The sequence below is a fragment of the Variovorax atrisoli genome (genome assembly GCF_014195185.1).
Classification (GTDB): Bacteria; Pseudomonadota; Gammaproteobacteria; order Burkholderiales; family Burkholderiaceae_C; genus Variovorax; species Variovorax atrisoli.
In genome coordinates this window covers 1-56,406 of sequence record NZ_JACIBG010000002.1, presented here as the reverse complement: position 1 = coordinate 56,406, position 56,406 = coordinate 1, and the positions used below count along the sequence as shown (strand labels likewise).

The 56,406-nt window shown below is 67.5% G+C and carries 51 protein-coding genes and 1 pseudogene (1 of these 52 only partly in view); 31 read left to right on the top strand and 21 right to left on the bottom strand.

The annotated features are described in order from the left end of the window. Positions 1–388 carry the 3' end of a LysR family transcriptional regulator gene (locus FHY06_RS07200; protein WP_184604207.1) on the top strand. It extends 491 nt beyond the left edge of the window, so the window shows 388 of its 879 coding nt (coding positions 492–879); the start codon falls outside the window, past its left edge; the stop codon is at positions 386–388. Positions 389–436: 48 nt separating this feature from the next. Here FHY06_RS07200 and FHY06_RS07195 read toward each other — a convergent pair whose 3' ends face one another. Then, the gene (locus FHY06_RS07195) at positions 437–3,610 is read right to left on the bottom strand and encodes an Rne/Rng family ribonuclease (RefSeq protein ID WP_184604206.1); all 3,174 of its coding nucleotides are present in this window, start codon (positions 3,608–3,610) and stop codon (positions 437–439) included. Between the two features lie 540 nt (positions 3,611–4,150). Between FHY06_RS07195 and FHY06_RS07190 the strand changes: the two genes are divergently transcribed. From FHY06_RS07190 to FHY06_RS07175, 4 genes are read left to right on the top strand one after another with little or no spacing between them, the layout of a single operon-like run. After that, entirely contained in the window at positions 4,151–5,260 is a 1,110-nt protein-coding gene (locus FHY06_RS07190) for an RluA family pseudouridine synthase (protein ID WP_221404176.1), read from the top strand. Beyond that, complete coding sequence (locus tag FHY06_RS07185; protein WP_019654131.1) at positions 5,253–5,924, top strand: HAD family hydrolase; 672 nt, start codon at positions 5,253–5,255, stop codon at positions 5,922–5,924. Before FHY06_RS07190 ends, FHY06_RS07185 begins: the two co-directional genes overlap by 8 nt. Before the next feature lie 19 nt (positions 5,925–5,943). Next, a complete protein-coding gene (locus tag FHY06_RS07180; protein ID WP_019654130.1) occupies positions 5,944–6,315 on the top strand; it encodes a Rieske (2Fe-2S) protein in 372 nt (123 codons plus the stop codon). 1 nt (position 6,316) lies between these two features. Next, positions 6,317–7,333: a S49 family peptidase gene (locus FHY06_RS07175; protein ID WP_019654129.1), complete on the top strand. Its 1,017-nt coding sequence runs from the start codon at positions 6,317–6,319 to the stop codon at positions 7,331–7,333. Positions 7,334–7,454: 121 nt separating this feature from the next. On the opposite strand, the gene FHY06_RS07170 is transcribed toward FHY06_RS07175, so the two are convergent. Genes FHY06_RS07170 through FHY06_RS07160 form a run of 3 tightly spaced genes read right to left on the bottom strand, consistent with a single transcriptional unit; the run spans position 7,455 to position 9,963 of the window. After that, positions 7,455–8,609 (bottom strand): MFS transporter, encoded by a 1,155-nt coding sequence (locus FHY06_RS07170; protein ID WP_184604204.1) that lies wholly within the window; start codon positions 8,607–8,609, stop codon positions 7,455–7,457. 2 nt (positions 8,610–8,611) lie between these two features. Further along, positions 8,612–9,385, bottom strand: coding sequence for an SAM-dependent methyltransferase (locus FHY06_RS07165; protein WP_019654127.1), 774 nt, complete (start codon positions 9,383–9,385; stop codon positions 8,612–8,614). Next, positions 9,382–9,963 (bottom strand): Maf family nucleotide pyrophosphatase, encoded by a 582-nt coding sequence (locus FHY06_RS07160; protein ID WP_184604202.1) that lies wholly within the window; start codon positions 9,961–9,963, stop codon positions 9,382–9,384. Before FHY06_RS07160 ends, FHY06_RS07165 begins: the two co-directional genes overlap by 4 nt. Before the next feature lie 91 nt (positions 9,964–10,054). Between FHY06_RS07160 and FHY06_RS07155 the strand changes: the two genes are divergently transcribed. The 23 genes from FHY06_RS07155 to FHY06_RS07045 all read left to right on the top strand — a co-directional run bounded on the left by FHY06_RS07155 (position 10,055) and on the right by FHY06_RS07045 (position 31,128). Next, entirely contained in the window at positions 10,055–10,612 is a 558-nt protein-coding gene (locus FHY06_RS07155; RefSeq protein ID WP_019654125.1) for a YceD family protein, read from the top strand. 173 nt (positions 10,613–10,785) lie between these two features. After that, entirely contained in the window at positions 10,786–10,968 is a 183-nt protein-coding gene (gene rpmF / locus FHY06_RS07150; RefSeq protein ID WP_007830466.1) for a 50S ribosomal protein L32, read from the top strand. A gap of 61 nt (positions 10,969–11,029) precedes the next feature. Continuing rightward, complete coding sequence (gene plsX, locus FHY06_RS07145) at positions 11,030–12,127, top strand: phosphate acyltransferase PlsX (RefSeq protein ID WP_184604200.1); 1,098 nt, start codon at positions 11,030–11,032, stop codon at positions 12,125–12,127. Then, a complete protein-coding gene (locus tag FHY06_RS07140; RefSeq protein WP_184604198.1) occupies positions 12,127–13,104 on the top strand; it encodes a beta-ketoacyl-ACP synthase III in 978 nt (325 codons plus the stop codon). The genes plsX and FHY06_RS07140 overlap by 1 nt, the downstream gene beginning before the upstream one ends. 63 nt (positions 13,105–13,167) lie before the next feature. Then, positions 13,168–14,121, top strand: coding sequence for an ACP S-malonyltransferase (gene fabD, locus FHY06_RS07135; RefSeq protein ID WP_184604196.1), 954 nt, complete (start codon positions 13,168–13,170; stop codon positions 14,119–14,121). 28 nt (positions 14,122–14,149) lie between these two features. Further along, positions 14,150–14,893 (top strand): 3-oxoacyl-ACP reductase FabG, encoded by a 744-nt coding sequence (gene fabG / locus FHY06_RS07130; RefSeq protein ID WP_184604194.1) that lies wholly within the window; start codon positions 14,150–14,152, stop codon positions 14,891–14,893. A gap of 99 nt (positions 14,894–14,992) precedes the next feature. Beyond that, positions 14,993–15,232: an acyl carrier protein gene (gene acpP, locus FHY06_RS07125; RefSeq protein WP_007830471.1), complete on the top strand. Its 240-nt coding sequence runs from the start codon at positions 14,993–14,995 to the stop codon at positions 15,230–15,232. Between the two features lie 99 nt (positions 15,233–15,331). Further along, positions 15,332–16,576, top strand: coding sequence for a beta-ketoacyl-ACP synthase II (fabF, locus tag FHY06_RS07120; RefSeq protein ID WP_019654120.1), 1,245 nt, complete (start codon positions 15,332–15,334; stop codon positions 16,574–16,576). Positions 16,577–16,589: 13 nt separating this feature from the next. After that, positions 16,590–17,072, top strand: a complete 483-nt coding sequence (locus FHY06_RS07115) for a hypothetical protein (protein ID WP_126182844.1) — start codon at positions 16,590–16,592, stop codon at positions 17,070–17,072. 10 nt (positions 17,073–17,082) lie between these two features. Further along, a complete protein-coding gene (rpoE, locus tag FHY06_RS07110) occupies positions 17,083–17,754 on the top strand; it encodes an RNA polymerase sigma factor RpoE (protein WP_019654118.1) in 672 nt (223 codons plus the stop codon). A 16-nt stretch (positions 17,755–17,770) separates the two neighbouring features. Beyond that, positions 17,771–18,463: a sigma-E factor negative regulatory protein gene (locus FHY06_RS07105; protein WP_184604191.1), complete on the top strand. Its 693-nt coding sequence runs from the start codon at positions 17,771–17,773 to the stop codon at positions 18,461–18,463. A 32-nt stretch (positions 18,464–18,495) separates the two neighbouring features. Continuing rightward, complete coding sequence (locus tag FHY06_RS07100; protein WP_019654116.1) at positions 18,496–19,578, top strand: MucB/RseB family sigma factor regulatory protein; 1,083 nt, start codon at positions 18,496–18,498, stop codon at positions 19,576–19,578. Positions 19,579–19,682: 104 nt separating this feature from the next. Next, entirely contained in the window at positions 19,683–21,161 is a 1,479-nt protein-coding gene (locus FHY06_RS07095; protein ID WP_019654115.1) for a DegQ family serine endoprotease, read from the top strand. Positions 21,162–21,683: 522 nt separating this feature from the next. Continuing rightward, a complete protein-coding gene (gene lepA, locus FHY06_RS07090; protein WP_019654114.1) occupies positions 21,684–23,495 on the top strand; it encodes a translation elongation factor 4 in 1,812 nt (603 codons plus the stop codon). Positions 23,496–23,502: 7 nt separating this feature from the next. Then, complete coding sequence (gene lepB, locus FHY06_RS07085) at positions 23,503–24,468, top strand: signal peptidase I (RefSeq protein WP_019654113.1); 966 nt, start codon at positions 23,503–23,505, stop codon at positions 24,466–24,468. A gap of 47 nt (positions 24,469–24,515) precedes the next feature. Beyond that, on the top strand, positions 24,516–24,884 hold the full coding sequence (locus FHY06_RS07080; protein ID WP_019654112.1) for a DUF4845 domain-containing protein: 369 nt from the start codon (positions 24,516–24,518) through the stop codon (positions 24,882–24,884). 17 nt (positions 24,885–24,901) lie between these two features. Next, a complete protein-coding gene (gene rnc / locus FHY06_RS07075) occupies positions 24,902–25,588 on the top strand; it encodes a ribonuclease III (RefSeq protein WP_019654111.1) in 687 nt (228 codons plus the stop codon). An 8-nt stretch (positions 25,589–25,596) separates the two neighbouring features. Continuing rightward, complete coding sequence (era, locus tag FHY06_RS07070; RefSeq protein WP_019654110.1) at positions 25,597–26,571, top strand: GTPase Era; 975 nt, start codon at positions 25,597–25,599, stop codon at positions 26,569–26,571. Positions 26,572–26,706: 135 nt separating this feature from the next. Further along, the gene (gene recO, locus FHY06_RS07065; protein WP_184604189.1) at positions 26,707–27,477 is read left to right on the top strand and encodes a DNA repair protein RecO; all 771 of its coding nucleotides are present in this window, start codon (positions 26,707–26,709) and stop codon (positions 27,475–27,477) included. Beyond that, positions 27,474–28,271, top strand: a complete 798-nt coding sequence (locus tag FHY06_RS07060) for a pyridoxine 5'-phosphate synthase (protein ID WP_184604187.1) — start codon at positions 27,474–27,476, stop codon at positions 28,269–28,271. The genes recO and FHY06_RS07060 overlap by 4 nt, the downstream gene beginning before the upstream one ends. Before the next feature lie 13 nt (positions 28,272–28,284). Continuing rightward, positions 28,285–28,677, top strand: coding sequence for a holo-ACP synthase (gene acpS, locus FHY06_RS07055; protein WP_126182847.1), 393 nt, complete (start codon positions 28,285–28,287; stop codon positions 28,675–28,677). Between the two features lie 2 nt (positions 28,678–28,679). After that, on the top strand, positions 28,680–29,774 hold the full coding sequence (nagZ, locus tag FHY06_RS07050; protein ID WP_184604184.1) for a beta-N-acetylhexosaminidase: 1,095 nt from the start codon (positions 28,680–28,682) through the stop codon (positions 29,772–29,774). Positions 29,775–29,778: 4 nt separating this feature from the next. Next, entirely contained in the window at positions 29,779–31,128 is a 1,350-nt protein-coding gene (locus FHY06_RS07045) for a galactosyl transferase GMA12/MNN10 family protein (protein ID WP_184604182.1), read from the top strand. 9 nt (positions 31,129–31,137) lie between these two features. On the opposite strand, the gene FHY06_RS07040 is transcribed toward FHY06_RS07045, so the two are convergent. The 6 genes from FHY06_RS07040 to FHY06_RS07015 form a co-directional block, all read right to left on the bottom strand. After that, complete coding sequence (locus FHY06_RS07040; RefSeq protein WP_184604180.1) at positions 31,138–33,090, bottom strand: glycosyltransferase family A protein; 1,953 nt, start codon at positions 33,088–33,090, stop codon at positions 31,138–31,140. A gap of 29 nt (positions 33,091–33,119) precedes the next feature. Further along, a complete protein-coding gene (locus FHY06_RS07035) occupies positions 33,120–33,746 on the bottom strand; it encodes a class I SAM-dependent methyltransferase (protein WP_132797172.1) in 627 nt (208 codons plus the stop codon). Between the two features lie 72 nt (positions 33,747–33,818). Next, positions 33,819–34,352 (bottom strand): M48 metallopeptidase family protein, encoded by a 534-nt coding sequence (locus tag FHY06_RS07030; protein ID WP_019654102.1) that lies wholly within the window; start codon positions 34,350–34,352, stop codon positions 33,819–33,821. A 23-nt stretch (positions 34,353–34,375) separates the two neighbouring features. Beyond that, the gene (locus FHY06_RS07025) at positions 34,376–35,650 is read right to left on the bottom strand and encodes an Hsp70 family protein (protein WP_184604178.1); all 1,275 of its coding nucleotides are present in this window, start codon (positions 35,648–35,650) and stop codon (positions 34,376–34,378) included. 2 nt (positions 35,651–35,652) lie between these two features. After that, positions 35,653–37,200, bottom strand: coding sequence for a lysine--tRNA ligase (lysS, locus tag FHY06_RS07020; protein ID WP_126182852.1), 1,548 nt, complete (start codon positions 37,198–37,200; stop codon positions 35,653–35,655). A 124-nt stretch (positions 37,201–37,324) separates the two neighbouring features. After that, the gene (locus FHY06_RS07015) at positions 37,325–37,969 is read right to left on the bottom strand and encodes an LON peptidase substrate-binding domain-containing protein (protein WP_240649923.1); all 645 of its coding nucleotides are present in this window, start codon (positions 37,967–37,969) and stop codon (positions 37,325–37,327) included. Positions 37,970–38,018: 49 nt separating this feature from the next. Between FHY06_RS07015 and FHY06_RS07010 the strand changes: the two genes are divergently transcribed. Then, a complete protein-coding gene (locus FHY06_RS07010; RefSeq protein ID WP_019654098.1) occupies positions 38,019–38,579 on the top strand; it encodes a YggT family protein in 561 nt (186 codons plus the stop codon). 67 nt (positions 38,580–38,646) lie between these two features. On the opposite strand, the gene accD is transcribed toward FHY06_RS07010, so the two are convergent. From accD to FHY06_RS06955, 11 genes are all read right to left on the bottom strand, one after another. Beyond that, a complete protein-coding gene (gene accD / locus FHY06_RS07005) occupies positions 38,647–39,519 on the bottom strand; it encodes an acetyl-CoA carboxylase, carboxyltransferase subunit beta (protein ID WP_019654097.1) in 873 nt (290 codons plus the stop codon). Positions 39,520–39,543: 24 nt separating this feature from the next. Further along, a complete protein-coding gene (gene trpA / locus FHY06_RS07000) occupies positions 39,544–40,389 on the bottom strand; it encodes a tryptophan synthase subunit alpha (protein ID WP_184604175.1) in 846 nt (281 codons plus the stop codon). Beyond that, the gene (gene trpB, locus FHY06_RS06995) at positions 40,389–41,666 is read right to left on the bottom strand and encodes a tryptophan synthase subunit beta (protein ID WP_019654095.1); all 1,278 of its coding nucleotides are present in this window, start codon (positions 41,664–41,666) and stop codon (positions 40,389–40,391) included. The genes trpA and trpB overlap by 1 nt, the downstream gene beginning before the upstream one ends. Positions 41,667–41,714: 48 nt before the next feature. Further along, positions 41,715–42,416 (bottom strand): phosphoribosylanthranilate isomerase, encoded by a 702-nt coding sequence (locus FHY06_RS06990; protein WP_184604172.1) that lies wholly within the window; start codon positions 42,414–42,416, stop codon positions 41,715–41,717. Further along, a complete protein-coding gene (truA, locus tag FHY06_RS06985) occupies positions 42,413–43,225 on the bottom strand; it encodes a tRNA pseudouridine(38-40) synthase TruA (RefSeq protein WP_184604170.1) in 813 nt (270 codons plus the stop codon). The genes FHY06_RS06990 and truA overlap by 4 nt, the downstream gene beginning before the upstream one ends. A 38-nt stretch (positions 43,226–43,263) precedes the next feature. Continuing rightward, positions 43,264–46,137, bottom strand: a complete 2,874-nt coding sequence (locus FHY06_RS06980) for a FimV/HubP family polar landmark protein (protein WP_184604168.1) — start codon at positions 46,135–46,137, stop codon at positions 43,264–43,266. Positions 46,138–46,304: 167 nt separating this feature from the next. Beyond that, positions 46,305–47,447, bottom strand: coding sequence for an aspartate-semialdehyde dehydrogenase (gene asd, locus FHY06_RS06975; protein WP_019654091.1), 1,143 nt, complete (start codon positions 47,445–47,447; stop codon positions 46,305–46,307). A gap of 89 nt (positions 47,448–47,536) precedes the next feature. Beyond that, entirely contained in the window at positions 47,537–48,625 is a 1,089-nt protein-coding gene (gene leuB, locus FHY06_RS06970; protein WP_019654090.1) for a 3-isopropylmalate dehydrogenase, read from the bottom strand. Positions 48,626–48,717: 92 nt separating this feature from the next. After that, positions 48,718–49,368 carry a 3-isopropylmalate dehydratase small subunit gene (gene leuD / locus FHY06_RS06965; protein ID WP_184604166.1) on the bottom strand — a complete coding sequence of 217 codons (651 nt, stop codon included), beginning with the start codon at positions 49,366–49,368 and terminating at the stop codon, positions 48,718–48,720. 32 nt (positions 49,369–49,400) lie between these two features. Continuing rightward, the gene (gene leuC / locus FHY06_RS06960; RefSeq protein ID WP_126182855.1) at positions 49,401–50,822 is read right to left on the bottom strand and encodes a 3-isopropylmalate dehydratase large subunit; all 1,422 of its coding nucleotides are present in this window, start codon (positions 50,820–50,822) and stop codon (positions 49,401–49,403) included. Positions 50,823–50,873: 51 nt separating this feature from the next. Next, complete coding sequence (locus FHY06_RS06955) at positions 50,874–51,818, bottom strand: LysR family transcriptional regulator (protein ID WP_019654087.1); 945 nt, start codon at positions 51,816–51,818, stop codon at positions 50,874–50,876. Positions 51,819–52,036: 218 nt separating this feature from the next. Here FHY06_RS06955 and FHY06_RS35140 point away from each other — a divergent pair. Together FHY06_RS35140 and FHY06_RS06950 are read left to right on the top strand one after the other, a co-directional pair. Beyond that, a pseudogene (locus tag FHY06_RS35140) lies at positions 52,037–52,102 on the top strand (ESPR-type extended signal peptide-containing protein); the annotation flags it as partial. A gap of 27 nt (positions 52,103–52,129) precedes the next feature. Beyond that, a partial coding sequence (locus FHY06_RS06950; RefSeq protein ID WP_311733673.1) for a beta strand repeat-containing protein occupies positions 52,130–56,406 on the top strand: 4,277 nt, incomplete at its 3' end.

Below are 56,406 nucleotides of genomic sequence, written 5' to 3'. Positions count from 1 at the left end.
GTGGGCGGCGGCCGAATCCTTCGAGCCGAAGCCGGGCGCGTCGCTGCCGCTCGCTTTCTTTCCGAAGCCCTGCGTGAACCGGGAGGTGGCGAGCGAGGCGCTCGATGCGATGGCGCTCGAGTGGCACGTGGTCTTCACCTCGGCGAGCCAGCACGGCATTCGTGCGGCGGTGCTCGCAGGGCTGGCGGTGACGGTGCTCACGCGCGAGGACGTCGAGCCCGGCATGAAGATCGTCGACGGCCGCTATGGGCTGCCGCCCTTGCCGAGCGTCGATTTCTCGCTGATCTGGGGCGAGAACGGCAAGACCGAATGCGCTTGCCGCTTCGGGCAGCTGATCCTGGAGATGCCCGAGCTGCCCCTGCCCGGGAAGGCGCCGCAGAAGGCATGAAAAAACGGCGCCATTGGCGCCGTTCTTCGTTGCGTTCAGCAGCAGGCTTTACTGCGGCTGTTGCGGTTGCTGCTGCTGTTGCTCGAACGGCAGCGACATCGAACCGAGGTCGCGGCGGGTTTCGACCAGCACCAGCGGACCTTCGTCGAGGACGACCAGCGGCGGCCGCTCGCGCGGCACGTGCACCGGCTTCGGCTCGGCCTCGATGGCGGCGCGTGCCTGGGCGATGCGTTCTGCGTCGGAGTTGACCCATTGCAGGCCCGAGCTCTCGGCGATCTGCGCGAGTTCGGCCAGCGGCAGCTCGAAAGGCTGGACCTTCGGCAGGGCGCGGCCATTGGCGGCTGCGGGTGCCTTGGCGATAGCGGCGCTTTCGGCAACCACGATCTGCTCGGCCGCTGCAACTGCGGCCACAGGCGCAGGGCGCTCGGCGCGAACCTGCTGCTGCGGTGCCTCGCGGACCTCGGTGGCGACGGCAACGGCTTCTTCGACCACTTCGATGCGCTCGGACACCAGCGGCTGCTGTTGCTGCTGCTCGGGCTCTTGCGAAGAGAAGCCTTCGGCAGCCACTGCGGCGCCGGATTCGGCTTCTTCGCGAGGACCACGTTCGCGGCGGTCGCGGCCGTAGCGGTCGCGCGAACGGCCGCGGCGCTCTTCGCCGTCGCGGCGCGGTGCCTGCTCGCCGTTGCCGTTGATGGCGGCTTCGCCGCCTTGCTCGGCGTCGGCTGCGGCAGCTTCCGCGCCGCGTGCGTCGGCTTCGGCCTGGACGGCATCGCTGCGGCGTTCGCGGCGACCTTCGTTGCGGTCATTGCGTTCGCCGCGCGGTCCGCGCTGCTCGTCGCGGCCGTTGCGCGGCTGGCGCTGTTCGCCTTCACCGGCTTCGGTTGCAGCGCTGCGTTCGCGGTCGCCATTGCGTTCGCCGCGCTCGCCACGTTCGCCTCGCTCATTGCGCTCGCCGCGTTCACGGCGTTCGCCGCGGGCGCGAGGTGCGCGTTCGGCGTTGCCTTCTTCGCCAGAGACGGCTCCTGCCAGTTGCTGGGCTTCGAGGCTGGTGCCTTCGAGCGCATCGGCCGGCAGGACGCTGCTGCGGCCTTCGCGGCCTTCGCCTTCGCGGCGCTCGCCGCGGCCGTTGCGGCGCTGCTCGCCGTCGCGCGGTGCGCGTGCCTCGCGGGGCTCACGCGGCTCGCGTTGTTCGCGCGGCTGGTTGTTGGCGCCTTCGTTGCGTTGCTCGTTGCGCTGCTCGCCGTTGCGGCCCTCGCGGCGCTCGCCGCCACGACCGCCGCGGCGCTGCTCGCCGTCGCGGCCACCCTGGCGTCCGCCGTTCTCGCCTCGCTCACCGCGTTCACCGCGGCCGCCGCGGCGCTGTTCGCCGTCGCGCGCGCCGCCGCGAGCTTCGCCGTCACGGCCGGGGCGACCGTCGCGGCGGGGCTTCGGTGCCTCGACCGGGATCGGAGACGGCGCGGGCGCGGCGACCGGCTCGGGCTTGCCGCCGAACAGGTTCTTGATCCAGGCGAAGAAGCCGGTCTGCGCCGGAACGGGCGCGCTCACCACGGGCGGCGCGGCCGGTGCCGGTGCCTCGGCCGGGCGCACCGCCTCGGGCTTGGGCGGGACCACCGGAGCGGGCGCGTCGGGCAGCACGCCCTTGATGACGGGCGTCTGCTTGTTGGTCGGTTCCTGCGAGCGGCGCGTGACCGAGGTCGGGTCCTCGATCTCGTCGGCCATCTTGTAGCTGGCCTCGATGTGGTCGAGGCGCGGGTCGTCGTGCTTGAGGCGTTCGAGCTTGTAGTTGGGCGTCTCGAGCGTCTTGTTGGGCACCATCAGCACGCTCACGCGCTGCTTCAGTTCGATCTTGGCGATCTCGGTGCGCTTCTCGTTCAGCAGGAACGAAGCCACCTCCACCGGCACCTGCACGTGCACGGCGGCGGTGTTGTCCTTCATGGACTCTTCCTGAATGATGCGCAGGATCTGCAGCGCGCTCGATTCGGTGTCGCGGATGTGGCCCGAGCCGCCGCAGCGGGGGCAGGGGATCGACGAGCCTTCGCTCAGCGCCGGCTTCAGGCGCTGGCGGCTCATTTCCATCAGGCCGAACTTGCTGATCGAGCCGAACTGCACGCGGGCGCGGTCCTGGCGCAGTGCGTCGCGCAGGCGGCTTTCGACTTCGCGGCGGTTCTTCGACTCGTCCATGTCGATGAAGTCGATGACGATCAGGCCGCCCAGGTCGCGCAGGCGCATCTGGCGGGCCACTTCGTCGGCGGCTTCGAGGTTGGTGCGGGTGGCGGTTTCCTCGATGTCGCCGCCCTTGATGGCGCGCGCCGAGTTCACGTCGACCGAAACCAGTGCTTCGGTGTGGTCGATCACGATGGCGCCGCCCGAGGGCAGCTGCACGGTGCGTGCGTAGGCCGACTCGATCTGGTGCTCGATCTGGAAGCGGCTGAACAGCGCCGCGTCGTCGCGGTAGCGCTTCACGCGCGAGGCATGCTCGGGCATGACGTGCGCCATGAACTGCTGCGCCTGGTCGTAGATGTCGTCGGTGTCGATCAGGATGTCGCCGATGTCGTGATTGAAATAGTCACGGATGGCGCGGATGACGAGCGACGATTCCTGGTAGATCAGGAAGGCGCCCTTGCCGCCCTTGGCGGCGCCGTCGATGGCGCTCCAGAGCTTGAGCAGGTAGTTCAGGTCCCACTGGAGTTCGGGCGCCGAGCGGCCGATGCCGGCGGTGCGCGCGATGATGCTCATGCCCTTGGGGTATTCGAGCTGGTCCATCGCCTCCTTGAGCTCGGCGCGGTCGTCACCCTCGATGCGACGCGAGACGCCGCCGCCCCGGGGGTTGTTCGGCATCAGCACGACATAGCGGCCGGCCAGCGAGATGAAGGTGGTGAGGGCCGCGCCCTTGTTGCCGCGCTCTTCCTTCTCGACCTGCACGACCAGTTCCTGGCCCTCGCGGATCGCGTCCTGGATGCGGGCCTGGCTGGCCGACACGCCTTCGGCGAAGTACTGCTTGGAGATTTCCTTGAACGGCAGGAAGCCGTGGCGGTCTTCGCCGTAGTCGACGAAACAGGCTTCGAGCGAGGGCTCGACGCGCGTGACGACCGCCTTGTAGATGTTGCCCTTGCGCTGTTCGCGCCCTTCGATTTCGATTTCGTAGTCGAGCAGTTTCTGCCCGTCGACGATGGCCAGGCGGCGTTCTTCGGCCTGCGTGGCATTGATCAGCATCCGCTTCATGATGCGTTGTCCTTATATGTATCGTTCTACCGGCCCTTGACGAGCCAACGATGCACGGACGACGCCCGCGAAACCAGGGAATTGCCGCTTGGCCCCGGATGCTGCCGCTGCCGCGCAGGGCGCGGACAGGCTTCTCGAGCGTTAGCTCAAGAAGACAGCCGGGGTGGGGGCGCGTGGATGGGCGCGAGCCAGATTCGGTGTTGGTTGGCTATCTTTTTGATAGCCGGTTGCGCAATGATGACGCGTGCTGCAGACGATTGAATGGCCGAAGCCACTGGCGCAAGCCAGTGCAGGCACATTCGAATCAGCAGCATCAACACAACAAGGGACTCGCTTCGATCCGCCGGCAGCTTGGAAGCTGCAGGCTGGGGTATTCCGTATCGGTGTTTCGTGGGTGTCGGCTTGACTTGGGTGCCTTGTCTGCCACTTTGCGCGATTGCGCGGGGTTTGCAGCTCGGCGCCAAAGCGGCATCGACCTACCTGCGCCGCCCTGGGTATTTGATGGCAGTGGACTAAACTTCTGTCTAATCAAGCACTTACATGACCGCGCTGGTGAAAAACATTATAGGTGCGAAGCAAGGGCCTGCGGCTGCTCGAAATCCCGCAGGTTCCAAGGCCCCCGACGAAGCCGGGGCGCCGCATTCGGCCATCAGATTCCTCACGGTCGACGCCGAATCCGCCGGGCAGCGGCTCGACAACTTCCTTTTCCGCCATCTGAAAGGCGTTCCGAAGACGCACGTCTACCGGATCATCCGCTCGGGCGAGGTGCGCATCAACAAGGGCCGGGTGCAGGCCGAGACCCGCATCGAGGCCGGCGACGTGCTGCGGCTGCCGCCCATCCGTATTTCCGAGCGCGCCGAAGAGGGCGCGACTCCGCCCGCGCCTGCGCGCGAATTCCCGGTGCTGCTGGAAGACGAGGCCGTGCTGGCCGTCGACAAGCCGGCCGGCGTGGCCGTCCATGGCGGCAGCGGCGTGAGCTTCGGCGTGATCGAGCAGCTGCGCACCGCGCGGCCCGGCGCGAAGTTCCTGGAGCTGGTGCACCGGCTCGATCGCGAGACCTCCGGCATCCTGCTGGTCGCCAAGAAGCGCAGCGCGCTGGTCGCGCTGCAGGACCAGTTCCGCGAGCGCGAGACCGGCAAGACCTATCTGGCGCTGGTCGAAGGCGACTGGCCCGCCAACAAGAAGGTGCTCGACGCGCCTCTTGCCAGGTATCTGCTGCCCGACGGCTCGGCCGGCGCGGGCGAGCGCCGCGTGCGCGTGGTCGCCAAGGATCACCCGGACGCCATGCGTGCCGTCACGCTGGTGCGGGTGCTGGCCAGGCTCTCGCTGCCGGGTGAATCGGCTCCGATGTCGCTGCTGGCGGTCACGATCAAGACCGGCCGTACGCACCAGATCCGCGTCCACCTCGCCTCGGCCGGTCATCCGATCGCGGGCGACGACAAGTACGGCGAAGCCGGACGCCAGCGCGCGCTGCACAAGCTGGGCCTGCGGCGCATGTTCCTGCATGCGTGGCGGCTGCAGTTCAATCACCCCGCCAGCGGCGAACGCGTGGCGCTGCAGGCCGGCCTGCCGCCCGAGTTGCTCACGCTGATGCCCCCGGCCGCCCTCGAGGCGATGACCCAACACCCCACATCCAAGGTCCATGACTGATTCCAACAAACCCCTGCGCTTCGACCTGATTGCATTCGACTGGGATGGCACCCTCTACGACTCCACCCGCCTGATCGTGCGCTGCATCCAGGCCGCGGTGATCGACGTCGGCGGCGCCAAGCCGAGCGAGAACGACGCCGCCTGGGTCATTGGCCTGGGCCTGGCCGAGGCGCTCGCGCGCGCGGCGCCCGACGTGCCGAAGGAGAAGTACCCGGAGCTCGGCGCGCGCTACCGGTACCACTACCTGCAGCACCAGGACGACATCGTGCTGTTCGACGGCGTGCTGCAGATGCTCGACGCCCTGCGCGAGCGCGGCCACCGGCTGGCCGTGGCCACGGGCAAGTCGCGCCGCGGCCTCAACGAGGCACTGAGGTCGGTCGCGCTGCGCGACCGCTTCGACGCCTCGCGCACCGCCGACGAGACCTTCGGCAAGCCGCATCCGCGCATGCTGCTGGAGCTGATGGAAGAGCTCGACGTGCCGCCCGAGCGCACCCTGATGATCGGCGACACCACGCACGACCTGCAGCTCGCGCAGAACGCCGGCTGCGCCAGCGTGGGCGTGAGCTACGGCGCGCACGAGCCCGAGAGCTTCGACGAATTCAAGCCGCTGCACGTCGCCCACTCGGTGGCGGGTCTGCAGGCCTGGCTGCTCGAAAACGCCTGAACCTGATGAAGATGCCGCCATGAGCGATCAAGAACGCATTCCGCTGTGCAACGCCTCCGACCTGGCCGAAGGCGGCCTGGCGGTGCCCTTCGACGTGGTCTACGGCGGCGAGACCTGCCGCGCCTTCGCGATACGTTTCGAAGGCCGGCCACATGCGTTCCTCAATCGCTGCAGCCACGTCGCGATGGAACTCGACTTCCAGCCCGACCGCTTCTTCGACGACACCGGCCAGTGGCTGCTGTGCGCGACGCACGGCGCGGCCTACCGGCCCGACACTGGCGAATGCGCCGGCGGCCCGTGCCGTGGCGGCCTCGTGAAGATCGCGCTGAGCGAGCATGACGGCGTGGTGCACTGGCATACTGACTGGAACCTTCACCCCCTGACCTTCTGACATGACCGACCCGACCCGAACCGAACCCTCGGGGTTCGAACCATTTGAACGGGCCCCTTCCACGAACATGGCCAAAGATCCCACGCAGCGCCCCGGTTGGGAGCGCGCCACCCTCGAGAAGCTCGCCTTCGCCTCGCTGAACGAGCAGAAGGCCGCGCGCCGCTGGAAGACCTTCACCCGCCTGGCCTGGCTGGCCTTCTTCGTCTTCCTGGCCTGGGCTGCGTTCTCGCGCAGTACGCCCAGCACGGCGAAGACCTCGGCCCACACGGCGGTGGTCGAGATCAAGGGCGAGATCGCCAACGGCAGCGACGCGAGTGCCGAGTTCGTGGTCGCCGCGATGAAGACCGCCTTCGAGGACGAGGGCGCCAAGGGCGTGGTCCTGCTGATCAACTCGCCCGGCGGCAGCCCGGTGCAGGCCGGCATCATCAATGACGAGATCAAGCGCCTGAAGGCCAAGTACAAGAAGCCGGTGTATGCCGTGGTCGAGGAGACCTGCGCCTCGGCGGCCTACTACATCGCCGCCGCGGCCGACAAGATCTACGTCGACAAGGCCAGCATCGTCGGCAGCATCGGTGTGCTGATGGACGGCTTCGGCTTCACCGGCGTGATGGAGAAGGTCGGCGTCGAGCGCCGCCTGCTGACGGCCGGCGAGAACAAGGGCTTCCTCGACCCGTTCAGCCCCATGAACGACGCGCAGCGCGCGCATGCGCAGACCATGCTCAACCAGATCCACGCCCAGTTCATCAATGTGGTTAAGGCGGGCCGCGGCGACCGCCTGAAGCTCGACACCCCGGGCCTGTTCAGCGGCCTCTTCTGGAGCGGCGAGCAGGCCGTCGAGTACGGCCTGGCCGACCAGCTGGGCAACGTCGACTACGTCGCTCGCGAAGTGGTGAAGGCCGAGGAGGTGATCGACTACACCCGGCGCGACAACGTGGCCGAGAAGCTGGCCAAGAAGTTCGGCGCTGCGATGGCCGAGACCACCGTGCGACTGATGCACACGACGCCAGTGCTCAGGTAAACCCCGGGGCGCTGCGCGCTTCGTTTCGCTTCGCCAACACTCTTGCAGGGGTGACACCGGAGGCCCGGCATAGCCGGTTCCCCGGTGTTTCGCGAAAGATCCTGCCTTCTCCTGCCTTCTTTTAGCTGCTGTGCTTGCTGCTGGCGGTGTAGCGCGCCGATGCCGCCAGCGCCGCGGCGAAGATCACCACCACATAGAGCGCCGCCGTCAGCGAGGTCGCGCGCGCCAGCAGGCCGATCACCGCCGGGCCTGCCATGAACCCCAGATAGGCCACCGCCGAGACCGACGCGATGCCGCGTGCCGGCTCGATGCCGGGCACCTTCGCCGAGGCCGAGAACAGGATCGGCACCACATTGGCAAAGCCCACCCCCACGCCGGCGAAGCCGACGAGCGCCAGCCACGGCAGGTCTGTGATCAGCACCATCGCCATGGCGCCTGCGGCCAGCAGGCCGCTGCCGAGCAGCAGCACGTGCGGCGCGAAGCGTGCGCGCATCGCGTCGCCGCCGAAGCGCGCGGCCGCCATCGCCGCCGAGAAGCTTGCGTAGGCCAGTGCGGCCTGCTGCTGCGGGCTGCCGATCTCCTGCTGCATGTAGAGCACGCTCCAGTCGTAGATCGCGCCCTCGGCGATCAGGCCCAGTGCGGCAAGCACGCCCAGCACCGCGAGCGTGCCGCGGGGCAGCAGGAACCCGTGATCAGCTTCCGCGGCGTCACTGGTGGCGGGTCGGGGCAGCATGCGGGTGGCAGCCACTGCGACCAGCGCCGTCATCGCGGCCGAGACCACCAGCAGGTGCGCCTGCGCGCCGAGCCCGGCCGCCAGCGCGGCGCTGCCGCTCGCCGCGCCGGCCATGCCGCCGAGGCTGAACATGCCGTGCATGCCGCTCATCAGCGGCGTGCCGCCATGCAGTTCGAGCTGCGCGGCCTCGGTGTTGATGGAGACGTCGAACACGCTCGTCACCAGGCCGAATGCGGCCAGCAGCACCAGCAGCGCCGCGTAGCCCGGCATGGCGATCAGGCCGGCCAGCAGCAGCGCATAGACGACGCCGCAGAGGCCGGCCATGCGGCGCGGGCCGTGGCGGCCGATCCAGCGGCCCGCGCTGGTCAGGCCGAACATGGCGCCAGCGCCGGCCGCGAGCATCGCCAGGCCGAGCTGGGCCTCGTCGATGCCGTAGTGCGCCTTGACCGTGGGCACGTGCACGCCCCAGGTCGCAAAGATGAAGCCGGCGGCGAAGAACTGTGCGCGCGATGCCCAGCGCGTGGCTGAAGTGATGGCCGCCATGGTCAGCGGCCGATCGCGAACACGGCGGGCAGGCGTTCGTCTGTCGTGGGCTGGGGCTTCGCGGCGCGCCAGGACTTGACCGTCTCGCTGCGCACTTGGGCGTTGGCAAGGGTCAGGCCCCGCGCGACGGCGAGGCGGGTGTTGTGCTGCAGCGTCTGCACCAGCGCCTGCAGCAGCGCGGCGTTGCGATAGGGCGTTTCGATGAAGAGCTGCGTCTGGCCCGACTTGAGCGCCAGCGCCTCCAGTTCGCGGATGCGGGCTTGGCGCTCGCCTGCGTCCTGCGGCAGATAGCCCACGAAGGCGAAGTTCTGGCCGTTGAGCCCGCTCGCGGCCAGCGCCAGCAGCAGCGAGACGGGGCCGGTCAGGGGCACCACGGCAAGGCCGAGGTCGTGCGCGGCGCGCGCCACCGACGAGCCCGGGTCGGCCACCGCCGGCATGCCGGCCTCGCTCATCAGGCCGATGTCGTGGCCTTCGAGGGCGGCGGCGAGCAGCGGTCGAGCGTCGAACTGGCCGGCATGATCGCCTTTCTTGTGCACTTCGCGCGGCAATTCCTGGATGTTCTGCGCCTGCAGCGGAGCGGCGAGCGGCGCGACGGCGTCGATGCGCTTGAGGTAGGCGCGCGCGGATTTCGCGTTCTCGCAGATCCAGTGCGTGATGCCGGCGGCCGTCTGCAGGGTGCCCAGCGGCAGGGCGTCCTGCAGCGGGGCCTGCGCTTCGCAGCCGAAATCGAGCGGCGCGGGGACGAGGTAGAGCTTGCCTTTTTCCTTCTGCGTCATAGGAGATCGACCCCCGCGGCGCGCAGCATCCGGCATGTTCTTATCAGCGGCAGGCCGACCAGCGCGGTCGGGTCGTTGCTGTCGATGGCGTCCAGCAGCGCGATGCCCAGGCCTTCGCTCTTGGCGCTGCCGGCGCAGTCGTAGGGCTGTTCGGCCTGCAGGTATTGCTCGATGGCAGCATCGCCGAGGTCGCGGAACACCACGCGCACGGGGGCGATGTCGCGCTGGACGAAGCCCGTTGCCTTGCAGACGACGGCCACGGCCGTCTGGAAGATCAGCGTCTGGCCGCGCATGCGGCGCAGCTGGGCGGTGGCCCGGGCGTGGTCGCCGGGCTTGCCGAGCGCTTCGCCGGCGAGGTCGGCCACCTGGTCGGAACCGATGACGACGGCTTCGGGAAAGCGGGCGGCGACGGCATTGGCCTTCTCGAGCGCGAGGCGGACGGCCAGGTCGTGGGGCGTTTCGCCGGGCAGGGGTGTTTCGTCCACTTCCGGCGAGTGCACGTCGAAAGGCAGGCGCAGGCGGGTGAGCAATTCGCGGCGGTAGCGCGAGGTGGAGGCGAGGATCACGGTGCGTTGCATGTCGACGATTGTGCGTGAGGCGCCCGAAACCCCGAGGCATGCCGGACGACCCCCATGTCGACAGGGCGGCCGGCGCGCTAGACTGGCGCGGATGAAGAGAGAATTCGCCCCCGAACGGCTCAATGTGCCCGGTTTCGCCGCAGCAGGAGCCACGCTGGAAGCCGCCGATCCTGTGCCGAAGTACGAGCGCCTGGTCGCCGAACTGGCCGTCCCAGCACCCGACGCGGTGGTGAACTGGACGGCTCACGGCGAAGAACGCCCCGGTGCGGACGGCAAGCCGGTGCCATGGATGCACCTGGAAGCGGAGGCCGTCGTGCCGCTGGTCTGCCAGCGCTGCCTGTCGCCGGTCGACACCACGCTCGCGGTGGACCGCTGGTTCCGCTTCGTGCCGAACGAGGACGTCGCCGAGGCTGAGGATGAGGAATCCGAGGAGGACCTGCTGGTCGTGAGCCGGGATTTCGACCTGCACACCCTCATCGAGGATGAGCTTCTGATGGAGATTCCCGTCATGCCGGCCCACGATGTCTGCCCCACGCCGGTGCGGCTTTCGTCCAGCGACGAGGATTTCAAGGCGGCCGAGGAGGCCAAGCCGAACCCCTTTGCCGTGCTCGGCGCGTTGCGTTCGCGCAAGCCGGAAGAGGGAAAGTAGCCCTTTGCCTCAGGCTGGGCTATAATCATGGGCTTCGCGCGCGCCGCCGTGAGCAGCGATACACGAAACGCCAGCAGGGGCATTCCATACATGCCGCCGGGTTTTGCAGGGTTCGTCTATTGCCACCGCTTGAGCCCGCATCCAATCACCAACCTCACAGTCCAGGAGCCATCATGGCCGTCCAGCAAAACAAGAAGTCGCCTTCCAAGCGCGGCATGCACCGTTCCCACAACGCACTGGTCGTGCCCGGCATCGCCGTGGAGCCGACCACCGGCGAAACCCACCTGCGCCACCACATCAGCCCCAACGGTTTCTACCGTGGCCGCCAGGTGCTCAAGAACAAGTCCGAAGCCTGATCTCGCATCCCAAGGCCAAGGCCCGAAGCTACTTTTCCCGTAGCGTCGGGCCTTTGTTTTGATGGCTACGCCTTCTTTTCCCGAAAATACCGCTGCGCCTTCCGCGATCACGCTCGCCGTGGATTGCATGGGAGGTGATCATGGGCCGCGCGTCACGCTCGCGGCCTGCCGTGCGTTCCTCGATCGGCACAGCGACGCCTCGTTGCTGCTCGTCGGCGCGCCGGCCGCGCTGGCGGGCTTCGCCGCGCACCCGCGTGCTCGAATCGTCGCCGCCAGCGAGGTCGTGGGCATGGATGATCCGGTCGAAATCGCCCTGCGCAAGAAGAAGGATTCTTCGATGCGCGTCGCGATCCAGCAGGTCAAGGACGGTGCTGCCCAGGCTGCCGTGTCCGCCGGAAATACCGGCGCACTGATGGCCATCGCCCGCTACCTGCTCAAGACGCTCGAAGGCATCGATCGCCCGGCGATCGCTCCGCAGCTGCCCAATGCCAAGGGCGGAGCGACGACTGTGCTCGACCTGGGCGCGAACGTCGATTGCGACGCTGAAGACCTACTCCAGTTCGCCGTTCTCGGCTCGGCGCTGGTGTCGGCGTTGACCGGCAACGAGGCACCTTCGGTCGGCCTCCTCAATATTGGCGAGGAAGCGATCAAGGGCAGCGAAACCATCAAAAAAGCAAGCCAACTGCTGCGTACGGCTGCCAACTCCAAGGATTTGAACTTCTACGGCAACGTGGAAGGCAACGACATCTTCAAGGGGACGACCGACATCGTCGTTTGCGACGGTTTCGTCGGAAATGTGGCGTTGAAGGCCAGCGAGGGCGTGGCTTCGATGATCGGTGAATTCATCCGCGTCGAATTTTCGCGCAGCGTTTTCACCAAGCTTGCGGCAATTGTTGCTTATCCGGTGCTAAAAGCGTTCAAAAGTCGTCTGGATCATCGTCGCTACAACGGTGCGGCTCTTCTGGGGCTGCGCGGGTTGGTCTTCAAGAGTCATGGCTCGGCTGACGAGGTGGCTTTCGGCCATGCGCTGGATCGCGCTTATGATGCCGCTCGCAACAACCTGCTCGATCGCGTTCGGGCCCGCATCGCCCACGCCGCGCCTTTGCTCGCGCGGCAGGAACCGGCGGCGCCGGTCGACGCGACGGCCCTTCACGTTTGATGACTCCTTATTCACGCATTACCGGCACCGGCAGCTATCTGCCTCCACGCCGCGTGACCAATGACGACCTCGCCAAGGATCTGGCGACGCGAGGCATAGAAACCTCCGACCAGTGGATCGTCGAGCGCACCGGCATTCACGCCCGGCATTTCGCCGCGCCGGATGTCACCAGCAGCGATCTCGGCCTGCATGCCGCTAGGCATGCGCTGGAAGCGGCAGGGCGCAAGGCCGGCGACGTCGACCTGATCATCGTCGCCACGTCCACGCCCGACATGGTGTTCCCGTCGTCGGCAGCCATCCTGCAGAACAAGCTCGGCATCGCCGGCTGCCCGGCGTTCGACGTCCAGGCGGTCTGCAGCGGCTTCGTCTACGCACTGACCGTCGCCGACGCGATGATCCGCACCGGCACCGCGCGCTGTGCTCTGGTGGTGGGCGCCGAAGTGTTCTCCCGCATCCTGGATTTCAACGACCGCACGACCTGCGTGCTGTTCGGCGATGGCGCGGGCGCGGTGGTGCTCGAGGCCAGCGAAGAGCCCGGCATCCTGGCCAGCGACCTGCACGCGGACGGCAAGCACGTCGGCATTCTTTGCGTGCCGGGCCATGTGTCGGGCGGCAATGTGCTGGGCACACCGCTGCTGCACATGGACGGCCAGGCCGTCTTCAAGCTCGCGGTGCGCGTGCTCGAGGAAGCGGCGCGTGCCACGCTGGAGAAGGCCGGCAAGTCCGACACCGACATCGACTGGCTAATCCCGCATCAGGCCAACATCCGCATCATGGAAGGCACGGCGAAGAAGCTGAAGCTCCCGCGTGAGAAGCTGATCGTCACGGTCAACGAGCACGGCAACACTTCCGCCGCCTCGATTCCGCTGGCGCTCGATGAAGCCGTGCGCTCGGGCAAGGTGAAGAAGGGTGAGACGCTCATGCTCGAAGGCGTGGGCGGCGGCTTCACCTGGGGTGCGGTGCTGTTGAATCTGTAAGTTATTGCTGGTGCGTCGCGGAGCCTTCGCAGGCGCCCGCGATGCGACACGACGCGTAAAACAATGAAATCCTTTGCATTTGTCTTTCCGGGCCAGGGCTCGCAGGCAGTCGGCATGCTGGACGCCTGGGGCGACCATCCGGCCGTGGCCGAAACGCTGCGCGAGGCGTCCGATGCCCTCGGCGAAGACGTCGGCGCTCTGATCAAGAACGGTCCCAAGGAAGAACTGGCGCTCACCACCAACACCCAGCCGGTGATGCTGGTGGCTGGTGTTGCCGCGTGGCGCGCATGGCTGGCCGAAGGCGGCGCAAAGCCCTCGGTCGTGGCGGGTCATTCGCTCGGCGAGTATTCGGCGCTGGTGGCTTCCTGCGTGCTGACGCTCGCACAGGCCGCGCCGCTCGTGCGCTTCCGTGCCCAGGCGATGCAGCACGCGGTGCCTGTGGGCGTCGGGGCGATGGCTGCAGTGCTCGGCATGGAGTCGGGCGAGGTGGTGGCGGGCTGCGCGGAAGCCACGGCGAGCTTCGGTGCCGGCAGTGCGGAAGTCGTCGAGGCGGTGAACTTCAACGACCCCGTGCAGACGGTGATCGCTGGAAGCAAGGCTGCCGTGGACAAGGCCTGCGAACTGTTGAAGGCCAATGGCGCCAAGCGCGCGCTGCTCCTGCCCGTGTCCGCGCCATTCCATTCGAGCCTGATGAGGCCCGCGGCGGAGGCGTTGCGCGAGAAACTGGCCTCGACCACGCTGGCCGCGCCTCAGATTCCGGTGCTGAACAACATCGACGTCGCCATCGAGACCGACGCCGACCGCATCCGCGACGCCCTGGTGCGCCAGGCCGCCGGCCCGGTGCGCTGGGTCGAATGCGTGCAGGCCTTGAAACTGCGCGGCGTAGCCGCCATCATCGAGTGCGGCCCCGGCAAGGTGCTGGCCGGCATGGTGAAGCGCATCGCCCCCGATCTGGAAGCCGCGTCGGTGTACGACCCGGCGACGCTCGCGGACACCCGACAATCGCTCGCCGGCTGACGGCGCCACGGCTCTCCACACTTTTCCTATGAGCATTCCCAAATTCGAAGGGCAGGTAGCCCTGGTCACCGGCGCGACGCGCGGCATCGGCGCGGCCATCGCGCTGGAGCTGGCCCAGCGCGGCCTCAGGGTCGTGGGCACCGGCACCACCGACGACGGCGCGGCCAAGATCACCGCGGCCCTGAGCGCCTACGACGGCCGTGGCCGTGCGCTCGACGTCAACGACGGCGCGGCCGTCGAGGCCCTGATCGACGAGATCGTGAAGGCCTACGGTGCCATCCACGTGCTGGTGAACAACGCCGGCATCACCCGCGACACGCTCGCCATGCGCATGAAGGACAGCGACTGGGATGCGGTGCTCGACACCAATCTCAAGGCTGTCTTCTCGCTATCGCGCGCGGTGATCCGTCCGATGATGAAGCAGCGCTATGGCCGCATCATCAGCATCACCAGCGTGGTGGGCGCCTCCGGCAATGCCGGGCAGGCCAACTACGCGGCCGCCAAGGCAGGCGTGGCAGGCATGACCCGTGCGCTCGCCCGTGAACTGGGCAGCCGCAACATCACCGTCAACTGCGTCGCTCCTGGTTTCATCGAGACCGACATGACGGCCAGCCTCCCCGAAGCCCAGCAACAGGCGCTGCTCCAGCAGATCCCGCTGGGACATCTGGGCAAGCCGGCCGACATCGCGCACGCAGTGGCGTACCTCGCATCGCCCCAGGCGTCCTACGTCACGGGGCAGGAGCTGCACGTCAACGGCGGCATGCACATGTAGCCGCAAGGCGCAAGTTTTCTCCGTCCCGGGGGCACGGCAAATGCCACAATGCGCCCGGCTAAAATCCACCGATTACCTACAACCCTCAGAGGGAACCAAATGAGCGATATCGAAGCACGTGTCAAGAAAATCATCGCCGAGCAACTCGGCGTGGAAGAGTCCCAGGTGACGAACGAAAAGGCTTTCGTGGCCGACCTCGGCGCCGACTCTCTCGACACGGTCGAACTCGTGATGGCACTCGAAGACGAATTCGGCATCGAAATTCCCGACGAAGACGCCGAGAAGATCACCACGGTGCAAAACGCCGTCGACTACGCCACCAAGAATCAAAAGGCCTGATCGGCCAGCTGACAACATTGGAACTGCGGCCGGCGGCTTTTTCTTGAACCGCACGCGCCGGCAGGCAACTGTTCAGCGCTTTCAGAAAGGTTTGCCGGCATGACCAAACGCCGCGTCGTCGTTACCGGACTCGGTTGCATCGCTCCTGTCGGAAACACCGTTGCCGAATCCTGGGCCAACCTGTTGGCCGGGAAGTCGGGCATTGCGAACATCACCGCGTTCGATGCAAGCGCCTTCGCCTGCAAGTTCGCAGGTGAGGTCAAGGGTTTCGACATCACCCAATACATCTCGGAGAAGGAAGCGCGTCACATGGACCGCTTCATTCATCTGGGGCTCGCTGCCGCCATCCAGGCGGTGCAGGACAGCGGACTGCCGACCGGCGAAGCGCTCTCCTATGAGCAGGCCGTGCGCATCGGCTGCAACATCGGCTCCGGCATCGGCGGCCTGCCGATGATCGAGGAAACGCACGGTGAACTGATGAACCGCGGCCCGCGCCGCGTGTCGCCGTTCTTCGTGCCGGCCTCGATCATCAACATGATCTCGGGTCACGTCTCGATCAAGTACGGCTTCAAGGGCCCGAACATCGCGGTCGTGACAGCCTGCACCACAGGTCTGCACGCGATCGGCACGTCCGCTCGCATGATCGAGTACGGCGACGCCGACGTGATGATCGCTGGCGGTGCGGAGTCGACGATCTCCCCGCTGGGCATCGGCGGCTTCACGGCGCCCCGCGCGCTGAGCACCCGCAACGACGATCCGGCGACGGCATCGCGTCCGTGGGACAAGGACCGCGACGGCTTCGTGCTGGGCGAGGGCGCCGGCGTGCTGGTGCTCGAGGAGTACGAACACGCCAAGGCGCGCGGCGCCAAGATCTATGCAGAGGTCGCGGGCTTCGGCCTGACGGGCGATGCGTATCACATGACCGCCCCCGACGTCGACGGCCCCCGTCGCTCGATGGCCATGGCGCTGTCGAACGCGGGCGTCAATGCCGACCAGGTGCAGTACCTGAACGCGCACGGCACTTCGACGCAGATCGGTGACGTCAACGAGACCAATGCGGTCAAGCTGGCCTTCGGCGATCACGCGAAGAAGCTCGTCGTCAACTCGACCAAGTCCATGACCGGCCACCTGCTGGGCGGCGCGGGCGGCATCGAGTCGGTGTTCACCGTGATGGCGCTGCACGAGCAGAAGAGCCCGCCGACCATCAACATCTTCAACCAGGATCCGGAGTGCGATCTCGACTACTGCGCCAACGAGGCGCGCGATCTGAAGATCGATGTCGCGGTCAAGAACAACTTCGGCTTCGGCGGCACCAACGGCACGCTGGTGTTCAAGCGCGCTTGAACGTCGCTCTGTCATGCACGGCGCGCCGTCGGTGACCTATCCGGTGGGGCGCTCGCGTGGCGCAACCCGGATTCTTGTCGTTCTCTGGGCGCTGGGCGCCCTCTGCGCGGGCGCGTCCTGCTATCTCTTCGATAGCGCCGGATGGCGCCACGTCCTGCTGGTCGCTAGTGTGCTGTTCGCAGGCGTCGCCGCGGGCTTCGGCCTGCGGCAGGAGGGCGCGGGCGTCCTGCATTTCGATGGCCTTTACTGGTCGCTGACGGGCGGCCCGGCCTCCCGCGGGATGCATGCCGCTCGGGCGTCCGTGGCGCTCGACTTCCAGTCACTGATGCTGCTGTGCCTGAGCGAACCAGGACGAGCGCGGCGCTGGATCTGGATCGAGCATCGGGCCATGCCCGAGCGCTGGCGCGACCTGCGCCGCGCGGTATATTCGCGCGCCCCGTCCGCGGCCTCCGCTGCCGAACCCTGGCGCGCCACAGCGCCGGCCGACGCGCCCTGAATCTTCGTCGATGACCACTTCCCCGCCCGTGCCGCCGGATTCCGGCCTGACAGACGCGCCTGCCGTGGCGCCGCGTCCGGGCGATGTCGACTTCCAGCTTGTCCAGCGCACCGTCGCTGGAGACCAGAAGGCCTTCGAGCTGCTGGTCATCAAGTACCAGCGCCGCATCGAGCGCCTGATCGGCCGGATGGTGCGCGATGTCGACCTGGTCGAGGACATCGCGCAGGAAACCTTCATCCGGGCGTACCGCGCGCTGCATCAGTTCCGTGGCGAGGCGCAGTTCTACACTTGGCTCTACCGGATCGCCGTGAACACCGCCAAGAAGGCGTTGGTGGACATGAAGCGCGATCCCACCGTTTCCGAAGCGGCCCTGAGGCCTTCTTCCGAGGACGAGGATGAAACTTACCGTCCCGGAAACGAACCAACCAGCGACGAAACCCCCGAATCGGTCATGGCGGCGAACGAAATCGCCAGCGCCGTCGAGGCAGCCATGGAAGCCCTGCCGGCCGAACTACGGCAGGCGGTCACGCTGCGCGAGATCGAGGGCATGAGTTACGAAGAGATTGCCGAGGTCATGGATTGCCCCATCGGCACGGTGCGTTCGCGGATTTTCCGGGCGCGCGAGGCCATTTCGGCCAGGGTCAAGCCGTTGCTGGACAACCAGTCCGGCAAGCGTTGGTAGTAAGCAGGTGAATGAAATGAATCAGACGATCACGGTTCGCGAACAGGTGTCCGCGCTTGCGGATGGTCATTTGCAGGGCGAGGCCTTCGCACAGGCGATCGAGGCGATCAGCGCCGAAGGCGAGTCGCGGGCGGCATGGCAGGCGTACCACGTGGTGGGCGACGTGCTGCGCTCCGGTTCGCATTCGCCGTGCAGCGACACCTCCGCCTTCCTGGCGCGCTTCCAGCAGCGGCTGGCGGCGGAGCCGGTGATGATGACTCCTGTGCCCGAAACCGTCGCCGTGCCGGTGGCGATGCCGGTGCAGCGCAGGGCTGAAGCCGCCAATGAGCCGGTGTTCCGCTGGAAGCTCGTGGCCGGTGCCGCGTCGCTGATGGCCGTGGCCGCCATCAGCTGGACGCTGGTCGGCAACGGTTCTGCCGTGCCGCAGCAGGGCGGTGCGGGCGCGCAGCTGGCCTCGGTCCAGCAGCAACAACAGCAGCCCGCCCCGGCCGTGAACTCGGTGCTGGCTGCGGCCGCAGTCAATGGCCCTCAAGCCGTCGGCAGCACGCTGACGCCGACCCGCGTGATCGTCGGCAACGGCAGCCCTCAGGTCATGCTGCGCGATCCGCGCCTCGATCAGCTCCTCGAAGCGCACCAGCAGGCCGGCGGCGCTTCGCAGATGCCTTCCGGTTTCCTGCGCAATGCCACTTTCGAGGGCCCCACGCGCTGATCGGCGCGAGCACCTGTAGCTAGCTGCCCCTAATGACCGTTTCGATGCCGTTCTCCGCGCGCGCCTTCGTGCTTGTCTTTGCCGCTTTCTGCCTGGCGCAGGCAGCCACCGCGCAGACCCGCTCGGGTGCCGCTAACGCGAAGAGTGCGGCGACGGCGCAGACGGACGAACCACCGGCGATGAGCGTGACCGAGTGGCTGCAGCGCATGCATGCCGGCGCCCGCCAGCGCAACTACGTGGGCACCTTCGTCGTGTCGGCGCCGGGTGGCGATCTGTCGAGCGCGCGCATCTGGCACGTGCGCGACGGCGAACACCAGATCGAGCGCATCGAAGCGCTGACGGGGCCACCGCGTTCGACCTTCCGGCGCAATCGCAACGTGATGACCTTCCTGCCGGAGGCGAAGGTGGTGAAGGTCGAGAAGCGCGAGAACCTCGATCTCTTCCCGAACCTGCCGGACAAGCCCGATTCCTCGATCGGCGAGTTCTACGACGTGCGCGCGATCGGCAAGGACCGCGTTGCAGGCTTCGATGCCGACGTGGTTCAGCTCGTGCCGCACGACGGGCTGCGCTTCGGCTATCGCATCTGGAGCGAGCGCCGCTCGGGGCTCGTCGTGAAGCTGCAGACCGTCGACAGCGAATCGCGCGTGGTGGAGCAGTCGGCCTTCTCGGAGCTTCAGCTCGACGCGCCGGTGAAGGCCCAGGCGCTCGCGCAGATGATGTCCAACACCGCCGGCTACCGCGTCGAGAAGCTCGAGCTCGAGCGCAGCAATGCGCAGGACGAAGGCTGGACCCTTCGCACGCCCGTGGCCGGCTTCAAGCCCCGAAGCTTCTTCCGCCGTCCGGTCGCGGGAGACGACGGCAGCGGCAAGGCGAAGCAGCAGGACGCGGCCACTGTCCAGTGGATCTTCTCTGACGGCCTGGCCTCCGTGTCGCTCTTCATCGAACGCTACGATCCGGCGCGCTCGCCGCGCGATGGCGTGCTGACCATCGGTGCGACCAATGCGATCCGCCGCCGCCTGCCCGAGCCTGCGAGCGACTGGTGGCTGACCGCGGTCGGCGAGGTGCCTCAGCAGACGCTCAACGCATTCGCGCAAAGCCTCGCGCGCACGCGCTGAGGACCAGCCTTGGAAGCGCCAATTGCGGCCAATTGCGCTGAACCAAGCTTGCGACGCAGACTCATAGACTTTTTTCGCCGCTCTGTTCTTTTGAAAGAAAGCCGATGATCTTCAAAGTCGAGGGACACAAGTTTCGTTCCGGCCTGATGGCTTGCGCGCTCGCGTTGACTGCCAGCGCCACCTTCCTTCCCGTCGAGCCGGTTCACGCGCAGACGCGCACGCTGCCCGATTTCACCGACCTGGTCGACCAGGTTGGCCCGTCCGTCGTCAACATCCGCACGGTCGAGAAGGTGGTGCAGCGTGGCGGCAACGGCGAGATGGACGAGGAAATGCAGGAGTTCTTCCGCCGCTTCTTCGGCCAGCCGCTGCCCGGCGTGCCGCGCCAGGGGCCACGTCAGAACCGTCCGCAGCCGCAGGAGGAAGAGCGCCCGCGTGGTGTGGGCTCCGGCTTCATCCTGACCCCCGACGGCTACGTGATGACCAACGCGCACGTCGTCGAGGACGCCTCCGAGGTGCTGGTCACGCTGCCCGACAAGCGTGAGTTCAAGGCCAAGATCGTCGGGGCCGACAAGCGCACCGACGTCGCCGTCGTGAAGATCGAGGCGACCGGCCTGCCGGCGGTGAAGGTCGGCGACATCTCCAAGCTGCGCGTGGGCGAGTGGGTGATGGCCATCGGCTCGCCCTTCGGACTCGAGAACACCGTCACCGCAGGCATCGTGAGTGCCAAGCAGCGCGACACGGGCGAGTACCTGCCGTTCATCCAGACCGACGTGGCCATCAACCCCGGCAACTCGGGCGGCCCGCTGATCAACATGCGCGGCGAGGTGGTGGGCATCAACAGCCAGATCTACTCGCGCTCGGGCGGCTTCATGGGCATCTCGTTCTCGATCCCGATCGACGAGGCGATCCGCGTGAGCGACCAGCTGCGCACCACGGGCCGCGTTTCGCGTGGCCGCATCGGCGTGCAGATCGACCAGGTCACCAAGGACGTGGCCGAAGCCATCGGCCTGGGCAAGCCGCAGGGTGCGCTGGTGCGCGGCGTCGAGGCGGGTTCGCCCGGCGAGAAGGCCGGCGTGGAGCCGGGCGACGTCATCACCAAGTTCGACGGCAAGGCGATCGAGAAGCCGAGCGACCTGCCTCGCCTGGTGGGCAACACCAAGCCGGGCACGAAGAGCACGCTCACCGTGTTCCGCCGCGGTGCCTCGCGCGATCTCAGCGTGACCATCGCCGAGATCGAGCCCGACAAGCCCAGCAAGCGCGCGAGCGACCGCGAGGAGCCTGCGCAGAAGCCGCCGGCGTCGGCCGCCGCCAAGTCGTTGGGCCTGGCCGTGAGCGATCTCACCGATGCGCAGAAGAAGGAGCTGAAGCTCAAGGGCGGCGTGAGGGTCGATGCCGCCAACGACGCCGCGGCCCGCGCGGGTCTGCGCGAGGGCGACATCATCATGGCGGTCGGCAATGTCGAGGTGTCGAATGCACGCGAATTCGAGTCGGCGCTTGGCAAGTCCGACAAGAGCAAGCCGCTGAGCGTGCTGTTCCGCCGCGGCGACTGGGCGCAGTACGCGCTGATCCGTCAGGCACGCTGATCCGGGTCTCGCGTCAAGTGGCCCCACCCGCCAGTCGGGTTTGGGGCCGTTTTTTTGAGGTGTTTACGACGTTCCGGCGCCGCCCTCCAAAAAAATCTCGGCGCCTGAAAACTTCATTTTTAGTTGGCATTCACTAACTTTCAAAAGGGCTAAGGACGGATTTCGGTAGAATAGGACGCTCTCGGCGGCTGGTCGGCGCATAAGGAATGCGCTGACCTCCACCATGCGAGATGTCAGATGGCAGTCCACCGGTGCTCCACAGATCGCCCACAAGTTGTTCAGTAACTGCTTCACCGATCCTGTGGATAACCTGTTCGTATCTTTGATGTTGTGGACCTGCAACGACCCTTTTGGACCCCGTTCCCGGATGTACGCGCTTCCCTTTTTGCCTACAATGAAGCTCCAACTACTGCAGTTGCCATTGCTTGTTGGTTCAGGGCGCGTCTCCAGAAGACGCGCCCTTTTTTCTTGCCTGTAGCACTCTGCGTACGAGCCAATTCAAGTACTTAAGCGTTCCCGTTGATGAATCACATCAGAAATTTTTCGATCATTGCGCACATCGACCATGGCAAGTCGACGCTCGCAGACCGTTTGATCCAACGTTGCGGCGGCCTCGCCGAGCGCGACATGGAAGCGCAGGTCCTCGACTCGATGGACATCGAAAAGGAGCGTGGGATAACCATCAAGGCGCAGACGGCTGCGCTGCACTACAAGGCGCTCGACGGCAAGGTCTACAACCTCAATCTGATCGACACGCCGGGCCACGTCGACTTCTCGTATGAAGTGAGCCGCTCGCTCTCGGCGTGCGAAGGCGCACTGCTCGTCGTCGATGCTTCGCAGGGCGTCGAGGCGCAGACGGTGGCCAACTGCTATACCGCGCTCGACCTCGGCGTCGAGGTGGTGCCGGTGCTCAACAAGATGGACCTGCCGCAGGCCGACCCCGAGACCGCGAAGGCGGAGATCGAGGACGTGATCGGCATCGATGCGAGCGACGCGATCCCGTGCTCTGCCAAGACCGGCATGGGCATCGACGAGATCCTGGAAGCGATCGTCGCCAAGGTGCCGCCGCCGCGCGGCAATCCGGAGGGCGCACTGCGCGCGATGATCATCGACAGCTGGTTCGACGCCTACGTCGGCGTCGTGATGCTGGTGCGCGTGGTCGACGGCCGTCTCGCCAAGGGCGACCGCATCAAGATGATGGCGACCGGCGCGAGCTACAACGCCGACAACCTCGGCGTCTTCACGCCCGCCAACGAGCCGCGCGAAGCGCTCGAGGCGGGCGAGGTGGGCTACATCATCGCGGGCATCAAGGAACTGCAGGCAGCCAAGGTCGGCGACACCGTCACGCTGATCAAGGGCGGCACCGGTGGTGCGGCCTTCACCGCCACCGAGCCGCTGCCGGGCTTCAAGGAAATCCAGCCGCAGGTGTTCGCCGGGCTCTACCCGACCGAGGCCAGCGAGTACGACTCGCTGCGCGATGCGCTCGAGAAGCTCAAGCTCAACGACGCCTCGCTGCATTACGAGCCCGAGGTCAGCCAGGCGCTGGGCTTCGGCTTCCGCTGCGGCTTCCTGGGCCTGCTGCACATGGAGATCGTGCAGGAGCGCCTGGAGCGCGAGTTCGACCAGGACCTGATCACGACCGCGCCGAGCGTGGTCTACCAGGTGCTCAAGAACGACGGCGAGGTCATCATGGTCGAGAACCCGTCCAAGATGCCCGACATCGGCCGCATGGCCGAGATCCGCGAGCCGATCGTCACCGTGCACCTGTACATGCCGCAGGACTACGTCGGCCCGGTGATGACACTGGCCAACCAGAAGCGCGGCGTGCAGATCAACATGGCCTACCACGGCCGCCAGGTCATGCTGACCTACGAGATGCCGCTCGGCGAGATCGTGCTCGACTTCTTCGACAAGCTCAAATCGGTGAGCCGCGGCTACGCCTCGATGGACTACGAGTTCAAGGAGTACCGCGCTTCCGACGTGGTGAAGGTCGACATCCTGCTCAACGGCGACAAGGTCGACGCGCTGTCGATCATCGTGCACCGCAGCCAGTCGCAGTTCCGCGGCCGGGCGGTGGTCGCGAAGATGCGCGAGATCATCTCGCGCCAGATGTACGACGTCGCGATCCAGGCGGCCATCGGGGCCAACATCATTGCGCGTGAGACAATCAAGGCCCTTCGCAAGAACGTCCTGGCGAAGTGCTACGGCGGCGACATCACCCGCAAGAAGAAGCTGCTCGAGAAGCAGAAGGCGGGCAAGAAAAGAATGAAGCAGATCGGCTCCGTCGAGGTCCCGCAAGAGGCCTTCCTCGCGATCCTGCAAGTCGAAGACTGATCGAAAAATGGCATTCATCACCTCCCTGGTCCTCGCGGCCTTCGCCGGCTATGTCGGCGCCTGGTACTTCAACGTGATCGAGGGCAATTTCGCCTTGCTGCTGTTCCTGGCGACGGTGGTCACCGGCCTCTACTGGCTGGCCGAGCGCTTCTACTTCCTGCCGCGGCGCGAGCAGGCTGCTGCCAGGCTCGAGGCCTCGCTGGCCGAGCGCAACGCGCGTCTGGCGGGGCAGGGCATCAATCAGGTCGACACGGTGGATGCCAAGGCGAGTGAGCGGCTGCTGATGCAGCCCTGGTGGCTCGACTGGACCGCCGGCCTGTTCCCGGTGATCCTGGTGGTGTTCCTGCTGCGCTCGTTCCTCTACGAACCTTTCAAGATCCCGTCGGGCTCGATGATGCCCACGCTGCTGACCGGCGACCTGATCCTGGTCAACAAGTTCACCTACGGTCTGCGCCTGCCGGTCATCAACACCAAGATCACCGAAGGCACGCCACTGGCGCGCGGCGACGTGGTGGTGTTCCGCTACCCGCCCAAGCCGAGCATGGACTACATCAAGCGCGTGGTCGGCATTCCCGGCGACGAAGTGGCCTACCTGAACAAGAAGCTCACGATCAACGGCCAGCCGGTCTCCAAGGTGGCCGCCGCCGACTACCTGGACGGCGAATCGATGCGCCTGCTCAAGCAGTTCGACGAGAACCTGGGCGGCAAGCAGCACAAGATCCTCAACGACGACGCCTCCCCGGCGTTCGTGCCCGGCGCCAGCGACTTCCCGTTCCGCGAGAACTGCCGCTATTCGGTCGAAGGCGTGGTCTGCAAGGTGCCCCCAGGCAACTATTTCATGATGGGCGACAACCGCGATAATTCGGCCGATTCGCGTTTCTGGGGCTTCGTGCCGGACAAGAACATCGTGGGCAGGGCCTTCTTCGTCTGGATGAACTTCGGTGACCTGGGACGCATCGGTCCGTTTCAATAAAAAAGCATTCCAATCAACTGCAAGCACCGTTCGAGGGGTATGAGGGCATGAGAGCACATCGGTCCGTTCGCAGCAGCGCCGCGCGGCAGCGCGGCATTTCGTTCATCGGCTTGGTGTTCGTCGCGGCCGTGCTCGGCTGCCTGGGCGTGGTGATCGCCCAGGTCATCCCGACGCTGATCGAGTGGCAGGCCATCGACAAGGCCGCCAACAAGGCCAAGGAAGGCACGACGGTGCCCGAGGTGCGCGCCATCTTCGATCGCGCCCAGGCCATCGACGACTTCAAGTCGGTCAGCGGCAAGGACCTCGACATCAAGAAGGTCGGCGACAAGGTGGTGGTTTCGTACTCGTACGAGCGCGAGATCCCGCTCTTCGGCCCGGCCTACCTCACGCTCAAGTACAAGGGCGAAACCCGCTGAACACGGCACCCAAAAAGGTGGATGGCAGCCTGGCCGCGTTGCAGGCGCGCCTGCAGCACACCTTCTCCGATCCGCGGCTGCTGCAGCTCGCGCTCACGCACCGCAGCTTCTCGGCCGACCACAACGAGCGCCTCGAATTCCTGGGCGACTCGGTGCTGAACCTGGCGGTCTCGCACCTGCTCTACCAGCGCCTGTCGGCGCTGCCCGAGGGCGACCTCTCGCGTGTGCGGGCCAATCTCGTCAAGCAGGACACCCTGCACCGCCTGGCGGTGGGCCTGGCGCTGTCGCCGCTGCTGCGGCTCGGCGAGGGCGAGGCCCGGTCGGGCGGGCCGAATCGGCCGTCGATCCTGGCCGACGCGCTGGAGGCGCTGATCGGCGCGGTCTACCTTGACGCCGGCTTCGCCGCCGCCCAGGCGCTGGTTCACCGGCTCTACGAGTCGGTCGAGATCAATCCGCGCATGGAGGCAGCGGCCAAGGACCCGAAGACCGAATTGCAGGAATGGCTGCAGGGTCACAAAATGAAGCTGCCGGTGTACCGCGTGGCCGCCACACTGGGCGCAGCGCACAAGCAGACTTTCGATGTCGAGTGCGAGGTGCCCGAACTGGGCCTTCGCGAACGCGGCATCGGCGGCTCGCGCCGCGCCGGCGAGCAGGCTGCCGCGGCGGCCATGTTGATCCGGCTCAAGGCACGCGGCGGCGCGTGAAATCCAGAATGAACGACGCAATCAATCCCGCAGCGGAACCCGAAGACGCCGAAGGCGGCGAGGGTGCCGCTGGTCCCCAAGGCCCGCAGCACTGCGGCCTGATCGCCATCGTCGGCAAGCCCAACGTGGGCAAGTCGACGCTGCTCAACGCCCTGGTCGGCCAGAAGATCAGCATCACCTCGCGCAAGGCGCAGACCACGCGCCACCGCATCACCGGCATGCGCACGCTGGGGGCCACCCAGTTCGTGTTCGTCGACACGCCGGGCTTCCAGACCCTGCACGCGAATGCGCTGAACAAGTCGCTCAACAAGACCGTGCAGGGCGCGGTCGGCGACGTGGACCTGATCCTGTTCGTGGTCGAGGCCGGCAGCTTCACGCAGGCCGACGAGCGCGTGCTGAAGCTGCTCGGCAAGGGCATTCCGACGGTGCTGGTGGCCAACAAGCTCGACAACGTGCACCGCCGAGGCGACATCGCTCCCTGGCTCAAGAGCATGCAGGAGAAGCACGAGTTCGCCGAATTCGTGCCGATGTCCGCCAAGAACCCGAAGGACGTCGAGCGCCTGTTCGGCATCTGCGAGAAATACCTGCCCGAGCAGCCCTGGTTCTACGATGAGGACGAGCTGACCGACCGCAGCGAGAAGTTCCTCGCCGGCGAGCTGGTGCGCGAGAAGCTGTTCCGCCTGACAGGCGACGAGCTGCCCTACACCTCCACCGTCGTCATCGACAAGTTCGACGAGGAGCCGCCCCAGAAGAAGGGCCAGAAGCGCCTGCTGCGCATCGCCGCCACCATCGTGGTCGAGCGCGACGGCCACAAGGCCATGGTGATCGGCGACAAGGGCGAGCGCATCAAGCGCATCGGCATGGAGACCCGCGTCGAGCTCGAGAAGCTGGCCGACGCCAAGGTGTTCCTCGAGCTGTGGGTCAAGGTGCGCTCGGGCTGGGCCGACGACGAGGCCCGCGTCCGCTCGTTCGGCTACGAATAACAGGCAGATCCCCGGGCTTGCTCGCTTCGCATGGCCGCCGGCCCCCTTGCAGGGGGCGACGCCAGCGGCCCGGCAAAGCCGGTTCCGCGGCATTTGCCGGCCTCATCAAGCCTCGATGCTCGATTGCTCACTGACATGGCCACCCATCGCGTTTCGCACGAGCCGGCTTACGTCCTCCATCGCTACGACTGGAGCGAGTCGAGCCTGATCCTCGAAGTGTTCACCCGCCACCACGGGCGCATCGCGCTCGTGGCCAAGGGGGCGAAGCGGCCGAGCTCCAACTTCCGTCCGGTGCTGCTGCCGCTGCAGCCGCTGCAGCTCAACTACGGGGGAGACGCCGAGATCCGCACGCTCAAGGGCGCCGAATGGATGGGCGGGCACGTGATGCCGACCGGCGAGGCGCTGCTGTCGGGCTACTACGTCAACGAGCTGCTGCTGCGCCTGCTGGCGCGCGACGACGCCCACGAGGCGCTGTTCGACGCGTACGCCGGCGTCGTTCAGGTGCTGGCGAGCGAACACGGCGGCGCGCAGGCCGCGGCCCAGGCGGCGGCGCTGCGTGCTTTCGAGCTGCTGCTGCTGCGCGAGGTCGGCCTGCTGCCGTCGCTCGACGTCCAGACCCTGACGCTGGAGCCGCTCGCCGGCGGGCTGCGCTACAGCCTCGTTCCCGAGGCCGGGCTGCGCGAGGCCGGCGACGACGAGGCCGCGCTGGCCGGTGCCGACTGGCAGGCCCTGCAGGCCGTGCTGGACGTCCGTGCGCCATTTACCGCCACCTTGCGTGAAATTGCCACCATGAACGCCGGCAGCAACAGTGCCCTGCGCAACCAGTTGCGCGCGCTGCTCAACTACCATTGCGGCGTGTCCACGCTGCGTACGCGGCAAATGATGAGAGACCTGCAAGCACTATGAGCACTCCGGGCCAAGCCGGCGCCAGCGCCGCCACCTCGCTGTCCGTCAACCTCAACAAGGTCGCCCTGGTGCGCAACACGCGCCACCTGGGCATTCCGAGCGTGGTGAAGGCCGCGCAGGCCTGCCTGGCCGCCGGCGCGCACGGCATCACGGTGCATCCGCGGCCCGACGCCCGCCACATCCGGGCGCACGACGTGAGCGATCTTTCCGCGCTGCTCGCAAAGGACTGGCCGGGCATCGAGTTCAACATCGAGGGCAATCCTTTCCACAACCTGATGGACTTCGTGCGCACCCTCAAGCCGCACCAGGCCACCTTCGTGCCCGACAGCGAAACCCAGTCGACCAGCGACCACGGCTGGACCTTCCCCGAAGACGCCGAGCGCCTGCGTCCGCTGATCGCCGAAGCCAAGGCGCTCGGCGTGCGCGTCAGCCTGTTCATGGACCCGATTCCCGAGATGATGGCCGCGGCCAGGGCCGTGGGTGCCGACCGTGTCGAGCTCTACACCGAAGGCTACGCAGCCTCGCGCGGCACGCCGAACGAACAGGCCGTGCTCACGCGCTATGCCGAGTCGGCGCGCGCCGCCCTGGCGGCGGGCCTCGGCGTCAATGCCGGGCATGACCTGAGCCGGGACAACCTCACGGCCTTCCTGCGCGCCGTGCCCGGCGTGCAGGAGGTTTCCATCGGCCACGCCTTCGTCGCCGACGCGCTCGAGCTCGGCTACACGGCCGCCACGCGCGACTACCTGCGCTGCATCCGCGAGGCCCGGCAGCAACAGCAGCAGCAACAACAATGAGCGCCGGCGCCGCATGATCTACGGCATTGGCACCGACATCTGCGACCTGCGCCGCATCGCCGCGACCTTCGAGCGCCAGGGCGAGCGCTTCGCCCGCAAGGTGCTGAGCGACGCCGAATTCAAGGTCTGGCAGGCCCGCAGCGCACGCTGGCCCAAGCGCGGACTGAGCTACCTCGCCACCCGCTTTTCAGCCAAGGAGGCCTTCAGCAAGGCCATCGGGCTGGGCATGCGCATGCCCATGAGCTGGCGCTTGTGCGAGATCGCCAACCTGCGCAGCGGCAAGCCGGTCATCGTGCTGCACGGCGCGCTGAAGGAGTGGTTCGAGGCACAGGGCCTCACGGCCCACGTGACCGTGACGGACGAAACCGAATACGCCGCGAGCTTCGTGGTGGTGGAGAAGATATAGACATGACCGCCGGGCTCGCTGACCGCCCCCACGCGCCGCTGATCATCGACGTTGCCGGCACGGCACTCACCGACGCCGACCGCCGTCGCCTCGCCGACCCGCTCGTCGGCGGCGTGATCCATTTCGCCCGCAACTGGCAGGACCGCGCGCAGATGACCGCGCTCAATGCCGAGATCAAGTCGATCCGGCCCGACCTGCTGATCTGCGTCGACCACGAGGGCGGTCGCGTGCAGCGCTTCCGCACCGACGGCTTCACCCACCTGCCGTCGATGCGCGCGCTCGGCGAACTCTGGCTGCGCGACGCCCTGCGCGCCACCCAGGCAGCCACGGCCCTCGGGCAGGTGCTGGCGGGCGAACTGCGCGCCTGCGGCGTCGACTTCAGCTTCGCACCGGTGCTCGACCTCGACTATGGCGGCAGCAGTGTCATCGGCAACCGCAGCTTCCATCGCGACCCGCGCGTGGTCGCGCTGCTGGCCAAGAGCGTGATGCACGGCATGCTGCAGATGGGCATGCGCAACTGCGGCAAGCACTTTCCGGGGCATGGCTTCGTGCACGCCGACTCGCACGTCGAGATCCCGGTGGACAAGCGCAACCTCAAGGCCATCCTGGCAGACGATGCGAAGCCCTACGACTGGCTGTCGGGCTCGCTCGCGGCCGTGATGCCGGCGCATGTGATCTATCCGAAGGTCGACAGGCGGCCGGCAGGGTTTTCGGCGAAGTGGCTGAAGGAGACCCTGCGGCAGCGGATCGGCTTCGAGGGTGCGGTCTTCAGCGACGACCTGAGCATGGAGGCCGGCCGCTACATCGACGGCGAGCTGCTCAGCTTTGCCGACGCCGCACTGGCTGCACTGGAGGCCGGGTGCGACATGGCGCTGCTGTGCAACCAGAGCATCGGCGACGGCGTGCCGCTCGACGGCTTGCTGGAGGGCTTCGCTGCAGCCCGGGATGCAGGGCGCTGGTCGGGCAATCCCGACAGCGAAGCGCGCCGGCGCTCCTTGCTTCCCGACACGTCGGCTCCATCGTGGACGGCGCTCGCGGGCTCGGCGCAGTACCGCAGCGCCAGGCGCATCCTCTCGCGCGATGGCCTGACGGAGTAGGCCCATGCCGCTGTGCCTCAGTTTCTTCCCGCGCAAGGACGAGGCCGTGTTGCGCAACCATGCGCACTATTGCCGGTTGTTCGGCTATCCGCACCAGTGGGTCGAGGCTGATCGCATCCGCCACCCGGCATTGCGCGACAGCGCCAGGTACGGCCAGATCCTGCGCCACCTGCGCGCGCTGCCCGAGAACGACTTGCTGCTGTTCCTCGACGGCGACTCGATGGTGTTCCACCCGGTTGCCATCGAAACGCTGATGCAGGGGCGGGATGCGCTGGTCGTCGAGGCGCCTCCCATCGGCGACCGGCCCGGTCCGGCCATGACCAACATGATGGTGCTGCGCAACACGCCGGCCAACCGCGCGATGCTGCTCGGGCTGATGGACGATGCAGGCAACGTCGTCGCGCTGGTGGACCGCAGCGTCGACGAGGCCGCGCGGCTGCGGCCGGCAGGCCTGCTGGGCTGCAATGCGATGGTCGGCGACATCTACGTCAACGTGTCGTGGCGCATTCCGCAATGGTTCCTGGCGCGCATCTTCGTGGTCCACCTCGGGCCGCTGTCGATCGCGGCGCCCGAAGGCGTGTGGCGCGAGGCGCTGCTGCACGACCGGAACCTGCAGGACATGCTGGCGGCGCAGGTCAACAACGCACTCTTCCATGGCCAGCCTGTGCTGCAGCCCGCAGCCTATCCGGCGCTGTCGGAGGAGCCGGTGTCGAGCTACAACGCCGATGCCGACATCGCCTTCGTCACGCTCTACACGCACCACGTCGGCAGCTACGCGCGGGTGTCCGAGCACAACGTGAAGCGTTACTGCGACAGGCACGGCTACGCCTACCACGTGTACCGCGCGATACCGCAAGCGGTCGATACCGGCATCGGTGGGTCCTGGGTGCGCAGCTGGCTGCTGCAGCAGCACATCGCGCATCACAGGTGGGTGATATGGATCGACGCCGACGTGCTCTTCCTCAACCAGGGCCGCCGGATCGACACCCTGCTCGAAGGGCGCGAACTGCTGCTCGCGAAGGACGTGGGCGGCTGGTCGTTCAACTCGGGCGTGATGGGATTCCTGAACACGCCCGGCAACGCCGAGCTGCTCGCGTGCATCTGGCAGCGCATCGGCGAGGTCGACGACAAGTCGGCGGTCTACAGCAGCCAGGGCGACCAGTACTACACGAACGAAGTGCTGGCGGGGGCGGGGCTGGTGAACGAACGCAGCATCGTCGACAACCTCAGCATCAACACGCCGCCGCACCTGGCTTCGGACGAAACCCTGCTGGTGCACTTCATCAATCTCGACGAGCCCTATCGTTCCGCCTACATGGCCTCGATGGACGCGCTTTCTCAGCGCCTGCGCTGATCGGGCCGGCTAGCCGTTTGCGGGCTGCGGCTCGGCAGCGGTCGATACTGCTGCAGGCTCAAGCCTGAAGACCCGGACCGGCAGCTGGCTGGACGCCGGCGCGAGGAACTGCGCGATCTCGGGCACCTCGAACTGGCGTTCCAGCCATTCCTTGTCCGCCAGACCCGCATTGAAGAAGATCTGGAGCAGCCGCAGGGCCTCGTGCCGCAGCGCGCGCGTCAGCGTCTCGTGCTCGACCAGCTGCAGCTCCGGCGCAGCGGCCGGCCTGAAGCTTGCGCGCGCCAGGATCAGCAGCAGCTTCTGCGCGAAGTCGAGCACCGGCGGCCAGTACAGGTCGTACAGCCTGGCGATCTCGTGCACATGCTCGACGCTCGATCCGGGCAGCAGGTAGCCCAGCACCAGCGCGCGCGCCCGCGAGGCCAGCGCTGCCGCGCGGGCCGCATCGACGGGCGCGATCGGCGTGGCCGGCTTGTGGAGAAGCTCGGGGATCACCGCGAAGCGTGCGCCGGCAACTGCGCTCTTGCACAGCATGTGGAAGTCGTCGTGCGCCGTGAATTCCGGGTCGTGGCGCACGCCGCTGCGCTCCATGAAGGCGCGGCGAACCATGCAGGCCGACAGCATCAGCGGGCGCGGGCCGAAGAACTCCACCAGGATGTCCTGGTGCCGCTCGGAGAACTCGAACGGGCCCTCGTGCGTCTCGCACCAGCAGCCGACGATGTCGACGTCGGCACAGGCCTGGAGCAGTGCGGCCTGGCGCTGCAGGCGCTGCGGCGCAGGGACGTCGCCGACATCGGCGAAGACGATGTACTCGCCCTGGGCGTGCGCCAATGCAAGGTTGCGTGCGGTGGCGCGATCGAACGCGAAGGGCAGGGAAAGCAGCTGCGAACTCGCGATGCCAGTTCGCGCCAGCATGGCTTCGAGGCCGGCGATGCCTGCCTGGGCGACCAGCACCAGGTGAAGCTCCACCGCGGTCTGTGCCACCCATGCGCGAAGGCTCTGCTCCAGGTTTTCGAGCGAATCGCCGGCCGTCAGGCAGAGAGTGATGCGCGGCGGCGTTGCAGGCACGACGAAGCGGTCGGGCTGCTGGGCGCGCCAGCTCAGGAACCGCTCGATGGCCGGTCCGACCAGCGGGGCTGCGAATGCGCTGGTGAAGATCGCCAGGCCTTCGCGTTCGAGCCTTGCGCGGCGGGGCGCATCGGCAAGAAGCTGCTCGATCGTGTCGATGAGCTTCTCGTAGGGAGCGCCGACCACCGCCTTGCGGATCGACGCCTCGATCTCGCTGTCGGGGTACAGCTCGCAGACCACCGCCTTGCGGTGCCGCAGCAGGATCGACAGCCGCGGCACCTCGACGATGCGCGACTCCTCCCAGTTGTGGAGATTGAGCACGATCTTCGCGCGGCGCATGAAGCCGTTGCGCTCTTCCAGCGTCCACGCGCGACCCCGGTTCACTTCGACCCGCAGGCCGCGCGCCATCAGCCCCTCGAGGATGTCGATGCGCCGGCGCGTCAGCGAGCCGAAGAAGACGACGTCGATGTCCTGCTGCTCGTCGGGGAGGATGTCTTCCAGCGGCAGGATCTCCGCGGCGTCGCGCTCCCAGCCGAGCGCGACATAGTCCGCGTTCCGGTAGCCGAGCTGGCGGTGCCGCTGGAAGTTCGTCTTGCTGTACTCCCAGAGATAGCAGCGCTTGAGCACCTCGAGGTAGCGGTCGTTCCACGCGTGCGTGCCGTGCACCATCGGCTCGAAGTTGACGACGATGCAGTCGGGATGGTGCTGCTCGATGTGTTCCCACGGCACATCCCAGAAGAAGAACAGGATGTTGATCTCACCCGGCTCGATGTAGCAGTGGGTGAAGCGCGTGGGGTAGCCGAGCCGTTCCGCCGCCAGCCTGAAGGCTTCGACGATGTCGCCGCAGGTCTCGTGCGACGAGAGCGAAGTGAAGTTGAGCCGGGGCAGTGTCGTCATGGCGGTGGCAGGGGCGATGCCTGGTCGATTCAGTAGTGGCCCAGCACGTTGACCTTGTGGTAGTGGTCTTTCAGCGCCGAATGCAGTTGCAGTGCCTGTGCACGCGTTTCTTCAGCGGCTTCCTTGCCCACGCCGAAGAAGTACAGGTCGTGGCTGCTGCGGTCCTCGAAGAACCCCCAGACCGAGAACCATGCGTTGTGCTGCAGCAGGTCGGTGAAATCGGAGGCCGCGAGATTGCGATAGTGGTTCTGGCTCTGGCCGATGGTCAGCGGCGAGTCGAAGGGGTTGAACTCCACCGTGCCATGCTGGCGCCGGCCAGGAGTCGCGCAGGTCATGACGACCAGGCCGTCGTCCTTCACCAGACGCAGCATGTTGAGCCAGGTCTTCTTCCACTGGGGGTTGTGCTCCATTGCCTCGCACGAAATGACGACGTCCGTGCCGTTCGCGGCACCGCCGTAGTCTTCACCATGGCAGACGAGGTCGACGTCCTGGCCTTCCCCGACGTCGAGGCCGAGGTAGCTGCACTCCTGGAAGAACTCGCGGACCGAGCCGTTCAGATTGAGACTGCCGATCTCGATGACCGACCGCCCGGTGAAGTAGGACGGCAGGAACTGCTTCACGCCGGCGACGAAGAATCGTTGTTGGGGATGTGACATGAACCTGGCTGCGTTGGATTGGCGCTTCGGCGGAAGCCGGGGGAGTACAGGATCACCCGCTGCGCGAAGCCATCACTCGCCAGGTGCGGAGCCAGCCGCTGCATTCGCCCACAAGCGCTGTCCCCCCATGCCCAGGTGCTCCAGATACAGCCGGAGATCGAACTCGAGGCGATGATAGTCCGGCTCCATGTGCCTGCACAGCGCATAGAAGGCCTTGTCGTGCTCACGTTCCTTCATATGTGCCAACTCGTGCACAACAATCATCCGAAGTAGCGCCAGCGGCACTTCCTTGAACAGGCTCGCCACCCGGATTTCGCGCTTGGCCTTGAGCTTGCCGCCCTGCACGCGCGACACGGTGGTGTGGGTGCCCAGGGCGTTGCGGATCACGTGCAGCTTGTTGTCGAACATCACCTTCGACAGCGGCTCGGCCTTGCGCATGAACTCGCCCTTGAGCTCGTTCACGTAGGCGTAGAGCGCGCGGTCGGTCTGGATGTCGTGCACACCCTCCGGATAGCGCTGGCCGAGGAGGGCGCCCAGCTTCTCCTGGGCCATCAGCTGGCGGACCTGCTCCAGCAGGGGTGCCGGGTAGCCCGCCAGGTACTTCATGCAATGACCTTGAATGACCGGGTTCAGGCCGTCCGGCGCTGCGTGCTGGCTGCGCAGGCCAGGCCGGTGGCGACGCCGCCGAAGAGGTCGCCCTCGACCAGGTTCACGCCCGCGAAGCTCCTGCGCAGGGCGTTCTGGAAGGGCCGCAGCGCCGACGAACCGCCGGTGAGGTAGATCGCGTCGAGGTCGTTGCTGCGCAGGCCCGCGCGCTTGACGCAGGCGTGCGCGCAGGCGATCACGCTTTCCAGCGGCGCGGCCAGCTGCTGCGCCATGTCGTCGGGCGTGAGCGAGGCGGCGAGACCACGCTCGGCGCAATCCAGGTCGATGGCGGTCGCGGCATCGCTCAGCGACACCTCGATCTTGGCTGCCTCCACGGCGCTCGCGATGCGGTGGCCGTGCCGTTCCTCGAGCACGGTCATCAGCCGGTCGTGCAGGCGCGTGTCGGCGTAGCTGGTGCGCAGATCCTTTGCCTGGCGAAACGCCTTGGCGGCGTAGAGCCAGTTGATCAGGTGCCAGGACGACAGCTCGAAGAACACCTTGCTCGGCACCTCGCGCCCCTGCGGCCCGTGATGGCGGAATCCGAACTGCGGCATCACGCGCTCGAGGTTCAGCCGCTGGTCGAAGTCGGTACCGCCGATGTGCACGCCGCTGGTGGCCAGCACATCGTCGCTGCGGTCTTCGAGCGCGGCGCGCTCGGGCCCTACGCGCACGACGGTGAAGTCGGAGGTGCCGCCGCCGATGTCGACGATGAGCACGACGGATTCCTTGCTGATCCGCTGTTCGTAGTCGAAGGCGGCCGCGATGGGTTCGAGCTGGAACGAGATTTCCCTGAAGCCGGCCGCGCGCGCCGCGATACGCAGGCTTTCCTCGGCGCGCTCGTCGCGCTTGGGGTCGTCGTCCACGAAATGCACCGGGCGTCCGATCACCACGCGCTCGGGCATCTGGCCGAGCTCGCGGCCGGCGCGCACCGCCAGCTCGCGCAGGAAGCGGGCGATGATGTCCTCGAAGCTCACGAGGCCGTCGTAGATCGCCGTCTTCTCCTGCATCAGCGCGCTGCCGAGCAGGCTCTTGAGCGAGCGCATCAGCCGCCCCTCGGTGCCCGAGAGGTATTGGCCGATGGCGTCGCGGCCGAAGTGAGTGGTGCGGTCTTCGGCGTTGAAGAAGATCGCGGTGGGCAGTGTGGTGGCCGCGCCCTCGATGGGCAGCAGGCGTGCTTGCGTGCCGACCCGGCAGGCGACAGCGGAGTTGGAGGTGCCGAAGTCGATGCCGATCGTCGGCAACGACGACGGTGCCTTCACGATCAGGATTCCCTGCGAAGCGCCGGGAACAGGATCACGTCGCGGATGCTCGGCGAATCGGTCAGCAGCATCATGAGCCGATCGATGCCGATGCCGCAGCCGCCGGTGGGCGGCATGCCGTATTCGAGGGCGCGCACGAAGTCATGGTCGTAGTACATGGCCTCGTCGTCGCCGCTGTCCTTGGCGGCCACCTGCGCATTGAAGCGCGCGGCCTGGTCCTCGGCGTCGTTCAGTTCGCTGAAGCCGTTGCCGAACTCGCGGCCGGTGATGTACAGCTCGAAGCGTTCCGTGACCTCGGGGCGCTCGTCGTTGGCGCGCGCCAGCGGCGAGATCTCGGTCGGGTGCTCCATGATGAAGGTCGGCTGCCAGAGCTTCTCTTCGACGGTTTCCTCGAAGAACAGCACCTGCAGGCTGGCGAGGCTGCGCTGCGAGAGCTTGTCCTTCTCCTCGTTCATGCCGAGCTTGCGCAGCGCGGCGATGAGCCAGGCGCTGTCGTCGACGCCCTGCGCCACGCCTTCGGCCTCGGTGTACTTGAGGATCGCCTCGCGGATCGTCAGGCGCTGGAAAGGCTGCGTCAGGTCGACCGGCTTGCCCTGGTAGGTGAGCTGCTGCGTGCCCACGGCCTTGTCGGCGATGGTGCGGATCAGCGTCTCGGTGAAGTCCATCAGGTCGCGGTAGTTCCAGTAGGCCGCGTAGAACTCCATCATCGTGAACTCGGGGTTGTGCCGCACCGAGATGCCCTCGTTGCGGTAGCTCCGGTTGATCTCGAACACGCGCTCGAAGCCGCCGACGATCAGGCGCTTGAGGTACAGCTCGGGCGCGATGCGCAGGAACATCTCCTGGTCGAGCGCGTTGTGGTGCGTCTTGAACGGCTTGGCGTTGGCGCCGCCGGGGATGGGGTGGAGCATGGGCGTCTCGACCTCGAGGAAGTCGTTGGACACCATGAACTCGCGCAGCGCGCTCACCGCCTTGCTGCGCGCGGTGAAACGCTTGCGGGCGGATTCGTCGGTGATCAGGTCGACGTAGCGCTGGCGGTACTTCTGCTCCTGGTCGGCCATGCCGTGGAACTTGTCGGGCAGCGGCCGCAGGCTCTTGGTGAGCAGGCGCAGCTTCGTGACCTTGACCGAGAGCTCGCCCGTCTTGGTCTTCATGAGCGTGCCTTCGGCACCGACGATGTCGCCGAGGTCCCAGCGCTTGAAGTCCGCGTACACGTCTTCTCCGACGGCATCGCGCGTCACGTAGAGCTGGATGCGCTCGGTGGCGTCCTGCAGCGTGGCGAAGCTGGCCTTGCCCATCACGCGCTTGAGCATCATCCGGCCGGCTACGCTCACCGAAACGGCCTGCGCCTCGAGGGCCTCGCCGTCGGTGGCGCCATGGGCCTCCACGAGCGCCGCGGCGCGATGGCCCGGCTTGAAGTCGTTCGGGAATGCAACGCCCTTGCCCTCGGCCTGCGCCGCGCGCAGCTGCGCGAGCTTTTCGCGGCGTTCTGCGATGAGCTGGTTTTCGTCGGCGGGAGCGGGAGGAGGCGAGGGGTTCTTTTGATCGGACATGGGAGGCGGATGGCGCGCAACCGGGAGCGTGCGCGGGCCCGGCATTTTAGCCGATCGGGTTTGAATAAAACCTGCCCAGAGCGCCCGTCAATCCTGCGCCATGCGCTATGAAAATAGGAGCGACCTATTCAGTGATACCGGTGCGTGCCAGCAGATCGCTGACCAGCTCCAGCCGCATCAGCGGGCTGTCGAGCTCCATCAGCCGCTGCCGCAGCTCGAGCTGCATCGGCACCAGCTCGCACCATCTGTTGGCCACCCAGCCGCAATCGTCGAAGCGGTAGGGCTCGGCGATCGGCAGCCGCACCGCCCCGCCCTGGGCGCGCTTGCGCTCCTCGAGGGTGCCGACCAGGCGCTGCAGCGCGGTGGAGGTGTGCCGCAGGTCGTCGGGAATCTCCAGCGCGACGTCGTCGTTCACCGCCTCGACCTCGGCGACCCAGAGGCCATGCTTCTGCAGCTCGTTGCTGCGGACGCGAAAGCGCTGCGTGCCGACGCATTCGATCTGCAGCAGGCCGCTTTGCGGCGACTCGAACTCGCGGATCATGGCCAGCGTGCCGATGGCGGCGAAGCTCTCGGCATCGGCGCCGGCCTTGCGCACCTCGCTGCCGCTGGTGAGGCTCACCACGCCGAAGGGCGCGTCGGCCTTGCGGCACTTGCCGATCATGTCGAGGTAGCGGACCTCGAAGATGCGCAATGGAAGAAGGCCGCCGGGAAAGAGCACCGTTCCGAGCGGAAACAATGGCAGTGAATGCAAAAGGGGTTGTGTCGTCATCGATGAGCCTTGCGTGGCTATCATCGCATTCCCCTCACGGCCGCGTCTCATGCTCTACCAGATTCCCTCGTTCCTTCTCGACGTGATCGTCGGTCTGCTCGGCGGCGCCTGCCTGCTGCGCCTGTACATGCAATACCACCGCGTGCCCTTCGGCAACCCTCTCGGGCGCTTCGTGTTCGCGATCACCGACTGGATCGTGCTGCCGCTGCGGCGCATCGTGCCTTCGGTGAAGCGCTGGGACCTCGCCAGCCTGATCGCGGCATGGCTGCTGGTGATGCTGAAGTTCCTGCTGCTGTGGCTGCTGGCGGGCAGCCTCGGGCGCATCGCGACCCTGCCGCTGGTGTCGCTGGTGGGGCTGATGCAGCTGGCCGTCTCGGGCCTGACGGCGCTGCTGGTGGTCTATGCGGTGCTGTCGTGGATTCCGGGCGCCTCGCCCATGCTGCTCGACCTGATCTCCCGCCTGGCCGATCCGCTCGTGCGGCCCTTCCGCCGCTTCATCCCGCTGATCGGCGGAGTCGACCTTTCGCCGCTGGCCGCCATCGTGGTGCTGCAGGTGATCGCGATCGTGCTGGGCAACCTGCTGGTCTTCGCTTATCAGCTGACGTTCTGACCTCCTGAATACAAAAGGGCCCGGATGCATCGCACCCGGGCCCTTTTGTTTTTCGATCGCCTTTCGGTCAGCTCACTGCATCGGCCGGCTGGCGCAGCAGCATCGCGAGCGTGTTGGCGATGGTCTTGCGCAGTTCGCGGCGGTCGCTGATGAAGTCGATGGCGCCCTTGGTCTGCAGGAATTCGGCGCGCTGGAAGCCTTCGGGCAGCGTCACGCGCACGGTCGATTCGATCACGCGCGGGCCGGCGAAGCCGATCAGCGCCTTGGGCTCGGCGATCACCACGTCGCCCACGAAGGCGAAGCCTGCCGACACGCCGCCCATCGTCGGGTCGGTCAGCACGCTGATGTAGGGCAGGCCCTTCTTCGCCAGGCGCGTGAGCGCGGCATTGGTCTTGGCCATCTGCATCAGCGAGAGCAGGCCTTCCTGCATGCGCGCGCCGCCGGTGGCGGTGAAGCAGATGAACGGCACCTTCTGCTCGATGGCGGTCTCGACGCCGCGCACGAAGCGCTCGCCGACCACGCTGCCCATGGAGCCGCCCATGAACTCGAACTCGAAGCAGGCCACGACCACGCTGATGCTGTGCACCGAGCCGCCCATGACGACCAGGGCGTCGGTCTCGCCGGTGTTTTCCAGGGCTTCCTTCAGGCGCTCGGGGTACTTGCGGCTGTCCTTGAACTTCAGCGCGTCGACAGGCAGCACTTCCTGGCCGACTTCGTAGCGGCCCTCGGCGTCGAGGAACGCGTCGAGCCGCGCGCGGGCGCCGATGCGGTGGTGGTGGCTGCAGCTGGGGCAGACGTTCTGGTTGTGCTCGAGGTCGGTCTTGTACAGAACGGTCTCGCAGGCGGGGCACTTGATCCACAGGCCCTCGGGCACCTGGCGGCGCTCGGACGGGTCGGTCTGGGCGATCTTGGCGGGTAGCAGTTTTTCAAGCCAGCTCATGGGGGCTCCTTGTGTTGGCGGTGATTATCGACCAGCTGCGTTCTTGGCCGTCGCGGCAGGCAGGGCGTCGAGCGCCTCGCGGATGCCCGCGAGGAATTCGCGCACCGCCGGCACGACCTTGTCGCGGGGCTGGTCCTCGATGAGTTGAATGATCTTCGTGCCGATCACGACCGCGTCGGCGGCCGAGCCGATGGCCTGCGCCGTGCGCGCGTCGCGGATGCCGAAGCCCACGCCCACCGGGATGCTCACGTGTTCGCGGATGCGCGGGATCATGCGGCCGACGGCCTCGGTGTCGAGGTGGCCGGCGCCGGTCACGCCCTTGAGCGACACGTAGTAGACGTAGCCGCTCGCGATGCGCGCGACCTGCGCCATGCGCTCGTCGGTGCTGGTGGGTGCCAGCAGGAAGATCAGGTCGATGCCGGCGGCCTTCAGCTCGGCGGCGAAGGCCTCGCATTCCTCGGGCGGGTAGTCGACCACCAGCAGCCCGTCGACGCCGGCTGCGGCCGCGTCGCGGATGAAGGACTTCTTGCCGTGCACCAGGTCGTAGCGCTCGACCGGGTTGGCGTAGCCCATCAGCACCACTGGCGTGGTCGTGTCGGTCTTGCGGAAGGCCGCGACGATGGAGAGCACCTGCTTCATGCCCACGCCCAGCGCCAGCGCGGCTTCGCCGGCCTTCTGGATCACGGGGCCGTCGGCCATGGGGTCGGAAAAAGGCACGCCCAGTTCGATCACGTCGGCGCCGGCCTCGACCATGCCGTGCATCAGCTCGGGCGTGATGTCGGCGAAGGGGAAGCCCGCTGTCACGTACGGGATGAGGGCGCGGCGGCCGTCTTTCTTCAGGGCCTCGAAGGTGGCTGCAATGCGGCTCATCACTTGCCTCCCTTCACGCTCAGTCCGCGCATCGAGGGGCGGTCGTAGAAATCGACGCCCGACAGGTCGGCGACGGTGCCGATGTCCTTGTCGCCGCGGCCCGAGAGGTTCACCAGGATCGACTGGTCGGGGCGCATGGTCTTGGCGAGCTTCAGCGCATGGGCCACCGCGTGGCTGGATTCGAGCGCGGGGATGATGCCCTCCGTGCGGCACAGGTAGTGGAAGGCGTCCAGCGCCTCGGTGTCGGTGATGCCGACGTACTCGGCGCGGCCGATGTCGGCCAGGTACGCGTGCTCGGGGCCCACGCCGGGGTAGTCGAGGCCCGCGCTGATGCTGTGGGTTTCGGTGATCTGGCCGTCCTCGTTCTGCAGCAGGTAGGTGCGGTTGCCGTGCAGCACGCCGGGGCTGCCGCGCAGGATGGAGGCCGAGTGCTTGCCGCTGTCGAGCCCTTCGCCCGCGGCCTCGACGCCGATCAGGCGCGTGCCGGTGAACGGGATGTAGGGGTGGAAGATGCCCATCGCGTTGCTGCCGCCGCCCACGCAGGCGATCACCACGTCGGGCTGCTTGCCCTCCGCCTCGCCGGTGATGCCGTCGGCTGCGAGCATGGCCGGCATCTGCTCGATGCACTCGGTGCCGATCACGCTCTGGAAGTCGCGCACCATGGTCGGATAGGGGTGCGGGCCGGCGACGGTGCCGATGATGTAGAACGTGTTCTCCACGTTGGTGACCCAGTCGCGCATCGCCTCGTTGAGCGCGTCCTTCAGCGTCTTGCTGCCCGACTCGACGGGCACCACGGTGGCGCCGAGCAGGTTCATGCGGTAGACGTTGGGGCTCTGGCGCTTCACGTCCTGGCTGCCCATGTAGACCACGCACTCGAGGCCGTAACGCGCGCAGATCGTGGCGGTGGCCACGCCGTGCTGGCCGGCGCCGGTCTCGGCGATGACGCGGGGCTTGCCCATGCGGCGCGCGAGCATCGCCTGGCCGATCACGTTGTTGATCTTGTGGGCACCGGTGTGGTTCAGGTCTTCGCGCTTCAGGTAGATCTGCGCGCCGCCCATTTCGCGGCTGGTGCGCGCCGCGTGGTAGATCGGCGAGGGACGGCCGACGAAGTGCTTGAGCTCGTAGTGGAATTCCGCGAGGAACGCCGGATCGTCCTTGAACTTCGCGTACGCATCGCGCAGTTCGTTGATCGCGTGGGTGAGCGTCTCGCTCGCGAAGGTGCCGCCGTAGTTGCCGAAGTGGCCGGTGGCGTCGGGTTGCTGGTAGTTGCTTTGCATGGTTCTCGATCGGTGGGCCGCAGCCCGACGAACGATCGGCTGCGGCGGCTAACTGGAGAAGGACGCGTCGGCAGCCCTGACTGCTGCGACGAATTGCCGGATCTTTCCGGCGTCCTTGAGGCCCTTGTTCCCGGGACCGTCGATTTCGACGCCCGAGCTCACATCAACGGACAGCGTCTTGCAGCGCGTCCGCAGGATGCGAAGGCCATCGCCCACGTTTGCAGGTGTGAGCCCACCACTCAAGACGAGGTGAGCGTCGACGGCGGGTGGAAGAAGTGACCAATCGAATGCCTTGCCGCCACCGCCATAACCTTCGACATGCGCGTCGAGCAGGATGGCCTGGGCGTGGGAGTAATCGGACGCGTATTTTACGAGGTCGAAGCCTGCCCCGGCATCCCCCAGCGGAATGCGGGCGGCGCGCATGTAGCGGAAGCGCCCGCCGCCGGCGGCTTCTTCGCATTGCTGCGGGGTCTCTTCGCCGTGGAATTGCGCGATGGAGCCCTTCACCTGGGTGAGCGATGCTATGACTTTGGTAGCGTCCTCGTTCACGAACAGCAGGACTGGCGTGATGAACGGCGGCAGGCGCGAGGCCAGTTCGGCAGCCCGCTGCGCCGTGACGGCGCGCGGGCTCTTCGGATACAGGACGAAGCCGACGGCGTCAGCACCGGCTTCCACCGCCGCATCGACGTCGGCTTCACGTGTCAGGCCGCAGATCTTGATGCGGGTACGGGGCAGGGCAGGCGCGCTCATGGCGGGCCATCATACGGAGCCACGCCGGCCTGCAGCGTGGCTTCATCCGGCAGACCCCACTTGGCGTCGTACAACGGGCCCATGAAATAAAGGCCGTCGGCGGAAAAGGTGGGCGCCGCCGCGTCGCGGCTGCGTGCCGCGAGCACCTGCGAGATCCACTCTGGAGGCGCATCGCCCCGGCCGACGCGCAGCAGGCAGCCCATCAGGTTGCGGATCATGTGGTGCAGGAACGCATCGGCCTCGAATTCGAAATGCCAGCGGCAGCGCTCGCCGTCGCCGACGCGGGTGATCTCGATGCGCCGCAGGTCCTTGACCGGCGAGCGCGCCTGGCAGGCCGAGGCGCGGAACGAAGTGAAGTCGTGCTGGCCGATCAGCAGCGCCGCGGCGGCGCGCATCGCATCGCCGTCGAGCGGCCGCATCGACCAGCCGACGCGGCCTGCGTCCAGGCTGGGCCGCACGGGGGATTGCGAAAGCACGTAGACATACCGGCGGGCGAGGGCGCTGGCGCGGCAATGGAATTCATCAGGCACCGGATGCGCCCACTGCACCGCGATGTCGTCTGGCAGGAAGCGATTGGTACCGCGCGCCCAGGAGAAGGGTTCGCGTATGGCGGTGGTGTCGAAGTGAACCACCTGCATCAGGGCATGCACGCCGGCATCGGTGCGGCCGGCGCACAGGGTCCTGATCGGCTGCGCAGCGAACTGCGCGAGCGCGGCTTCGAGCTTGTCCTGCACCGTGCGGCCGGAGGACTGGCTCTGCCAGCCGTCGTACGCTCGGCCGTTGTACCGGATGCCGAGCGCCAGCCTCACGAATTCAGGGGACCGAGAAAAGCGAGCCGCGAGCTCGCTCAGCGCAGTTCCGCGAGCAGTTGACGGGCTTGCGACTTGAGGTCGCCTGCGCTTTCGGCTTCGACTTCCTCGACCAGCGAGCGGGCGCCTTCGACGTCGCCGATGGCCTGCAGCTCGCGGGCCAGCGACAGCTTCACGGCGTGCGGGCTCTCGTCGCCTTCGTCGTTTTGTGCGGCGGCCGCAGCGGCTGCCGGCTTGGCGGCTTCAGCGGGACGCGAAGCGGGCAGTCCGGCCAGCGCGCTCATGTCGAACTCGATGAAGCCGGAGTCGGCCGGCAGAGCGTTGCGCAGCATGGCGGGGCGGGTGTTGTCCGCATCGCTCAGGCTCAGCGAGCCGGGCAGCGTGTCGGCCGACAGCGCGCCGGGGGCGGTGTCGAAGTCGTTCTCGAGGTCGACCGGCGTCGTCAGCGCATGGCCGTTCGACAGCGGCGGCGCGGGGCGCGCCGTCTGCGGAGCGGGTGCATAGGCCGACTTCGGCAGGCTGGCGCCGACCGGCGAGTGCTGCGGGGCGACCGGTGCCGGTGCAGGAGCGGGGGCCGGCGGAGTGGTCAGGTCGAGATCGAAATCCAGCGGCGCGACCGAAGGCACGAAGGCGGGCGGTGCCACGGCCACCGGGGGCGAGACCACAGGAGCCGGTGCTGCGGGCTTGGCAGCAGCGCTCAGGGCGCTTGCGAAGGCGGCCGTTTCGGCAGCGCTGGCGCCGCCGCTGCGGGGAGCGCCCGATTCGTACAGTGGGTTGCCCGGATCGAGGTCCTTGCCCATGTCGACCACGCGGTTCCAGTCGGAGCCCGCGCCGCCCGTCAGCTTGTGCACTTCGGTGGCGAGGCTTTCGTAGGCACGCACGTCGCGGCGCTTGGCGTGGATCTCGAGCAGCTTCAGGTGGATGGCGGTGCGGTCCGGGTTCAGGCGCAGCGCCTCGCGCAGGATTTCCTCGGCCTGCAGGTCGCGGCCGTAGGCCAGGTACACATCGGCCTCGGCGACCGGGTCCACGTCGCCGGCGTCGAGCTGGCTCGGGGAGTACGAGAGCGAGGAGACCGTGGAGTCGCCGCGATGCTTGGTGTCCACCGACTCGCCGCCGCTGGCGCCGAAGAACGAGTCCTTCGGAATGCGGCTTTCGAGGAACACGCTTTCGCTCATCTCCTCGCGGCGACGGCCCAGCACGCGGTACAGCAGGAAGCCGACCAGCAGCGCGATCAGCGCAGCGCCCGCGAGCATCAGCGGGTTGTCCATCAGCTCTTCGAGGAAGGTGGGCTCCGGCGGCGGGGGCGGCGGAACCGGCTTCTTCACGGCTGGCTTCGGCGCAGCGGCCGCAGCCGGGGCGCTTGCGGCTGCAGCAGCAGGCGCGGCCGCTGCATCTGCCGAGGCAGGCGGCGTAGCGGCCGGCGCGCCCGCGGCGGGGGATTCGGCCGGAGCGGCTGCCGGGGCAGCGGGTGCTGCAGCCTGCGCCGTGGCTTCAGGAGTGGGGGCAGGGCTCGGAGCTACAGCGGCCGGCGCAGGTGCCGGCGCTGCAGCAGGTGCCGGTGCGGGAGCTGCGACGGGCGCGGCGACAGCAGGAGCCGGCGCGGGGCTGGCAGCCGGCGGCGCCACCGTGGCGCTGGTGTTGGGAGCGGGAACCGGAATGCCCGGCGTCGCCGGTGCCGGGGCAGCGGCCGGCGCTGCGGCGGACGATCCAGCGCCCGTGGCTGCCTTGAGCTTGTTCAGCTCGTTGATGTTCTTCGACAGCTCCGCGACACGGTTGCTGCTGTCCTGCGCCTGGCGGGCCTGCGCGACTTTCTCGTCGGCGGCGCGTGCGTTGGCGTTGCCTTGGGAGATCGTCAGCTTGTCCGGGGAGCTGGCCGCCGCATTGCGGTCTTCCACGTTCGCCTGGACCTTGCCGGCGGCCTTGCGGCTCGCGGCGGCGACATTGGTGGTGGGCGCGTTGTCGGCCAGCTTCTGGCGGTAGGAGCCGAAGTCGCGGCTCTGCGCGGTGACGGTGCGGCGGGCTTCGGCCGGCGAAACTGCGGATGCCTCGGCGGCGCTCGGCAGGTCGAGCACTGCGCCGGCCCGCATGCGGTTGACGTTGCCGCCGACGAAGGCGTCGGGGTTGGCCATCAGCAGCGCGACCAGCATCTGGTCGAGCGACACGTCGGCAGGCTTGTAGGCTGCAGCGATCTTGCCGGCGGTGTCGCCGCGCTGCACCGTGACCTGCTCGCCGCTGCCTCCGCCGCTACGGGCCGGGGCCGCCGCCGGAGCGGGAGCTGCAGCAGCCGGTGCGGCTGCTGCAGGCGCGGGAGCGACAGGAGCGGCGGACGGTGCCGTCGCCACCACGGGCGGACGCTCGCGGCGCGCGCGAGCCGCAGGGGCTGCGCGTTCGACCGGGGCGCTGATCTGGGGAGAAATGGGAGCCGCCTGCGGTGCAGCGGCCTGGCGCGTGGCCGGCGGATCGAGCAGCACCGTGTAGTCGCGCACGATCCGGCCGGAAGCGCCGTTGGCTTCGAGCAGCAGGTCGATGAACGGGTCGTTCAGCGGACGGCTGCCGGTCAGGCGAACCACATACTGGCCGCCGGCGCGGCGCTGCAGCGTCGCCCTGACGTCGCTGAGCGCGGAGTTGTATGGCACGCCAGCGTTCCTGAACGCTTCGGCCGTGGCGATGTTGATCTTCAGGCCGTCCGCTTCGTTGGCGGCCATTTCCGTGACATCGATCTCCGCGCGCAAGGGCTCGCCGAGGGCCGACTGCACCTTGAGCTGCCCCAGCGTGAAGGCGCTGGCGTCGACGCTGGCGATGCCCATGGCCACGGCTGCCGCCGCGCCGAGGATGGAGAGGCGCCAACCGTTCGACGGCAGAGGCGGGCGAACGGCCGATGGGCTGGCCGCAGGCAACAGATGTCTTGTCATGCTGATAGGGGGCGGCTCAGGCCCGGAATTTGTAAGAGGACGTTAGCATCATCACTGAGCACTGACAAGGCAATGCGCTTGTTCTACCCAGTGCGCGCATACTTACGCACACATCTTCCGTTGCTTGAAGGCAACAATTCGTGTTTCAAAAGCCTGAGCAGCCCTCATCAGGCTTCGAGCAGGATGCGCAGCATGCGGCGCAGCGGTTCCGCGGCACCCCACAGCAGCTGGTCGCCGATGGTGAAGGCGCCCACGTACTCCGGGCCCATCGCCAGCTTGCGGATGCGGCCGACCGGGATGTCCATGGTGCCCGTCACGGCCACCGGCGTCAGGTCCTTGACCGTGGCTTCGCGCGTGTTCGGCACGACCTTGGCCCAGGGGTTGTCGGCAGCGATCATCGCCTCGATGTCGGCCACCGGCACGTCCTTCTTGAGCTTGAAGGTCAGGGCCTGGCTGTGGCAGCGCATTGCGCCGATGCGCACGCAGAAACCGTCGACCGGCACGGCGGCGGTGCCGAAGCCCGCGCCCTGGCCGAGGATCTTGTTGGTCTCGGCGCCGCCCTTCCACTCTTCCTTCGACATGCCGTCACCCAGGTCCTTGTCGATCCAGGGGATCAGCGAGCCGCCCAGCGGCGCGCCGAAGTTGGCCGTCTCGGCGGCGCTGAGCGTCTGCTGCTTGTGCAGCACCTTGCGGTCGATCTCGAGGATGGCCGACTTCGGGTCGTCCAGCAGGGCGCGCACTTCGGCGTTGAGGGTGCCGAACTGGGTCAGCAGCTCGCGCATGTGCTGAGCGCCGCCGCCCGAGGCCGCCTGGTAGGTCATGCTGGTCATCCACTCGACCAGCCCGGCCTTGTAGAGGGCGCCCACGCCCATGAGCATGCAGCTCACGGTGCAGTTGCCGCCGATCCAGTTCTTGCCGCCCTTGGCGAGCGCGTTCTCGATCACCGGCAGGTTGACGGGGTCGAGCACGATGATCGCGTCGTCCTTCATGCGCAGGGTGGAGGCGGCGTCGATCCAGTGACCGTTCCAGCCGGCGGCGCGCAGCTTGGGGAAGACTTCGCTGGTGTAGTCGCCGCCCTGGCAGGTGATGACGATGTCGCACTTCTTCAGTGCTTCGATGTCGTTCGCATCCTTCAGCGCGGTTTCGTTCTTGGCCATGGCCGGGGCCTTGCCGCCGGCGTTGGAGGTCGAGAAGAAGACCGGCTCGATGAGACCGAAGTCGCCTTCGGCCTGCATGCGGTCCATCAGGACCGAGCCGACCATGCCGCGCCAGCCCACGAGGCCGACCAGAGGTTGAGATGCGTTCGCCATTTCAGTTTGCCCTTATGAAAAAAAGAAAAGTTGTCTTTTTTGCGCCCGACTCGTCGAGCCGGGGAGGGGCGTGACGAAGCGGGCTGCGGTTAGCCGGTAATCGTCTTTTTGGTGATTGCTGCAACGACCGCGTCGCCCATCTCGCGGGTGCCGACGCGCTTGGTGCCTTCAGACCAGATGTCGCCCGTGCGCAGCCCGGAGGCGAGCACGTCCTTGACCGCCGACTCGATACGGTCGGCAGCTTCGGGCTGGTTGAGGGAGAAACGGAGCATCATGGCAGCGGACAGGATTGTAGCCAAAGGATTGGCAACCCCTTTGCCGGCAATGTCGGGGGCGCTGCCGTGGCTGGGCTCGTACAGGCCCTGGTTGCTCGAATTGAGCGATGCCGAGGGCAGCATGCCGATGGAGCCGGTGAGCATCGCGGCCTCGTCGGAGAGGATGTCGCCGAACATGTTGCCGGTGACCACCACGTCGAATTTCTTGGGCGCCTTCACCAGCTGCATGGCCGCGTTGTCGACCAGCATGTGGTCGAGTTCGACGTCCGGGTATTCCTTCGCGATGTCGAGCATCACGTCTTTCCACAGCTGCGAGGTTTCCAGCACGTTGTTCTTGTCCACGCTGGTCACGCGCTTGCTGCGCTTGCGGGCGGCCTCGAAGGCGACGCGGGCGATGCGCTCGATCTCGGGGCGCGAGTAGCGCATGGTGTCGAAGGCCTCCTCGGCGCCGGGGAAGTGCCCATCCGTCGCGACGCGGCGGCCGCGCGGCTGGCCGAAGTAGATGTCGCCGGTCAGCTCGCGGATGATGAGGATGTCCAGGCCTGCGATCAGCTCGGGCTTCAGGCTGGAGGCGCCTACCAGCTCCTCGTAGCAGATGGCCGGGCGGAAGTTGGCGAACAGGCCCAGGTTCTTGCGCAGCCCCAGGATGGCCTGCTCGGGCCGCAGCGGCCGGTCGAGCTTGTCGTACTTCCAGTCGCCGACGGCGCCGAAGAGCACCGCATCGGCTTCCTTGGCGAGCTTGAGCGTCGATTCCGGCAGCGGATGGCCGTGCGCCTCGTAGGCCGCGCCGCCGACCAGCGCCGATTCCGTCTCGAACTTCAGGTCGAGAACGTCGAGCACCTTGACGGCTTCCGCCACGATTTCGGTGCCGATGCCGTCACCTGGGAGAACTGCGATTTTCATTGGGTCTTGGATGGTTGAATGAGAGAGGAATCAGGCTGTCCGGACGCGAAGGTTTCGCGCACTCTGCGTCCGGATGTCCGTTTCGTTTCGAATCAGGAAATCATCGTATGCGCCAGCCAGGGCTTCTGCGCCAGGCGCTCGGCTTCGAAGGCCTTGATCTTGTCCTTGTGGCGCAGCGTGAGGCCGATGTCGTCCAGGCCGTTGAGCAGGCAGTACTTGCGGAAGGCCTGCACGTCGAACGCGAACTCCTGGCCGTCGGGCTTCACCACCACCTGGCGCTCCAGGTCGATGGTCAGCGTGTAGCCCGGGAAGGCGAAGGTCTCGTCGAAGAGCTGGGCGACCTGCGCCGCGGGCAGCACGATCGGCAGCAGGCCGTTCTTGAAGCTGTTGTTGAAGAAGATGTCGGCGTAGCTCGGCGCGATGATCGCGCGGAAACCGTACTGGTCGAGCGCCCACGGCGCATGCTCGCGCGACGAGCCGCAGCCGAAGTTCTGGCGCGCCAGCAGGATCGATGAACCCGCGTAGCGCGGCTGGTTCAGCACGAAGTCGGGGTTCGGCTTGCGGCTGGCCGGGTCCTGGCCGGGCAGGCCCGGGTCGAGGTAGCGCCACTCGTCGAACAGGTTCACGCCGAAGCCGGTCTTCTTGATCGACTTGAGGAACTGCTTCGGGATGATCGCGTCGGTGTCGACGTTCTCGCGGTCCATCGGGGCCACGAGGCCCTTGTGCACGGTGAATTGCTTCATGGGAGTCTCTTTTCTTCCTTCTTGCAGCCCGCTCAGGCGAACGTGCGGACGTCGACGAAATGGCCGTGCACCGCGGCGGCCGCGGCCATGGCCGGGCTCACGAGGTGGGTGCGACCGCCCGCGCCCTGGCGGCCTTCGAAGTTGCGGTTGCTGGTGGATGCGCAGCGCTCGCCGGGTTCCAGGCGGTCGGCGTTCATGGCCAGGCACATCGAGCAGCCGGGCTCGCGCCATTCGAAGCCCGCGGCCTTGAAGATCTGGTCGAGCCCTTCGCGCTCGGCCTGTTCCTTCACCACGCCCGAGCCGGGCACGACCATCGCGAGCTTCACGTTCTTCGCGACCTTCTGGCCGAGCTTCTTCACCACGGCGGCGGCTTCGCGCATGTCCTCGATGCGGCTGTTGGTGCAAGAGCCGATGAACACCTTGTCGATGAAGATGTCGTTCATGGCCTTGTTGGGCTCAAGGCCCATGTAGACCAGCGCGCGCTCGATGGCGCCGCGCTTGTTGGCGTCTTTCTCCTTGTCGGGATCGGGCACGCGGCCGTTGATCTCGACCACCATCTCGGGCGAGGTGCCCCAGGTCACCTGCGGCTGGATCTGCGCGGCGTCGAGCTCGACCACGGCGTCGAACTTCGCGCCCGGGTCGGACTGCAGCGTGCGCCAGTAGGTCACGGCCTGGTCCCATTCGACGCCGGTGGGCGCGAGCGGGCGGCCCTTGACGTAGCTGATGGTCTTCTCGTCGACCGCCACCAGCCCGGCGCGCGCACCGGCCTCGATGGCCATGTTGCACACCGTCATGCGGCCTTCCATGCTCAGGTCGCGAATCGCCGAGCCGGCGAACTCGATGGTGTAGCCGGTGCCGCCGGCGGTGCCGATCTTCCCGATGATGGCCAGCACGATGTCCTTGGCGGTGCAGCCCACGGGCAGCTTGCCTTCGACCTTCACCAGCATGTTCTTGGCCTTCTTGCCCAGCAGCGTCTGCGTGGCCATCACGTGCTCGACCTCGCTGGTGCCGATGCCGTGCGCCAGCGCGCCGAATGCGCCGTGCGTGGAGGTGTGCGAGTCGCCGCACACGACGGTCATGCCCGGCAGCGTCGCGCCCGATTCGGGGCCGATCACGTGCACGATGCCCTGGCGCTTGCTCAGGAAGGGGAAGAACGCGGCCGCGCCGAACTCGGCGATGTTGTGGTCCAGCGTGGTGACCTGTTCCTTGCTGGTCGGGTCGGCGATGCCTTCGTAGCCGCGCTCCCAGCCGGTGGTGGGCGTGTTGTGGTCGGCGGTGGCCACCACCGAGCTGATGCGCCACAGCTTGCGGCCGGCCTCGCGCAGGCCTTCGAATGCCTGCGGGCTGGTCACTTCGTGCACCAGGTGGCGGTCGATGTAGAGGATCGCGGTGCCGTCTTCCTCGGTGTGGACGACGTGTTCGTCCCAGATCTTGTCGTAGAGCGTGCGTGCCATGTCGGTCTCTTCTGTCTTTCGTGGGGAAATGGAATTGTCCGTGGTTGCGGCCTAGGCCGCGAGCTGTTCGCCGCCGTCCGCGGCCGCGTGCAGGTGGTTCACCAGCGAGCGCGCCGCCACGGGCAGGGTGGAGAAATCGCGAGCCACCAGCCTGATCTCGCGCGCGGCCCAGGCGTCGTTGAGCGCCACGCTCACGAGGCCGTGGCCGATGCCGTTGCGCATGAGTTCGAAGGCGCGCTGCGGCATCACGCCGATGCCCAGGCCGTTCTCGATCATGCGGCACATGGCGTCCAGGCCGGTGACGTGGATGCGCAGCTTGATGCTGCGGCCTGCGTCCAATGCGGCCTCGTGCATCGCGACGTAGATGGAGCTGTTGGTGTGCAGGCCGACGTGGTCGAAGTCGAGCGAGTCAACGAAATCGATGCTGCCCCGCGCCGCAAGCGCATGGCCCGTGGGCACGATCAGCGCGAGCCGGTCGTGCCGGTAGGAAAGGCTCTGCAGTTCGCCCGCGCCGCCGGCCACGTGGCAAACGCCGAGGTCGGCCGCGCCTTCCTGCACCGCGCGGATCACCTCGCTGCTGAGGTGCTCCTCGAGGTCGATCTTGATGGCCTCGTGGGCGCGCGTGAACACGCCCAGGTCTTCAGGCAGGAACTGCACGATCGCCGAGATGTTGGCGTGCACCCGCACATGGCCGCGCACGCCGTCGGCGTATTCACTGAGCTCGCCCTGCATCTTCTCGAGGCTGTAGAGCACCGAGCGCGCGTGGTGCAGCAGGCTTTCGCCGGCGGGCGTGAGGTCGACGCCGCGCGCATGGCGGTAGAGCAGGGTGGTGCCGAGCGTGGCCTCGAGGTCCGACAGCCGCTTGCTGATGGCCGAGGCCGCGATGAATTCGCGCTCCGCCGCACGGCCGATGCTGCCCAGTTCGCACACGGCCACGAACAGCTGCAGCGACGTGAGGTCGATGCGGCGGGCGAAGTTGCGTTCGGAGGTGCTCATGGCTTGCTGGCATCGCGGTTTGCGATGGGATGGGCTATTTTCCCTGATTTTGACGCTCGTCCCTTCGCAAAGGGAGATGGGTCAGCTGCCCGGCTGAGATGGGCGGTTCGCCCCCCGACAGATCGGCGCCGCCCTCAATCGCTCGTTCGGGGGATGTTTCAGAAGTGTTACCGCGCGTATCATCGCCGGGCAAATTGTTAACTTAGAACTAAATTCTGATGAATATCTGTTTTCGCAGCCTGTGGAATGAGGCGTTGGGAGCCTGGGTCGCCGTAGCCGAAATCTCCAGGTCCCACGTCGCATCGCGCAGTGTGGCGAAGGCCCGTAGCGGCGTCGAATCCGGCGACCCGGTGCGCCGGCTGTTCCGCCTCAGCGCGCTGATGAGCGTCGTGGTAACGCTCGGTGCGGCGCCATTCGTTCCTGCCTTCGCGCAGAGCGTGCTTGTCGGCACTGCCGGCGAGGGCGGAGTGGGCGCGGGTATCGGCGGCAACGGGGGCGCCGGCGGGATCGGCGGCGGAGGAGGGGGCGGCAGCGGAGGCGCTCTTGCCGGCGGCGGCGGCGGCGGCTACGGCGCAGGCGGCGGCGGTGCTGGCTTCACCTACGGGTCCAACAGCGGCGGTGCCGGTGGCCCCGCAAGGGGTGGCGACGGCGGCTCTGACAACGCGGGTCTCGGCGGCGCCGGCAACCTCGGCGGCGGGGCAGGCACCGACGGCGTCCAGGGAGCCCAAGGTCCCTTCGGCCCCAAGCCGGGCGGCAGTGCCCTGAGCGGCATCGCCGAAGGCTCGATCTCCGGCGGACTCACGAGCGCGACCTTCGCGACCGACAGGTCGGTGAATGGCTTGCTGGGCATCGGCGGCAGCGGCGGAGGCGGCGCCGGCGCCAGCGGCTCGGCTGCAGGCGGCAGCGGCTCGAGCGGCGGCGCTGGCGCACTCAGCATTTCAGCGGGGACCACGACCGTGACCGGCGCGGTCGTCGTCGGTGGTTCGGGCGGCGGCGGCGGCGGCGGCAGCGGCAATGCGAACGGCGGCGACGGCGGTGCCGGCGGTAGCGGCCACCTGACCGTCGCCGGCGGCAATCTCGTTGCGGACAGCATCGTCGTCGGCGGCAGCGCCGGCGGCAATGGATCGGGCGCCGCCACGCGCGGCCTCGGCGGCGCGGCCGGCAGCGGTACGCTGACCTTCACGGCCGGAAGCATGAGCGTGGCGAACGGCGTCACGGTCAACGGCAACGGCCTGGTCGACTTCAAGCCTGGCGCCGGTACGCAACTCACGGCCGGATACGCCATCACGGGCGCCGGCGGCGTTTCGCAGTCGGGCGCAGGCACCACGGTGATGACCGGCACCAACACCTACACCGGCGGCACCGCGATCAGCGCCGGCACCTTGCAGATCGGCGCGGGCGGCACGGCCGGCAGCATCGTCGGGAATGTCGGCAACGACGGCACGCTGGCATTCAACCGGTCGGACTCCGTCACCTTCGGAGGCGTCATCGCCGGCAGCGGGCAGGTGCATCAGATCGGCAGCGGCACGCTCGAGCTCACGGCCGTCAACAGCTACCAGGGCGGCACGCTGATCGATGGCGGAACACTGCGCGTGGCCAGCGACTCGGCGCTCGGCGCAGCGACGGGCGCTTTGAGCTTCAACCGCGGCGGCACGCTGCAAACCACCGCCGCCTTCACGAGCGGGCGCGACGTGACGCTGCTCGGAAACGGCAACATCGCGAGCAAGGGCGCCGTGTCGATGAGCGGCGTCTTCACCGGCAGCGGCGCGCTCGACGTGCAGGCCGCCACGGGCGACATCACGCTGACCAATGCCGGCAACGATTTCGGCGGCGCCGTCAGCCTGGGTGGCGCGACCGTGCAGATCAACGACAAGAACGCCCTCACGCTGGGTACGCTGGCCACCGGCGCGCTCACCGTCACGAGCCATGGCGACCTCCTGTTCCAGGGCGGCGGTTCGGCATCGTCCATCGATGCCCGCAGCAACGGCGGCGCGGTGACGCAGACCAGCGCGCTCTCGGTGACGGGCGCCATGTCCGTCGACGCGGGTGCGGGGAGCATCGCGCTGAACAACGCGGGCAACGACTTCAGGGGCGATGTCTCGCTCGCCGGGCAGAGCATTTCCATGACCTCCGGCGGCGACCTCTCGGTGGTCTCGCTGACCAATGGGGTCAACGGCGCGGTCGGCCTGGTGGCCGGCGGCGTCCTGACGCTGGGTACGGCGATCGACACCGGCACGGCGGCGCTGACGCTGGCCTCCAGCGGCGGCGCTCTCAACGTCGATCACGCCCTGAGCGGGGGCACCGTCTCCATCACCGGCAGCAAGGGCGTGATGCTTCAGGCCGACGTGCGCACCAAGGGCACGCTGACCCTGGCAAGCGACGCCAGCGTGCTGCAGACCGCGGGCACCGTGACCGCCGGCACCCTGACGGGCAATGCCGGTGGCGACGTGTCGATGAACCTCTCCAACCAGATCGCGGCGCTGGGAGACTTCACCGCCGCTGGCGCCTTCAGCCTCAGGAACATGCAGGCGCTGCAGGTCGTGGGCAACGTCGCTGCGTCGAGCGTGGCGCTGGACGTGGCGCCGGGCGTGCTGGTGACCGGCTCGATCAGCGCCACGGGCAGCAAGGGCGAGTCCATCGCGATCGCCAGCGGCACGCGCCTGCAGGTCGGCAACGGCGGCACCGCCGGCGTGCTCGTCGGCAACGTGACCAACGACGGCGCGCTCGCCTTCGACCGCGCCGACACGGTGGCTTTCGCCGGCGCCATCGCAGGCAAGGGGGCGCTGGTGCAGCAGGGCACGGGCACCCTCGTGCTCACCGGCGCCAACAGCTACACCGGCGGGACCTCCGTGAAGGCCGGCGTGCTGCAGGGCAACGCCACCAGCCTCCAGGGCGACATCGTGAACGATGCGACGGTGGTCTTCGAACAGACGAAGGCCGGCGGCAGCGGCACCTACGCCGGCAGCATGAGCGGCACGGGAAGCCTGCGCAAGACCGGCGACGGCGAACTGGTTCTCGCCTCGGCCAACACCTACAGCGGCGGCACGTCGGTCGAAGCCGGCACGCTCAACGCCAGCGTCACCGGCGCGCTCGGCCAGGGACCGGTCTCGGTCGCCAACGGCGCGGCCTTGCTGTTCAGCGGCAAGGCCGACATGGGTGCGGTGACGCTGTCCAACCGTGCCGACGGCCTCATCGACTTCATCGGCAGCGTGACTGCGGGGCAGGCCACCATCGTGAACGGCAAGGGCGGCACCGTGCGCATCAGCGAAATCGCGGCCGCCGGCACGTCGATCGGCTCGCTGGGCGGGGCGGGCCAGGTGCTCCTCGGCGCGAAGACTCTGACCACCGGCGGGCTGAACGCCGACACGGAAATCTCCGGCGTCATCTCCGGCACGGGAGGTTCGCTGGTGAAGGTGGGAACGGGCACGCTGACGCTCTCTGGCGCCAACACCCACACCGGCGGCACCGTGCTGCGCCAGGGCCGCCTGAATGTCGGCAGCAACCAGGCGCTGGGCACCGGCACGCTGTCGATGGACGACGACACGACCCTGGGCTTCAGCGCGGACGGCCTGACCATCGCGAACGCGATCCGGTTGACGGGACAGCTGGATCCGATCATCGACACGGGTGCGTTCTCGGGCACCCTCAGTGGCGCGATCTCCGGCGGCGGGTTCATCACGAAGGAAGGCTCCGGCACGCTCACGCTGTCGGGCGCCAATACCTACACGGGCGCCACGAACGTGGCGCAGGGCACGTTGAAGGCCGGGGCGGCCAACACCCTCAGCGCGGCCTCGGCGCACAGCGTGGCGACCGGCGCCACGCTCGACCTTGCGGGCTTCAGTCAGACAGTGGCCTCGCTCGCCAACAGCGGCACCGTTTCGCTGGCGGGCGCGACGGCCGGCACGACGTTGACCGTGCGCGGCAACTACGTGGGCAATAACGGCGTGCTCAGGCTGGGAACGGCGCTCACCGGCACCGGCCCATCGGACCGCCTGGTGATCGATGGCGGCACCGCCAGCGGCAAGACCAGCGTGCAGATCACCAACCTCGGCGGCCTGGGCGCGCTGACCACCGGCAACGGCATCGAGGTCGTCAGTGCGATCAACGGGGCCACCACCACGGCGCAGACGACGAAGGATGCCTTCTCGCTGGCCGGCGGCCACGTCGACGCCGGCGCCTACGAGTACCGGCTGTACGCGGCCGACGCCAACGGCGCGGGCGAGAACTGGTACCTGCGCTCCAGCACCAATGCGGTAGCGCCGGGCACTCCGGCCACCCCCGGCACCCCGGCCCCGGCTCCTGTGATCACGTACCGGCCGGAAGCCTCGCTCTACGCCGCGCTCCCCGGCCAATTGCGCCAGGGCAACCTCGCGATGCTCGGCGACCTGCGCAAGCGCGTAGGCGACGATGACGTGAAGGGCACCGCGAGCACCTCGACCAACCCTGCCGGCTCCGATCGCCGCGCCTGGGCCCGCGTGCTCTCCACCGACATAGACATCCAGCAGGGCGGCACGGTATCGCCATCCAGCAAGGGCCGCCTCACCGGCTTCCAGGCCGGCACCGACCTGCTGGCCACGCCGAACTGGCG

Bases quoted from the DNA above. Each gene is read 5' to 3' on its own strand.
- lepB (WP_019654113.1), top strand. From the start codon at position 23,503: ATGGCATTCATCACCTCCCTGGTCCTCGCGGCCTTCGCCGGCTATGTC.
- FHY06_RS07170 (WP_184604204.1), bottom strand. From the start codon at position 8,609: ATGGCGGCCATCACTTCAGCCACGCGCTGGGCATCGCGCGCACAGTTC.
- FHY06_RS07165 (WP_019654127.1), bottom strand. From the start codon at position 9,385: ATGACGCAGAAGGAAAAAGGCAAGCTCTACCTCGTCCCCGCGCCGCTC.
- lysS (WP_126182852.1), bottom strand. From the start codon at position 37,200: ATGTCCGATCAAAAGAACCCCTCGCCTCCTCCCGCTCCCGCCGACGAA.
- leuC (WP_126182855.1), bottom strand. From the start codon at position 50,822: ATGGCACGCACGCTCTACGACAAGATCTGGGACGAACACGTCGTCCAC.
- FHY06_RS07140 (WP_184604198.1), top strand. From the start codon at position 12,127: ATGACTCCTTATTCACGCATTACCGGCACCGGCAGCTATCTGCCTCCA.
- fabF (WP_019654120.1), top strand. From the start codon at position 15,332: ATGACCAAACGCCGCGTCGTCGTTACCGGACTCGGTTGCATCGCTCCT.
- FHY06_RS07015 (WP_240649923.1), bottom strand. From the start codon at position 37,969: ATGACGACACAACCCCTTTTGCATTCACTGCCATTGTTTCCGCTCGGA.
- leuB (WP_019654090.1), bottom strand. From the start codon at position 48,625: ATGAAAATCGCAGTTCTCCCAGGTGACGGCATCGGCACCGAAATCGTG.
- FHY06_RS07035 (WP_132797172.1), bottom strand. From the start codon at position 33,746: ATGTCACATCCCCAACAACGATTCTTCGTCGCCGGCGTGAAGCAGTTC.
- FHY06_RS07010 (WP_019654098.1), top strand. From the start codon at position 38,019: ATGCTCTACCAGATTCCCTCGTTCCTTCTCGACGTGATCGTCGGTCTG.
- asd (WP_019654091.1), bottom strand. From the start codon at position 47,447: ATGGCGAACGCATCTCAACCTCTGGTCGGCCTCGTGGGCTGGCGCGGC.
- era (WP_019654110.1), top strand. From the start codon at position 25,597: ATGAACGACGCAATCAATCCCGCAGCGGAACCCGAAGACGCCGAAGGC.
- FHY06_RS06955 (WP_019654087.1), bottom strand. From the start codon at position 51,818: ATGAGCACCTCCGAACGCAACTTCGCCCGCCGCATCGACCTCACGTCG.
- rpmF (WP_007830466.1), top strand. From the start codon at position 10,786: ATGGCCGTCCAGCAAAACAAGAAGTCGCCTTCCAAGCGCGGCATGCAC.
- nagZ (WP_184604184.1), top strand. From the start codon at position 28,680: ATGACCGCCGGGCTCGCTGACCGCCCCCACGCGCCGCTGATCATCGAC.
- FHY06_RS07060 (WP_184604187.1), top strand. From the start codon at position 27,474: ATGAGCACTCCGGGCCAAGCCGGCGCCAGCGCCGCCACCTCGCTGTCC.
- FHY06_RS07095 (WP_019654115.1), top strand. From the start codon at position 19,683: ATGATCTTCAAAGTCGAGGGACACAAGTTTCGTTCCGGCCTGATGGCT.
- fabD (WP_184604196.1), top strand. From the start codon at position 13,168: ATGAAATCCTTTGCATTTGTCTTTCCGGGCCAGGGCTCGCAGGCAGTC.
- FHY06_RS07190 (WP_221404176.1), top strand. From the start codon at position 4,151: ATGACCGCGCTGGTGAAAAACATTATAGGTGCGAAGCAAGGGCCTGCG.
- plsX (WP_184604200.1), top strand. From the start codon at position 11,030: ATGGCTACGCCTTCTTTTCCCGAAAATACCGCTGCGCCTTCCGCGATC.
- FHY06_RS07030 (WP_019654102.1), bottom strand. From the start codon at position 34,352: ATGAAGTACCTGGCGGGCTACCCGGCACCCCTGCTGGAGCAGGTCCGC.
- FHY06_RS07080 (WP_019654112.1), top strand. From the start codon at position 24,516: ATGAGAGCACATCGGTCCGTTCGCAGCAGCGCCGCGCGGCAGCGCGGC.
- trpA (WP_184604175.1), bottom strand. From the start codon at position 40,389: ATGAGCCGCATTGCAGCCACCTTCGAGGCCCTGAAGAAAGACGGCCGC.
- acpS (WP_126182847.1), top strand. From the start codon at position 28,285: ATGATCTACGGCATTGGCACCGACATCTGCGACCTGCGCCGCATCGCC.
- recO (WP_184604189.1), top strand. From the start codon at position 26,707: ATGGCCACCCATCGCGTTTCGCACGAGCCGGCTTACGTCCTCCATCGC.
- FHY06_RS07180 (WP_019654130.1), top strand. From the start codon at position 5,944: ATGAGCGATCAAGAACGCATTCCGCTGTGCAACGCCTCCGACCTGGCC.
- FHY06_RS07195 (WP_184604206.1), bottom strand. From the start codon at position 3,610: ATGAAGCGGATGCTGATCAATGCCACGCAGGCCGAAGAACGCCGCCTG.
- FHY06_RS07160 (WP_184604202.1), bottom strand. From the start codon at position 9,963: ATGCAACGCACCGTGATCCTCGCCTCCACCTCGCGCTACCGCCGCGAA.
- FHY06_RS07115 (WP_126182844.1), top strand. From the start codon at position 16,590: ATGCACGGCGCGCCGTCGGTGACCTATCCGGTGGGGCGCTCGCGTGGC.
- FHY06_RS07155 (WP_019654125.1), top strand. From the start codon at position 10,055: ATGAAGAGAGAATTCGCCCCCGAACGGCTCAATGTGCCCGGTTTCGCC.
- FHY06_RS07045 (WP_184604182.1), top strand. From the start codon at position 29,779: ATGCCGCTGTGCCTCAGTTTCTTCCCGCGCAAGGACGAGGCCGTGTTG.
- trpB (WP_019654095.1), bottom strand. From the start codon at position 41,666: ATGCAAAGCAACTACCAGCAACCCGACGCCACCGGCCACTTCGGCAAC.
- FHY06_RS06980 (WP_184604168.1), bottom strand. From the start codon at position 46,137: ATGACAAGACATCTGTTGCCTGCGGCCAGCCCATCGGCCGTTCGCCCG.
- FHY06_RS07040 (WP_184604180.1), bottom strand. From the start codon at position 33,090: ATGACGACACTGCCCCGGCTCAACTTCACTTCGCTCTCGTCGCACGAG.
- acpP (WP_007830471.1), top strand. From the start codon at position 14,993: ATGAGCGATATCGAAGCACGTGTCAAGAAAATCATCGCCGAGCAACTC.
- FHY06_RS07105 (WP_184604191.1), top strand. From the start codon at position 17,771: ATGAATCAGACGATCACGGTTCGCGAACAGGTGTCCGCGCTTGCGGAT.
- fabG (WP_184604194.1), top strand. From the start codon at position 14,150: ATGAGCATTCCCAAATTCGAAGGGCAGGTAGCCCTGGTCACCGGCGCG.
- FHY06_RS07185 (WP_019654131.1), top strand. From the start codon at position 5,253: ATGACTGATTCCAACAAACCCCTGCGCTTCGACCTGATTGCATTCGAC.
- FHY06_RS06990 (WP_184604172.1), bottom strand. From the start codon at position 42,416: ATGAGCGCGCCTGCCCTGCCCCGTACCCGCATCAAGATCTGCGGCCTG.
- FHY06_RS07100 (WP_019654116.1), top strand. From the start codon at position 18,496: ATGACCGTTTCGATGCCGTTCTCCGCGCGCGCCTTCGTGCTTGTCTTT.
- accD (WP_019654097.1), bottom strand. From the start codon at position 39,519: ATGAGCTGGCTTGAAAAACTGCTACCCGCCAAGATCGCCCAGACCGAC.
- lepA (WP_019654114.1), top strand. From the start codon at position 21,684: ATGAATCACATCAGAAATTTTTCGATCATTGCGCACATCGACCATGGC.
- FHY06_RS07175 (WP_019654129.1), top strand. From the start codon at position 6,317: ATGACCGACCCGACCCGAACCGAACCCTCGGGGTTCGAACCATTTGAA.
- leuD (WP_184604166.1), bottom strand. From the start codon at position 49,368: ATGAAGCAATTCACCGTGCACAAGGGCCTCGTGGCCCCGATGGACCGC.
- rpoE (WP_019654118.1), top strand. From the start codon at position 17,083: ATGACCACTTCCCCGCCCGTGCCGCCGGATTCCGGCCTGACAGACGCG.